At 70.7% G+C, this 57091-nt stretch carries 49 protein-coding genes and 2 pseudogenes (1 of these 51 running past the window's edge); 24 read left to right on the top strand and 27 right to left on the bottom strand.

Annotated elements, in window-relative coordinates:
- The first annotated feature begins 1097 nt into the window (after window positions 1-1097).
- Entirely contained in the window at window positions 1098-1961 is an 864-nt protein-coding gene (ppk2, locus tag ACQUSR_RS17245) for a polyphosphate kinase 2 (protein WP_431043463.1), read from the top strand.
- Between the two features lie 68 nt (window positions 1962-2029).
- Here ppk2 and ACQUSR_RS17240 read toward each other — a convergent pair whose 3' ends face one another.
- Window positions 2030-2200: a hypothetical protein gene (locus ACQUSR_RS17240; RefSeq protein ID WP_431043462.1), complete on the bottom strand. Its 171-nt coding sequence runs from the start codon at window positions 2198-2200 to the stop codon at window positions 2030-2032.
- Window positions 2201-2238: 38 nt separating this feature from the next.
- The gene (locus ACQUSR_RS17235; RefSeq protein WP_431043461.1) at window positions 2239-2595 is read right to left on the bottom strand and encodes a PRC-barrel domain-containing protein; all 357 of its coding nucleotides are present in this window, start codon (window positions 2593-2595) and stop codon (window positions 2239-2241) included.
- A 159-nt stretch (window positions 2596-2754) separates the two neighbouring features.
- Here ACQUSR_RS17235 and ACQUSR_RS17230 point away from each other — a divergent pair, with 159 nt between their 5' ends.
- Window positions 2755-3588 (top strand): YhjD/YihY/BrkB family envelope integrity protein, encoded by an 834-nt coding sequence (locus ACQUSR_RS17230; protein WP_431043460.1) that lies wholly within the window; start codon window positions 2755-2757, stop codon window positions 3586-3588.
- Window positions 3589-3933: 345 nt separating this feature from the next.
- Window positions 3934-5175, top strand: coding sequence for a PP2C family protein-serine/threonine phosphatase (locus ACQUSR_RS17225; RefSeq protein WP_431043459.1), 1242 nt, complete (start codon window positions 3934-3936; stop codon window positions 5173-5175).
- Window positions 5176-5437: 262 nt separating this feature from the next.
- On the opposite strand, the gene ACQUSR_RS17220 is transcribed toward ACQUSR_RS17225, so the two are convergent.
- On the bottom strand, window positions 5438-7066 hold the full coding sequence (locus ACQUSR_RS17220) for a serine/threonine-protein kinase (RefSeq protein WP_431043458.1): 1629 nt from the start codon (window positions 7064-7066) through the stop codon (window positions 5438-5440).
- Window positions 7067-7258: 192 nt separating this feature from the next.
- Window positions 7259-8089 (bottom strand): hypothetical protein, encoded by an 831-nt coding sequence (locus ACQUSR_RS17215; protein WP_431043457.1) that lies wholly within the window; start codon window positions 8087-8089, stop codon window positions 7259-7261.
- A 265-nt stretch (window positions 8090-8354) separates the two neighbouring features.
- Between ACQUSR_RS17215 and ACQUSR_RS17210 the strand changes: the two genes are divergently transcribed.
- The 3 genes from ACQUSR_RS17210 to ACQUSR_RS17200 are packed head-to-tail and all read left to right on the top strand — an operon-like array spanning window position 8355 to window position 11767.
- Window positions 8355-9095, top strand: a complete 741-nt coding sequence (locus ACQUSR_RS17210) for an ABC transporter ATP-binding protein (protein ID WP_431043456.1) — start codon at window positions 8355-8357, stop codon at window positions 9093-9095.
- Between the two features lie 31 nt (window positions 9096-9126).
- Window positions 9127-10485 (top strand): FtsX-like permease family protein, encoded by a 1359-nt coding sequence (locus ACQUSR_RS17205; RefSeq protein ID WP_431043455.1) that lies wholly within the window; start codon window positions 9127-9129, stop codon window positions 10483-10485.
- Complete coding sequence (locus tag ACQUSR_RS17200) at window positions 10478-11767, top strand: sensor histidine kinase (protein ID WP_431043454.1); 1290 nt, start codon at window positions 10478-10480, stop codon at window positions 11765-11767. The genes ACQUSR_RS17205 and ACQUSR_RS17200 overlap by 8 nt, the downstream gene beginning before the upstream one ends.
- A 19-nt stretch (window positions 11768-11786) precedes the next feature.
- On the opposite strand, the gene ACQUSR_RS17195 is transcribed toward ACQUSR_RS17200, so the two are convergent.
- Complete coding sequence (locus ACQUSR_RS17195; RefSeq protein WP_431043453.1) at window positions 11787-12458, bottom strand: response regulator transcription factor; 672 nt, start codon at window positions 12456-12458, stop codon at window positions 11787-11789.
- Between the two features lie 40 nt (window positions 12459-12498).
- Window positions 12499-13017: a helix-turn-helix domain-containing protein gene (locus ACQUSR_RS17190; RefSeq protein WP_431043452.1), complete on the bottom strand. Its 519-nt coding sequence runs from the start codon at window positions 13015-13017 to the stop codon at window positions 12499-12501.
- A 114-nt stretch (window positions 13018-13131) separates the two neighbouring features.
- Between ACQUSR_RS17190 and ACQUSR_RS17185 the strand changes: the two genes are divergently transcribed.
- Both ACQUSR_RS17185 and ACQUSR_RS17180 read left to right on the top strand, forming a co-directional pair.
- Complete coding sequence (locus ACQUSR_RS17185) at window positions 13132-13623, top strand: YbaK/EbsC family protein (protein ID WP_431043451.1); 492 nt, start codon at window positions 13132-13134, stop codon at window positions 13621-13623.
- 47 nt (window positions 13624-13670) lie between these two features.
- Window positions 13671-14135 carry a DUF2000 domain-containing protein gene (locus ACQUSR_RS17180; RefSeq protein WP_431043450.1) on the top strand — a complete coding sequence of 155 codons (465 nt, stop codon included), beginning with the start codon at window positions 13671-13673 and terminating at the stop codon, window positions 14133-14135.
- 55 nt (window positions 14136-14190) lie between these two features.
- On the opposite strand, the gene ACQUSR_RS17175 is transcribed toward ACQUSR_RS17180, so the two are convergent.
- The 4 genes and pseudogenes from ACQUSR_RS17175 to ACQUSR_RS17160 all read right to left on the bottom strand — a co-directional run bounded on the left by ACQUSR_RS17175 (window position 14191) and on the right by ACQUSR_RS17160 (window position 18227).
- The gene (locus tag ACQUSR_RS17175) at window positions 14191-15372 is read right to left on the bottom strand and encodes a Shedu anti-phage system protein SduA domain-containing protein (protein WP_431043449.1); all 1182 of its coding nucleotides are present in this window, start codon (window positions 15370-15372) and stop codon (window positions 14191-14193) included.
- Between the two features lie 118 nt (window positions 15373-15490).
- Window positions 15491-17530 (bottom strand): TerD family protein, encoded by a 2040-nt coding sequence (locus ACQUSR_RS17170; protein ID WP_431043448.1) that lies wholly within the window; start codon window positions 17528-17530, stop codon window positions 15491-15493.
- 220 nt (window positions 17531-17750) lie between these two features.
- Window positions 17751-18053: pseudogene (locus ACQUSR_RS17165) on the bottom strand (prolyl aminopeptidase); the annotation flags it as partial.
- Window positions 18054-18071: 18 nt separating this feature from the next.
- Entirely contained in the window at window positions 18072-18227 is a 156-nt protein-coding gene (locus tag ACQUSR_RS17160) for a hypothetical protein (protein WP_431043447.1), read from the bottom strand.
- A gap of 107 nt (window positions 18228-18334) precedes the next feature.
- On the opposite strand from ACQUSR_RS17160, the gene ACQUSR_RS17155 reads away from it, so the two are divergent.
- The 3 genes from ACQUSR_RS17155 to ACQUSR_RS17145 all read left to right on the top strand — a co-directional run bounded on the left by ACQUSR_RS17155 (window position 18335) and on the right by ACQUSR_RS17145 (window position 20711).
- Entirely contained in the window at window positions 18335-18688 is a 354-nt protein-coding gene (locus tag ACQUSR_RS17155) for a PadR family transcriptional regulator (protein ID WP_431043446.1), read from the top strand.
- Between the two features lie 13 nt (window positions 18689-18701).
- Entirely contained in the window at window positions 18702-19265 is a 564-nt protein-coding gene (locus tag ACQUSR_RS17150; protein ID WP_431043445.1) for an HAAS signaling domain-containing protein, read from the top strand.
- A 168-nt stretch (window positions 19266-19433) separates the two neighbouring features.
- Window positions 19434-20711 carry a VanZ family protein gene (locus ACQUSR_RS17145; RefSeq protein ID WP_431043444.1) on the top strand — a complete coding sequence of 426 codons (1278 nt, stop codon included), beginning with the start codon at window positions 19434-19436 and terminating at the stop codon, window positions 20709-20711.
- Here the strand turns inward: ACQUSR_RS17145 and ACQUSR_RS17140 are convergent.
- Entirely contained in the window at window positions 20693-24424 is a 3732-nt protein-coding gene (locus ACQUSR_RS17140) for a hypothetical protein (RefSeq protein ID WP_431043443.1), read from the bottom strand. The genes ACQUSR_RS17145 and ACQUSR_RS17140 overlap by 19 nt on opposite strands.
- A 208-nt stretch (window positions 24425-24632) precedes the next feature.
- On the opposite strand from ACQUSR_RS17140, the gene ACQUSR_RS17135 reads away from it, so the two are divergent.
- The 3 genes from ACQUSR_RS17135 (at window position 24633) to ACQUSR_RS17125 (ending at window position 27255) form a co-directional block, all read left to right on the top strand.
- Window positions 24633-25241 (top strand): hypothetical protein, encoded by a 609-nt coding sequence (locus ACQUSR_RS17135; RefSeq protein ID WP_431043442.1) that lies wholly within the window; start codon window positions 24633-24635, stop codon window positions 25239-25241.
- A gap of 8 nt (window positions 25242-25249) precedes the next feature.
- Complete coding sequence (locus tag ACQUSR_RS17130; protein WP_431043441.1) at window positions 25250-25663, top strand: hypothetical protein; 414 nt, start codon at window positions 25250-25252, stop codon at window positions 25661-25663.
- A gap of 137 nt (window positions 25664-25800) precedes the next feature.
- Window positions 25801-27255 (top strand): FG-GAP repeat domain-containing protein, encoded by a 1455-nt coding sequence (locus tag ACQUSR_RS17125; RefSeq protein WP_431043440.1) that lies wholly within the window; start codon window positions 25801-25803, stop codon window positions 27253-27255.
- Between the two features lie 81 nt (window positions 27256-27336).
- On the opposite strand, the gene ACQUSR_RS17120 is transcribed toward ACQUSR_RS17125, so the two are convergent.
- A complete protein-coding gene (locus tag ACQUSR_RS17120; RefSeq protein ID WP_431043439.1) occupies window positions 27337-28260 on the bottom strand; it encodes a thermonuclease family protein in 924 nt (307 codons plus the stop codon).
- Window positions 28261-28619: 359 nt separating this feature from the next.
- Window positions 28620-28694 (bottom strand): 50S ribosomal protein bL37, encoded by a 75-nt coding sequence (locus ACQUSR_RS17115; protein WP_411977145.1) that lies wholly within the window; start codon window positions 28692-28694, stop codon window positions 28620-28622.
- Between the two features lie 312 nt (window positions 28695-29006).
- Here ACQUSR_RS17115 and ACQUSR_RS17110 point away from each other — a divergent pair, with 312 nt between their 5' ends.
- A complete protein-coding gene (locus ACQUSR_RS17110) occupies window positions 29007-29186 on the top strand; it encodes a hypothetical protein (RefSeq protein WP_431043438.1) in 180 nt (59 codons plus the stop codon).
- A gap of 157 nt (window positions 29187-29343) precedes the next feature.
- On the opposite strand, the gene ACQUSR_RS17105 is transcribed toward ACQUSR_RS17110, so the two are convergent.
- Window positions 29344-32487 carry an FG-GAP repeat domain-containing protein gene (locus ACQUSR_RS17105; protein WP_431043437.1) on the bottom strand — a complete coding sequence of 1048 codons (3144 nt, stop codon included), beginning with the start codon at window positions 32485-32487 and terminating at the stop codon, window positions 29344-29346.
- 213 nt (window positions 32488-32700) lie between these two features.
- Between ACQUSR_RS17105 and ACQUSR_RS17100 the strand changes: the two are divergent.
- The 4 genes and pseudogenes from ACQUSR_RS17100 to ACQUSR_RS17085 all read left to right on the top strand — a co-directional run.
- Window positions 32701-32934, top strand: a pseudogene (locus tag ACQUSR_RS17100) (hypothetical protein); the annotation flags it as partial.
- Window positions 32935-33143: 209 nt separating this feature from the next.
- The gene (locus tag ACQUSR_RS17095) at window positions 33144-35312 is read left to right on the top strand and encodes a restriction endonuclease (protein WP_431043436.1); all 2169 of its coding nucleotides are present in this window, start codon (window positions 33144-33146) and stop codon (window positions 35310-35312) included.
- 66 nt (window positions 35313-35378) lie between these two features.
- A complete protein-coding gene (locus tag ACQUSR_RS17090; RefSeq protein WP_431043435.1) occupies window positions 35379-35744 on the top strand; it encodes a PH domain-containing protein in 366 nt (121 codons plus the stop codon).
- A 124-nt stretch (window positions 35745-35868) separates the two neighbouring features.
- The gene (locus ACQUSR_RS17085) at window positions 35869-36729 is read left to right on the top strand and encodes a MerR family transcriptional regulator (protein WP_431043434.1); all 861 of its coding nucleotides are present in this window, start codon (window positions 35869-35871) and stop codon (window positions 36727-36729) included.
- Between the two features lie 41 nt (window positions 36730-36770).
- Here ACQUSR_RS17085 and ACQUSR_RS17080 read toward each other — a convergent pair whose 3' ends face one another.
- The gene (locus ACQUSR_RS17080) at window positions 36771-37379 is read right to left on the bottom strand and encodes a helix-turn-helix domain-containing protein (protein WP_431043433.1); all 609 of its coding nucleotides are present in this window, start codon (window positions 37377-37379) and stop codon (window positions 36771-36773) included.
- 83 nt (window positions 37380-37462) lie between these two features.
- Here ACQUSR_RS17080 and ACQUSR_RS17075 point away from each other — a divergent pair, with 83 nt between their 5' ends.
- The 5 genes from ACQUSR_RS17075 to ACQUSR_RS17055 all read left to right on the top strand — a co-directional run bounded on the left by ACQUSR_RS17075 (window position 37463) and on the right by ACQUSR_RS17055 (window position 43539).
- Window positions 37463-38446, top strand: a complete 984-nt coding sequence (locus ACQUSR_RS17075) for an NAD(P)/FAD-dependent oxidoreductase (protein WP_431043432.1) — start codon at window positions 37463-37465, stop codon at window positions 38444-38446.
- 161 nt (window positions 38447-38607) lie between these two features.
- Window positions 38608-39213, top strand: a complete 606-nt coding sequence (locus tag ACQUSR_RS17070) for a hypothetical protein (RefSeq protein ID WP_431043431.1) — start codon at window positions 38608-38610, stop codon at window positions 39211-39213.
- Between the two features lie 138 nt (window positions 39214-39351).
- Window positions 39352-42816: an AAA family ATPase gene (locus ACQUSR_RS17065; RefSeq protein WP_431043430.1), complete on the top strand. Its 3465-nt coding sequence runs from the start codon at window positions 39352-39354 to the stop codon at window positions 42814-42816.
- Window positions 42817-42863: 47 nt separating this feature from the next.
- A complete protein-coding gene (locus tag ACQUSR_RS17060; protein WP_431043429.1) occupies window positions 42864-43142 on the top strand; it encodes a type II toxin-antitoxin system Phd/YefM family antitoxin in 279 nt (92 codons plus the stop codon).
- Entirely contained in the window at window positions 43135-43539 is a 405-nt protein-coding gene (locus ACQUSR_RS17055; RefSeq protein ID WP_431043428.1) for a PIN domain-containing protein, read from the top strand. Before ACQUSR_RS17060 ends, ACQUSR_RS17055 begins: the two co-directional genes overlap by 8 nt.
- 49 nt (window positions 43540-43588) lie before the next feature.
- Here the strand turns inward: ACQUSR_RS17055 and ACQUSR_RS17050 are convergent, their stop codons facing one another.
- The 12 genes from ACQUSR_RS17050 to ACQUSR_RS16995 all read right to left on the bottom strand — a co-directional run.
- On the bottom strand, window positions 43589-45010 hold the full coding sequence (locus ACQUSR_RS17050) for a DUF6177 family protein (protein WP_431043427.1): 1422 nt from the start codon (window positions 45008-45010) through the stop codon (window positions 43589-43591).
- A gap of 7 nt (window positions 45011-45017) precedes the next feature.
- Window positions 45018-49070: a type VII secretion protein EccCa gene (gene eccCa, locus ACQUSR_RS17045; RefSeq protein WP_431043426.1), complete on the bottom strand. Its 4053-nt coding sequence runs from the start codon at window positions 49068-49070 to the stop codon at window positions 45018-45020.
- Between the two features lie 10 nt (window positions 49071-49080).
- Entirely contained in the window at window positions 49081-50001 is a 921-nt protein-coding gene (locus ACQUSR_RS17040; RefSeq protein WP_431043425.1) for a type VII secretion protein, read from the bottom strand.
- A gap of 335 nt (window positions 50002-50336) precedes the next feature.
- Entirely contained in the window at window positions 50337-51695 is a 1359-nt protein-coding gene (eccD, locus tag ACQUSR_RS17035) for a type VII secretion integral membrane protein EccD (RefSeq protein ID WP_431047643.1), read from the bottom strand.
- Between the two features lie 16 nt (window positions 51696-51711).
- Window positions 51712-51987, bottom strand: coding sequence for a hypothetical protein (locus ACQUSR_RS17030; RefSeq protein WP_431047641.1), 276 nt, complete (start codon window positions 51985-51987; stop codon window positions 51712-51714).
- 18 nt (window positions 51988-52005) lie between these two features.
- On the bottom strand, window positions 52006-52431 hold the full coding sequence (locus tag ACQUSR_RS17025) for a hypothetical protein (protein WP_431043424.1): 426 nt from the start codon (window positions 52429-52431) through the stop codon (window positions 52006-52008).
- A 479-nt stretch (window positions 52432-52910) separates the two neighbouring features.
- Window positions 52911-53354 (bottom strand): DUF4279 domain-containing protein, encoded by a 444-nt coding sequence (locus ACQUSR_RS17020; protein ID WP_431043423.1) that lies wholly within the window; start codon window positions 53352-53354, stop codon window positions 52911-52913.
- A gap of 9 nt (window positions 53355-53363) precedes the next feature.
- Window positions 53364-53738 (bottom strand): DUF4279 domain-containing protein, encoded by a 375-nt coding sequence (locus tag ACQUSR_RS17015; RefSeq protein WP_431047639.1) that lies wholly within the window; start codon window positions 53736-53738, stop codon window positions 53364-53366.
- Between the two features lie 87 nt (window positions 53739-53825).
- Window positions 53826-55934 (bottom strand): putative adhesin, encoded by a 2109-nt coding sequence (locus tag ACQUSR_RS17010; protein WP_431043422.1) that lies wholly within the window; start codon window positions 55932-55934, stop codon window positions 53826-53828.
- Window positions 55925-56377 (bottom strand): DUF6507 family protein, encoded by a 453-nt coding sequence (locus ACQUSR_RS17005; RefSeq protein ID WP_431043421.1) that lies wholly within the window; start codon window positions 56375-56377, stop codon window positions 55925-55927. Before ACQUSR_RS17005 ends, ACQUSR_RS17010 begins: the two co-directional genes overlap by 10 nt.
- 80 nt (window positions 56378-56457) lie before the next feature.
- Window positions 56458-56766: a pore-forming ESAT-6 family protein gene (locus tag ACQUSR_RS17000; protein ID WP_431043420.1), complete on the bottom strand. Its 309-nt coding sequence runs from the start codon at window positions 56764-56766 to the stop codon at window positions 56458-56460.
- An 18-nt stretch (window positions 56767-56784) separates the two neighbouring features.
- Window positions 56785-57091, bottom strand: the 3' portion of a protein-coding gene (locus ACQUSR_RS16995) for a hypothetical protein (RefSeq protein WP_431043419.1). Its footprint extends 26 nt past the window's final position; 307 of the gene's 333 nt are visible here — the last part of the coding sequence; its start codon lies beyond the right edge, outside the window; the stop codon is at window positions 56785-56787.

Raw genomic sequence — 57091 nt, 5'->3', positions numbered from 1 at the left:
GGGCCCTGCTCAGGGACCCGGGTTTCAAGGTTCGACTGGCTCCACGTCGATGATGACGGCCCCGTCGCCGCTGACGCTGCCGTCCTCGCCGCTTCCCCAGGAACCACCGGCAGACCCGGCGGTGCCGGGGCCGGCACCGCCGAAAAGCCCACCTGGGCCGCCGGAGCCACCACTGCCGCCAGAGCCGACAGGAGAGCCCCCGTCCCCACCACTGCCGCCAGCGCCGTAGGCGTCGCCGTCGACGACGATGGCATCGCCACCGCCCCCGCCAGACCCGGCACCCCAGAGGCTGCGTCGTCTGCGCAGCAGCACTGTCAGCGACCACCATCGGTGGGAGCAGCCCGCCAACCAGCGTTGCCACACCTACGCCGACCCGTATTCCCAGACCAGCGTGCCTCTGCAGGTTTATCGAATACCGCACCACGATGTGCCTCCGCGCTTCAGAAGAAAGTGAACGCGCCGGGTGTCGGCAGCTCTCTGAAACGCGAACGAAAGGGATTGTCTGCAAGGCAGAACGTGACGCCAATGCCACAAGAGGGCCGGGAAGGAGCGCAGCAGAGACTGCGGTTCAGGCAATGTCACATGAAAGGTGCCATTGAGGCAGCTGGGGCGGCGACCGGCGCGGCGATCCCTCTGGCGGGGCAGCGGCGGCACGGCGGCATTTGTCTGTCTCGCACCACTACCGCACCAGTAGAGACGATCAGCCACGGGCAACCGCGGGTGCAGCCGACGGCCTCGTCAGACCGCGCCTGGCAGCACGACGGTCCGCCGACCTGCGGCGACGCATCCAAAGCCCCTGTGATTCCCAAGCTCAGAGCGCGAGTTCGATTCTCGTCACCCGCTCCACAGAAGTCCTAGAACTGCGGCGCAAAGATTCGGCCGCAGGTGGCGCAAGGCGCGGGACAGGGTAGGGCAAAGGCCCAGGTCGGCGACCTGAGCCGATCAACCGGCCTACACGCCACCTGCCCCGCCGCAGTCGTCCCTCACCGTCGCCCCCTCTGCGCGGGACGACAAAAGCCACACCGTGCCCATCGGGCGGGGCGCCGCCGTACCCGCCATGCTGGTCCCGTCGACACGTGGCGCGGGAGGTGAGGACGGTGCCCGGCGCGAAGCGGACGAAGAGCAGCACGCCGACGGACGAGAGCAGGACCAGTCGCCTGCCCCGAGCCCTGTACGAGAAGGAGCTGTTCCGTCTGCAGACCAAGCTGGTGAAGCTCCAGGAGTGGGTACGGGCCGAAGGCGAGCGGCTCGTCGTGCTCTTCGAGGGGCGAGACGCGGCCGGCAAAGGCAGCACGATCAAGCGGGTCACCGAGCACCTCAACCCGCGCGTCGCACGCATCGTCGCCCTGCCGGTACCGACCGAGCGCGAGCGCACTCAGTGGTACTTCCAGCGCTACGTCGAGCATCTCCCGGCCGCGGGCGAGATCGTGCTGTTCGACCGCAGCTGGTACAACCGCGCCGGCATTGAGCGGGTCATGGGCTATTGCACTCCGGACGAGCACGAGCGCTTCCTCCGCCAGTGCCCCCTCTTCGAGAGGATGCTCGTCGAGGAGGGGATCCTGCTGCGCAAGTACTGGTTTTCGGTGAGCGATGCCGAGCAGGAGCAGCGGTTCCGCAAGAGGTTGAGCGACCCCACGCGCCGCTGGAAGCTCTCCGCGATGGACCTGGAGTCCATCACCCGCTGGGAGGCATACTCGCGCGCCAAGGACGAAATGTTCGTCCACACCGACATTCCCGAGGCGCCCTGGTACGTCGTGGAGAGCGACAACAAGCGAGCGGCCCGCATCAACATGATCGCTCACCTGCTGTCGACCGTGCCGTACGGAGATGTCCGGCAGCCGGATCTCCGTCTGCCTCCGCGCCCGCCGTCGAGCGGCTACGAGCGCCCTCCACGGCACCTCCAGACCTACGTGCCGGACCACGCCGCGGCGCTGCTGAACCGGGTCAGACCCGCGCCATAGCGGGACCGCTGCTCACGCCCCCGCACCGCTCGGCCGTTTTCGTCCCGTCCATGAGTCGGCTGCCAGCGCTATCGGATGGGGCGCCGCCCCGTCCGTCGGGACCAGCGCACGGCGATGAAGACCAGGTCGACCACCAGGAGCACGATGCCGATGATCAGCAGGTAGCCCAGACCTTCTGCCACCGCGCCGATGATCCCCAGCACGACGGCCACCAGTGCGAGGAACAGGAAGAGAGCCATGACGCGAACGCCTCCTTGGGACAGGGCGCGGGCGGCGGTCAGCGGCGTGCGAGTTGCCGTTCGCCGCCTGCTCCCGGCTGGTAGGTCATGTCGTAGTGCCTGAAGACCGCTTCCTCTGCCCCGGCGGGCAGGATGTCGTCCATACCGACCGAGGGTGCCTTCTTCACCAGCGCCCTGGCGTAGGAGACCTTGAGGTAGTCCGGCCCGAGAATCGCGTCGTCCAGGGGTACGAAGGCCAGGCGGTGACGGGTGGGGAGTCCGGTCCGGACCGTGGCCACGGCCGGTTCGTCGGTGGTGGTGTCCACATAGATCGCTTCGAGCACGCCGATCTTGTGGCCCTTCGGGTCGACGACGTTGCGGTTGCGCCACTCACGGATATCGGCTGCCTGGATCATGGCGTGCCCTCCTGAGCCGTTCACCCAGCCGGTGCGAGCCGTCAACACAGGCAGTCACAGCCCGCCGCGACCGGCAGTCCTTGCCCCTTCCAGGCTATCCGGGAACCTGCGCGTCGCGCGTTCGCGCGGTGACCGTATCGACCGTGGTAGTCGACGGGCATGCCGATGAAGCCTTCCAGTGCAGCAGGCCGCCCATCTCTGTTCGGACGACTCCGCGACGCGATCAGCCATTCACCAGTGGGACGCGGATTGCGGCGGAGCAGAGATCTGGAGCTGTGGCAGCGGTCCCTGGGCTTCGCGGCGTTGGGGCTCCTCACGCTGGTACCGCTCCTGATCATTGTCTCCTCGGGCGATCCGGAGAACGGGCGGGGGTTCGCGCAGTGGCTGGGGGAAGGACTCGGGGTCTCGACTACCGCCAGGGAAGAGGTCGAGCGGCTGTTCATCCGGCCCAGCCAGGCACTGCGGACCACGACCGTGTTCGGCATTGCCGCCCTCGCCGTCTTCGGTCTGTCCTTCGGTGCGGCGGTGCAGACCGGCTACGAGAAGGTCTGGGATCTGCCGCCGGCCCGCTGGTGGGCCAGGTGGCGGCATGTGGTGTGGCTCGGCGTCCTCACCGGCTACCTCTTCGTCTCCGCGACCACCACACTGCGGCGAGAATCCCCGGCGGGCGCTTCCGCCGCCGCGCTGAGCGCCGTCGTGTTCTTCTGGTGGTCGCAGCGCCTGCTGCTCGGCGGGCGGGTCGCCTGGCGCGCTCTGTTGCCCGGCGCGGTGGCCACCGTGATCGGACTGCTCGGTCTCAGGGTCTTCTCCCGGGTCGTCTTCTCGCCGTTGATCGCATCCAACGCGGTCACCTACGGGCCCTTCGGAACCGTCCTGGTCCTCCAGTCCTGGCTGGTCGGCGTCGGTGTCGTCGTCTTCGGCGGTGCGGTGGTAGGCCGTCTGGCCCACGAGGAGATCCCACGCGTGGCCCAGGCGCTGAGAAGGCGAGGATGAGATACGGCTTTCGGGGGGACGCAGCCGACGTGACACAGACCCTTTTCGATCAAGGGCCGCACTGTCCGAGAAGAGCCCTTCTGCCGGATAAGCGACACAGGCATAGCATGGTTAGTGGACCGGTGCACTCTCACGTGCAACCGGCCCGGAAGGGCGGCCCCGGTGTGTATATGCCGGGGCCGTTGCGCACCGTCGGCGGACGGCCGGCAACCAGCGGGTCCTGGCGAGTGTGGCGGCCGAGCAGCACCGAAGCCCAGCACGAGGCTGCCTGTGACCCACTCGTTGGAGACCACCGGCTCGGGACGTGCAGGCGAAATCAGGCCGGTGAGCTGAAAGGGCACGGCGATGACGGAGGGTGATCGGCAGCCTGGCAGGGACACAGTGGACCGGTCGGAGGGGTTCGGTGAGCGGCTGCTGGGGGTGCTGCTGGACCGGGCACACGAGATGCCGCCTCAGCTGGTCGCTCCGCTGATCGCGGAAGAGGTGGCCAGGGTCGGTGGCCGGGACATCTCGATCCTCCTGCAGGACTACGCACAGCTGCTGCTGGTGCCGCTGCCGGGCAGACGTCTGACCGTAGGCGAGCCCGAGCCGATCGCTGATTCCCCCGCCGGCACGGCCTTCCTGGAGGCGACCACTGTCGAAGTACCGCAGGCAGACGGTCTCCGCATGTATCTACCGTTGCTGGACGGCAGTGACCAGGTGGGTGTGCTGGCCCTCACTCTGGATACCGTCGATGACGACGACCGGCGCTTGCTGCGCAGGCTCGCCGGTTTGATCGCCGACATGCTGGTCACCAAGCACAGCTATACCGACCAGTTCTTCCTCGCCCGGCGCCGTGAACCCATGAGCGTGGCTGCGGAAATCCAGTGGTCCTTGCTCCCGCCGCTGGCGATGTCCGTGCCGCAGGTCTCAGTGGCCGGGATCCTGGAGCCCGCCTACAGCGTCGCCGGGGACAGCTTCGACTACGCGCTCAACGACGACATCCTGCATGTGGCCGTGGTTGATGCCATGGGCCACGGCCTGAACGCCGCCACGATGGCCACGGTCGCCATCGGCGCCTACCGGCACTCCAGACGTGCCGGCATCGGTCTGTCCGAGATCTACGCGTTCATGGATCGGGCCATCGCCGAGCAGTTCGGCCCCGAACACTTCGTGACCGCGCAGATGATGCGCCTGAACACCGCAACGGGTCACCTGCAGTGGGTCAACGCGGGTCACCCCCCACCGCTGCTCATCCGCAACCGCCAGGTCCTCCGGCAACTGGAGAGCCCGACCACCTTGCCGGTCGGCTTCGGAGGTGAGGAACCCCAGGTCAGCGAGCAGACACTCCATCGTGGCGATCGGGTCCTGTGCTTCACCGACGGCCTGATCGAGGAGCACGAAGCCGGCCAAGAGCAGTTCGGCGAGGAACAGCTCATCCACTGGGTCAACCGCATCGGGCAGAAAGAGAAGGGCGTGCGGGCAGTGGTGCGTTCGCTCTCCCACACACTGAAGGAGGAACGGGGCGGGAGCACCAGTGACGACGCGACCCTCTTCCTGATCGAGTGGCACGGGGGCGCCGCCGACCACCTCGCCGTCCTGGAGTGAGCCGACAGCCGGCCCGGCAACGAGCCAGCGGACCAGTAACCGGCCCTCCCCCCCTCCCCCCGGCTCCACCGCGTGGCCGCACGACGGCTTCAGTGAACGTCGGTGAGTGGAGCCACCAAGACCTGCTCGCGCCGCCGCCCGCGAGATGGCCGCCCGCGTGGGAACCCGGGTGCTGGCTCACCGTGACCGCCTCCAGCCCGGCGACGACGTACGCCCGATCGCCGCCGAGCTCCACGGCGGACTGCGCACCGTGGCAGCCGGTTCAGCGCGAAGTCGGGTCCGACAGCTCCTGCGCCGCTCGCCAGACCGTCATGTCCACGGTCATAAAGCCGATCTTCGGCATCGCGGTCGACTTCACCTGAATCACCAGCAGCGCGATGTCCCCGGAGGGGTGCTTGACGCAGATCTCGCTGCCGGCCGCCGCCGCGGCCAGCGGGAGGCGGCGGTCTTTGACACCGGTGAGGGCGACACGGCAGGAATCGAAGGAGGCTCCCGGCTTGCCGTACAGCATGGTGATCACGCTGGTGTCGCTCTCCAGCGCGCAGCGGGTCTCCGTGCAGACGAAGCGGATGTCCCCCTTGCGGTCCTCGCGCCCGACCGGCTCCTTGATGCTCAGCGAGGTCTTCTCGTCCAGCCACTGGAGGGGGTACGGGACGGCTCGCGGCGGATTGGGCGCGGTCGAGGAGGGCCGCGATGCCCTCGGTGTCCGGCCACCGGGCCTCGATGCCGGTGTGGCCGCCGATGGCGAAGCCGACGACCGTCCGGACGCCGTCGAACCGAGCGGCGAGGACGTGGCCGCATCCCGGTCGCGAGACCTGTCCGCCGCCTCCTTGACCGTCCACGCCAAGCCCGTCAGCAGCAGCGCCCCTGCCGTCACGGCCGCGGCCGTGATCAGCGCGGTGCGCCGCCTACGCGCCCGCCGCTCGTCCGGCCACACCGGCTGCGGCCGCGCGACCAACGGCAGCGTGTGCACCGGGGTGGGGTCGGGGACCGGAGACGGAACCACCACCTCCGGCCCCATGACCTCCCGCCAGACGGCCGGGCCGGCGCCCGCGTCGGCGTCCCGGCCCAGCCGCTGCCGGCACCACTCGACAACCTCCGCCGGGGTGGCCCGCTCCTGGGGATCGGCGGCCAGGCAGCGGGCGATCAGCGGACGGAGCTGCTCGGGCAGACCGGACAGGTCGGGTTCGGAGTGCACGATCCGGTACAGCACGCTGACCGCGGAGCCGTCCCCGTACAGCGGCTCGCCCAGCGCCGCGAACGCCGCCGTCTGCCCCAGCGCGAAGACGTCGGTCGCCGCCGTGACCTCACCCGCGGTCGCCTGCTCGGGAGCCATGAACTGGGGCGTGCCGACGGCGAAGCCCGTGGCTGTGTGCGAGGTGGCGTCCGAGGCCAGCGAGATGCCGAAGTCGATCACACGCGGCCCGTCGGCGGCCAGCAACACGTTCGACGGCTTCAGATCCCGGTGCACGATTCCCGCACCGTGGATGGCCTGCAGCGCCTCGGCCACCCCCGCCATCAGCCACAGCACCGCGGGCACCGGCAGTGGTCCACGCCGGGCGACGGCCTCCGCCAGGGACGGCCCGGGTACGTACAGCGTGGCCAGCCAGGGCGGTACGCCGTCCGCGTCGGCGTCGATCAGCTCGGCGGTGTACGCGCCCCGGACCCGCCGGGCCGCCTCCACCTCCCGGCGGAACCGCCGTCGGAAGGCCGGGGCGTCGGCCAGCTCCGGCCGCACCACCTTGATCGCCACCGGTCGGCCGCCCTGTGTGTGCGACAGATAGACCCGGCCCATGCCACCCGCGCCGAGCCGGGCGGCAAGGCGGTAGCCGGCCACCACGGGCGGATCGTCCGCCTGCAGCGGCTGGAACACCTCAGTCGCGTTGTTCATCGGCCTCTTCCCCGAATCCCCTGGTCAACCGACCGGCCGACCAACGGCAGCAGCCTAGGCGGGCGGGCATCGACGGCAATCGGAGGGGGATCCGAGCGCGCCGCGGCGATGCGTTCGGGGCGATGCGTTCGAGGCGATGTGTTCGAGGCGGGCAGGAGTCGGGCCGGGGGACACCCGGCCCGACTTACGGCGTCAGGCGCACTTGCCCTTCAGCCACGCCTTGTAGTCCTTGCTCCACGACGTGCCGATGCGTCGCGGCCCCTGAGCGAGCGTGCTCTGCCATCGCGGGTGGTTTCCGGAAGCCGCCGGCACAGGCTCTTCCCAGCCGATCCCGTCGACCCACGTGGGGTAACCGCGCAGCGTGGCCTCCAGGCCCGCGGCCTTGACGCGTCGGTCGAGCTCGGGTCGCAGACGGTCGTCGCGCGTGTAGATCATGATTTCCTGGCCGGCCGTCCGTTCCCGGATCGGGTCGAGGACCTCACGCCACGCACTGTCCCGGACAGCGGCGTCGCTGTGCAACAGAGACTGCTTCGCGTCGCCCTTGAGTTCCACGAAGGCGACGAGCTTCATTGCCTTGAGGCGGTCCAGCCACTCCCGGAAGGTGTAGACGGTTTCCCCCTTGTAGGGACCCCTGCTGATCTTCCGCCCCTGGAGTTTGTCCGCTCCGCTGGCCCACGAGATCTCCGTGATCGCCTTGCGCGTACCGGAGAGTCCATTGGTCGTGCTGTTGTGCCACATGACCCCCTTGGTGCCGTTCATGGTGAGCTGGAGGTCTCCCTCGACACCGTCCGCGCCCCAGCTCTTCTGCTCGGCGAGAGCACGGGGGTTGTTCGGCTGCCGGACCTGGTCGCGGTCCCAAGGGGCGTCTCCGGTCGGGTAGCCGCCGTGCCCGAACACCTGGGGGCAGGCGGGCAAAGCGGCGGATGCCGCGGCCGTGGACGGAGACGCGGAGGCGGTTCCCGGCAGCATGGTGGCCGCCAACATCGCGAGAACGGCACCTCGGCCCGCGTTTCGGAGCTTCATCGAGTCGCTCTCCCCCCTTCTGCTTCTGCTTCATGGTTCGTGGCCCGCGTACCCCTACTCGCCATGCCGCTGGGGCCGTTAAGGGCGGCACGGCAGAATGATCATACGAATTGCGTTCATGGCCGCTGTCACGGAGCTTGCGCCCCGCTTGCGTTGCTGTGTGCAGGGCCGTCTCTGTGGGCGAGGCCGGGGTTCGGATATCCGAACCCCGGATTCGGGTGGGAGCACGATCGATCGGCGGGCCCGCGCTGCCGAGGATGACGTCATGACCTTGTTGATGACGGAATCCGCCGCCCGGGCGGAGGGACTGCACCGCGAGTACGGTCGGGGCGCCGCCGCCGTGCATGCGCTGCGCGGGGTGGATCTGGCGTTCGGGCCAGGGACGTTCACCGCGGTGATGGGGCCCTCGGGCTCGGGGAAGACCACGCTGCTGCACTGCCTCGCGGGGATGGACCGGCCCACCCGCGGTGCGGTCTGGTGGGGCGGTACGGAGGTGTCGCGACTGCCCGAGCGGCGGCTCGCGCAACTGCGCCGGAGCCAGGTCGGGTTCGTGTTCCAGGCGTTCAACCTGATGCCGGCGATGACGGTCGCCGAGAACGTGGAACTGCCCGGCCGCCTCGCCGGTGAGCGAGTGGGCCGGACCGAGGTGCTGGACGCGCTCGCCCGGGTCGGCCTGGCCGGCCGCGAGCGGCACCGGCCCGGGCAGCTGTCCGGCGGCCAGCAGCAGCGGGTGGCGATCGCCCGGGCCCTGGTGTCCCGTCCCGCGGTGCTGTTCGCGGACGAGCCCACCGGCGCCCTGGACCGCGCCACCGGCCACGAGGTCCTGGCGCTGCTGCGTGCCGGCGTGGACCGGGAGGGGCAGACCTGTGTGATGGTCACCCACGACCCGGTGGCCGCGGCGTATGCGGACCGGGTGGTGCTGCTGGCCGACGGCCGGGTGGTTGACGACCTCGACCGGCCCGGGCCGCAGAGCATCACCGACCGGCTCAGCCGGCTGGGCGGGTGAGCCGGCCGTGACGGGTCTCGCGCTCGGACAGATGCGGCAGCGTCCCGCCACCTTCCTCGGCCTGGCGGCCGCGCTCTTCCTGGCCGTTGCCACGGTGACGCTGTTCGGTTCGCTGCTGGCCGCGCAGCTCGACGCCCCCGCCGGTGCGCGCACCGCTCCGACGGGGCCCGGGCTGACGGTGATCGCGGCCGCGTTCGGCGAAATCGCCGTGCTGGTGGCCTTCTTCGTGGTGGTCAACGCACTGGGCTTCGCCGTCCGGCAGCAGCACCGGGAGCTGGCGCTGCTGCGGACCATCGCCGCCACGCCCCGGCAGGTCCGGCGGCTGGTGCGCCGCCAGGTCGTGGCCGTCGTCGTGCTGGTGGCCGTTCCGGGGTCGGTGGCCGGCGCGTTCGCCGCCCGACGCTTCCTCACCGAGCTGAAGCACCGCGACATGGCCTCGCCCGCGGTGCGCGTACCGGCGACGCCCGTACCGATGCTGGTGGCCACTGCGGCGGCCCTGGTCGTGGGTACGGCGGCGGCAGCGGTTGCCGCGCGCCGCATCTCGCGGATCGCGCCGGCCGCCGCCATGGCGGCGAGCTCGACCGAGCAGGGCCGCACCGGCCTCATGCGGGTGCTCGTCGGCGCGGCCGCGCTTGTGGGCGGTGGTCTGCTCTGTCGCCTCGCCGCCACCCGGCCGCCGGACGAGGGGGACAAGGCGGGGCAGGCAGCGCTGCTGGCCTCACTGGTCCTGCTGGTCGCCGTCGCCCTGCTCGGCCCCCTCGCGGCCCGCGGCGTGGTCGCCGTCCTGGGCGCACCCGTACGTGCCGTGGCCGGGCGCTCGGGCTGGCTCGCCGACGCCAATCTGCGCGGGTACGCGCACCGGCTGTCGGCCGCCGTGGTGCCCGTGGCACTGCTGGTCGGTCTGTCGGGCACCATGTCGATCATGACGAGCACCGCCGAGCACGCGCTCGCCCGGGCGGCCGACCCCGGACTGGCCACCGTGACATCGGACACCGACACCTGGCTGCGGCAGGTCGAACTGGCGTTGCTGATCTGCTTCGCCGCCGTCTCGACGGTCAACACCCTGGTCGCCCTGACCGCCGACCGGCGCCGCGAGTTCGCGCTGCTCACCCTGGTGGGCGCGACACGGCGCCGGCTGTTGAGCATGCTCGGTATCGAGGCCGCGCTGACCACCGCGGTGGGCGTGGTGCTCGGCGGGCTGGTGGCCGCGGCCGCCTCCTCGTCGTTCAGCGTGGCGCTGACCGGCTCGGCGGTGCCGTGCGTCCCGGCGACCACCTGCGGCTGGATCGTCGTCGGCGCGGCCGCCCTCACCGTGCCGGGCATCCTCGGCACCGGCGCCCGGGCGGCCTCCGGGCCCGCGACGCAAAGGGTGGGCGGGCAGCGTGGCTGAGCGTGACAGCACGGCCGACCGCGTCGGCGTGCGCGGCGGCCTGCGGCGTCTCGCCGTCCGCGGGCACCTGCGGCGTTTCCCCGTCCGCGGGGGCGACGTCGCCTTCGCCATCGTCGGTCTGCCCCTGGCCGTGTTGGGCGGCGTGTACGCGCTGGCGGTCCTGTACGCCGGTGGGCTGCTCTCCCTCACCGTGCTGGGACTGCCGTTCGTGGTCGCGGCCCTGCGGGGCGCACGACGACTGGGCGACCTCCACCGGTGGCTCGTCTGCCGACTGCTCACGGAGCACATCACGGCGCCTGAGCCGCTTCCTCCTGTGGACGGCGTGATCGCCCGAGGACGAGCCGTGCTGACCGACCCGGTGGCCTGGCGGACCCTGCTCTACCTGCTGCTGCGGCTGCCGCTCGGCGTACTCGGCTTCGCCACGGCCGTCGCCCTGCCGCTCGCTGGCGGCTGGCTGATCGGCTACCCGTTGTGGGTCCGGCTGCTCGAACCGGGCGACCACCCCCTCGGATGGTTCGACCCGGCAGCCGTCCTCCTCGGCCTCGCCCTGCTCGCTGCCGTACCCGCCGCGATCCGCGCGCTGAGCTCGCTGAACCGGGGCCTGGCCCGACTCCTGCTGAGCCCCGCCCGCACCCAGCGACGACTGCGCCAACTCGAAACCGCCCGCAGCACACTGCTCGCCGAGAACACCGACCGTCTCCGCCGGCTCGAACGCGACCTGCACGACGGCACCCAGGCCCAGCTCGTCGCCATCGCCATCACGCTGTCCCTGGCCGACGACGCCCTCGCGGACGACGGCCGCTCCCCGGACCTCGCGCGGTTGCGCGCCCTCGTCGGCCGGGCCCGTGGCCAGACCGACGACACCATCGCCGAACTGCGCCGACTCACCCAGGGCATCCACCCTGTCGCCCTCGAATCCGGCCTCGGCGAAGCCCTACCGCCCCTCACCGCGGCCTCCCCCGTCCCCGTCGCCATCAGCCTGGACCTGCGGGAGCGTCCCGAACCGGCGATCGAACGGGCCGTCTACTTCTGCGTCGCCGAACTGCTCACCAACATCGCCAAGCACAGCGGCGCGAGCACGGCCGCGCTCGACGTCACCTCGGCAGCGGGCCGGGTACGGCTCACAGTGCACGACGACGGACGCGGCGGCGCCGCCCTCGGCGCCGGCAGCGGGCTGTCCGGCCTGGGCGAACGGCTGGCAGCCGTCGACGGCACCCTGCGGATCACCAGCCCGGCCGGCGGCCCCACCACGATCACCGCCGAACTCCCCACGCGGCTCTGAACGCGGCTCTGAACGCGACTCAGCGGCCGGTGCCCGCCTCGGACAGGTACGCGAGCACCGCCTTGACGCGGCGGTTGTCGGCGTCCGACGCCGGCAGGTCGAACTTGGCGAAGACCGCGGCCACGTACTTCTCCACGGCGCGCTCGGACACCACCAACCGCGCCGCGATCGACCGGTTGGAGTGCCCCTGCGCCATCAGCTCCACCGCCTCGCGCTCCCGCGGGGTCAGCGCATCGATCCGGCTCCGCTGCCCGCGCTGCATCAGCCGCGTCACCACCTCGGGATCGAGCGCCGTACCGCCCTCGGCAACCCGGTGCAGCGCCTCCACGAACTCCGACGTCCGGGCGACCCGCTCCTTCAACAGATACCCGACCCCCGCCGCACCGGCCGCCATCAACCGCTCCACCCAAGCCGTCTCGACATGCTGCGAGAACACCAGGACGCCCACCTCCGGCCAGCTCCGCCGGATCTCGACCGAGGCCCGGATGCCCTCGTCCGTGTGCGTGGGCGGCATCCGAACGTCCACCACCGCCACATCGGGCCGCTCCTCCTCGACCGCCGCCAAGAGCTCCCCAGCCGACCCCGCGGTAGCCACCACCTCACACCCCCGGGCGCCCAGCAGCTCCACCATCCCCTCCCGAAGAATGACGGAGTCCTCGGCCAGCACCACACGCAGTTGACGGTCGCTCATGCCCCCGATTATCGGCGGAGCCCAAGGACGACTCGACGCATCACTGCGGATAGCGGACCACCAGCAGAGCCTCGACGTCTGCGGACGGCGCCTGATACAGGTGCGGGACGTCGGCGAGCCAACTGCCGTGCCCACCGGGTCCGATCAAGACGGGGGCGGAGAGTTCACCGACGCGGGCAGTTCCGCTGAGGATGACGATGTGCTCTGTGGTGCCGGGTGTGTGTGCGGCGGACTCCTGCCTCGCTCCCGCTCGGATGCGGACCCGGTACGTTTCGGTGATCGCGGCGGTGTCCTCGAAGCGCTCGGTGAGGACGGCGTCCACGGCTCGCCCCGAGATCTCAGCGCGGAGAGCGGGGGCATGCAGGGCCGTGCTGAGGGGCACCTCCAGCGCCGTCGTGACGGCGTAGAGGGTTTCCAACGTGGGGTTGCGCCGTCCGCTCTCCAGCTCGGAGAGCGTCCCCTTGCCGATCTTCGACCTGCGTGCCACCTCGGACAGGGACAAGCCTCGCGCCTCGCGCAGCTCCCGCAGGCGCAAGCCGACTTGGGTGGCCAGGTTCATGGCGTTCCTTCGTTCTTCGTCTCGTCGCGTGATGTGCGGTTGATCCGGCGCTCCACACGATCTACTGTTCCATATGCAGAACGTTCCATATATGGAACGCAGGAAAGGAGCAGCATGGCATCACCGGAGGGCACGTCTCTGCCGGCCCGCAGCGAACAGGTGGCCAGGGCCCTCGCCGTGGCCGGCGCCCCGGGGACGGTGCGCTTGCTGGCGGAATCGGCGCGTACCGCCGCCGAGGCCGCCTCGGCCCTGGGGTGCGACGTGGGCGCGATCGCCAACAGCCTCGTCTTCATCTCCGACGACGAGCCCGTGCTGGTCCTCACCAGCGGCCGCCACAAAGTGGACACCACGGCACTCGCCGCCCGCTGGGGACGCGGCAAGCTCCGCCGCGCCACGCCGGAGCAGGTACGCGAAGCCACCGGGCAGGCGATCGGAGGCGTCGCCCCGGTCGCCCATCCCCGGGCCCTTCCCACAGTGGTCGACGAAGCCCTGACCGACTACCCCCAGGTCTGGGCCGCCGCCGGCACGCCCCACACGGTCTTCCCCACCACCGCCAAGGAACTCCTCCACCTCACCGACGGACTCCTGCTCCCCGTCGGCCCCTGACAGAGCGCAGGCGGCAGCGGACAGCCGACACCACCGGAAGGGACCTCATGGAACACGACCTGCGCACGGTCATCGTGCTCAACAAGAAGCTCGACCCCGGGCGCATGCTGAACGTCACCGGGCACCTGATGCTGGCCCTGGCCACGGGAATGCCCGAGGCGGACCGCCTCCGTCCACGCACCTACGTGGACGCCGACGGAGGCATACACCCGGCGATCTCCCACCACCCGGTCATCGTCTTGCAGGCCAAGAACTCCAACGCCCTGCGGACCCTGCGTGCCAACCTGCGTGAAAAGGGAATCTTTTGCACCGATTTCACGCACACGATGGCCGACGGAGGAACCGAGGTGCAGATGGAGACGACCCGCACGAGCCCGGAGGCGGAACTTGAGTACTACGGAGTGTGCTGCTTCGGAAGCCGAGCGCAACTCGACGCCATGACCCGGAAGTTCAGCCTGGTCAAAGGGACGACGGACTCGGCCGACCCGCCTGGCCGCACAACGGGCCGCTGACCTGCGATGACGCTTCCAGAGCCCTGGAGCGGTTCGATCGCAGGAGGGGTGTCGGTCATGCCGTGGGCGCCTCGTTCGGATCGGGGTCCTGCCGTGCCGAGGCTGAGGACAGGGCCAGCATCCGGGCCGCCGACTCCAGCAGGGTCTCGTACGTGATCACTTCTATGCGTGCGGCATGCGTGTTGTAGGTCCGCAGCGTCTCCGCGATCTCCTGAGGCGCGATGCCGCCGCTCACGTACCGCGAGTGTCCGATCACGACCGTCGCCGAGGCCCTACGGGTGTCGATGCCGTGGTCCGCGAGGATTGTGCGGCGGTTCTCGTCCATGGTCCGGAGATAGTTCTGCGCCTGGGAGACGGCGTGGTGCGGCGGGGCGCCCAGCATGAGGTGGCCGCTGCGCCGGATCACCAGGTCCTTGATGTTGGCGCGTTTGAGTTCCACCACGTGCAGGGATCCGTCTCCGCGCAGCAGCGGAATGTCGAGAATGGTGTCCGGGGTGTACTGACGGCGGACCAGCTCGGCCACGTACGCCCCACCAAAGATCCACTCCTGGTTCTTCAGGCAGGCGTGCAGGGCGCTCTCAGAGCTGTCCGGGTTCTCCACCGCGGCACGCAGGGCCACGAGGCCGGCCCGCCTGGCCTTCAGTTCGAGCAGTTGGGCCAGCAGTCCTGCGTCGGCGTCCGCCAGGACGTCACTCATCATCCGCGCGGTCTCGACGGACGCCGGCCGGGGCAGGTTCCGCAGGAGCAGCTCCATGTGGCCGTACTTCTGGAGCCATTTCATGTCCTTGGTGGACAGCCGGATTCCTCCCTCGCCGGTCCCGAGGCCCAGATGGCCGGCGGACAGGGCGATGCCGCGGAAGAGGTCACGAGCGTCGGCGGCGGTGGCATCGGGCTTGTCGCGGCACAGGACGTCCAGGGCGGTGACCGCTCGGTCGGCGCCCATCGCGGTCATCCTCCGCATGTGCTCCTCGCTGCGCTGCCGTGCCTCCTCGTCGTAGTACATCTCCAGGATGTCGAGGAAGAGTTCGCCTCCGGCGTAGGCGGCGAAACGCTGAAAGCGCTGGGCGAGCTCGATGTCCCCGTGCAGGACGGCCTCTTGGGCGACATCCTCCAGGGCGTCCACCAACGGCCTGCCCTTGCCGTACGTCCCGCCGAAGCCACCCATGATGCGCAGCACCGCGTCGATGCGCTCCCGCACGCGCGCGTGCTCGGTCAGCTCCCGTGCCGCCTGAACCATGCGCCAGAGTGTGAAACCGGATCGGAATGTCGCCATGCGCGCCACCCTAGAACCGGGCGCTGACAACCACTCCCAGGTGAAAATCCGGGGCGCGCGGGCAGGCCGGCGGCTCACCGGCTCAGCCGGCCGGAGGCGATTCAGCGGGTCGTGCGCGGCGGGTCTGGCGGCGCTCGAAGGGGCCGAGATGCGCGACGACGCTGCCGTAGAACCGGTCCATGGCGTCGTCGACGCTCCGGATGAAGCCCGATTCCGTAGCGCCTCGGGTGCTTCCCATGCCTTTGAACAGCGACAGGCGGAACCCTGTGACAGCAGCCCCGTCCCTGGGGAGCAAGTCTCCCGGTTCCGGGCGCAGCCGCTCCAACGTGCCGCGTGGGCCATTGCCGCTCTCCACCAGCGTCTCCACATGAAGATCCGCCGGCGCCTCGGCCAGCGACCGGATCAGGCGCTTGGCGGAGGTGAGCAGGTAGCTTCCTTCAGGTGCCGGGATGTCGACGGACGTACGGAGCTTGCCGGTCCGCAAGTCGGCCGTGATCGCGACGATCCCCGGTGTCCCGTCGATGCGCAGCTCCGCGGACAGGCGGCCTTCCGCGCACAACCGGTCGGCGAGCGCGGCTCTCCTGGAGCCCGGATCACCACCGCGCCTGGCGCGCTGTACCGGCAGGGCCTTCTGGCCCAGCTCCCCGCCCAGCCGCAGACAGACCTGTCGGATGAGCCGCTCCCAGCTCTCGACGACCTGGACGGCACGAGGGTCACCTTGGCAGAGCATCTCCGCCTCGATGCCGTTGCGTACCGGGACCCACGCGGGACCCATGTTCTGGAAGCCGTGGCAGCCGGAGTTCTCGTGCTGAAGGTAGTGGAGTAACTCGTGCAGGAGCCAGGCGTGCGCGGCGTTACCGACGCCCTCGTGGCGAATCAGCATCTGCGCCTGGTGCGCCACCTCCGCCCAGGACAAGTGCCACAGCGTGACCTTGTGCTTGCGCCGCCCGTCGACCTTCACGTCGACCAGCGGACTGCCCTCCAAGGCCACGTCGTTCGACAGCGTGACCACGGCCTCGTAGCCCCGGCGGGCTGCGATGTCCATGTAGTCCTGGACCTGTTCGGCCTTGAGCGGATTGCCGTTGGTCTTCGTCTCGACGAGAGCCGTCCACAACTTGCCGGCACGTTCGACCCGGATCACCCCGTCCGGACGCTTGGGGGTGTCGCCGTGCGGCAACGACACTTCGGTGAAGGTCTGCATGCGACCGGCCGGAGCACCGAACGCGGCCGTGAGGCGGCGCCCGAGTTCCGGTACCTGTGCCATCACCGAAAGCAGCACCGAAGTGGCGCGCAGCTCCCGCTCCTTGTCGTTCCTGAGAGACGGCACGGGAAAGAGCCGGGCAGTTTTCCAGGAGTCGTTCTCGGCGAGGGACTTCTTGGCCACCTTGGGCAGCGTGACCTTCTTCTTGACCGTGCGGGTACCGCGTGCGCGCGTCGACTTGTTCTTCTGCAGCGCCGACCCCGCCCCGGCACCCTGCTCGGGAAGACGCGCCAGGGTCTGGGTGGTGGCGGCCGGCCGTGCTGGTGCCGCCGTCGCCAGCACCTCCGGCTCGGCGGTGCCCTCCTGGGCGTGATCTTCGGCGTCCTCGTCGGCGATGTCGATACCGAAGTCGGTGGCCAGGCCCGCCAGACCACTCTCGTACCCCTGCCCGACCGCCCGGAACTTCCACTCCTCACCGCGCTGGTAGAGCTCACCGAAGATGAACGCGGTCTCCACGCTCGCGTCGTCGATGGAGAAGCCGAGCAGGACCTCGCCAGCACGGTCGGCAAGCGTCAGGCGAATGTCTTCGAGATCGCCGAAGCAGGCGCCGGCGTACCGGCTGGCGGCCACCACGATGCGGGAGACGTCCGGCGGTACCGCGGTCAGGTCGAGGCTGATGCGGTCCTCGCTGCCGTTGTCTGTCGGTGTCTTGCCCAGGAGCTGGATACTGCCGTCGGCTGCGGCCGGATGGTTGTAGAAGTAGAAGTCGGCGTCGCTACGGACCTTGCCCTTGTCGTCCAGCAGCAGTACGGATACGTCCGCGTCGCCGTCTCCCTCCGCGCTGCTCCAGCTCAGACTCACGATGACGGCACCGCTGTCCTCGCTCAGGGCCGTCAGGGCGACGTTGGCTCCTTTGGACATCTCGAGCATGTGGCCCCCCGGGCACGCGGCTGCCCGGGCGCGCCCGGGCAGCCGGCACCATCTCGTTCCGTTATGCGGCACCTACTCAGTGCGCACGCGGCGAACCTAGCGCACGCCGATGGCTACAGGGGCGGCAAACGAGGTGAATGCCGATCCCGCGGGCCTGGCTGCCGGGAGGAACCATGTGCCGCCAGGCGATGCACACGGCTGACAGGCCGGCGGCCGCGACGATGTCGCCGTCGCGCGGCGAGCCGGGGACTCCCGCGAGGAAGCGTTCCCACTGCTCGGGGAAGAACCTGCCGGCGCCCCGGTAGAGCCAGTCGATCTCCGAACGCCGGGTGGTGGTGACGCCGGCGACCACGATCTCGCCGCAGCCGCGCTGGTCGAACAGGACGACTCGGTACCGGTCGGGGTCGAAGTACCGGCGCGCGGCGGTTCCGCAGCCTGATGCCGGCCCGCCGTGCACGACGAGCGCGGGCGGTCCTGTAGCCGGCGATCCGGCCGACCGCGATGGCAGCCGCACCTGACCGGCCGGAAGGCCCTAGGCGAAGGCGAAGGCGAGGATGAGCAGCACGACGAGGATGGCGAGCGTCTGCCACCGCGTCGCGCGCCTGAGCGTGTCCGTCGACGTGGGCCCGCCGGACCGCGAGGTCGATGATCGACTGCAGGTGGCGTCATCGGATGTGTCGTCGCTCATCCCGCCATGCTAGCCACGCCGTGTCCGGGGCTCCCGGCCCCGCCCCCCCGGTAGACGGACCAACATCACCTTTGGACGTCTAGAGATAACCAGGTACTGTGCAATGCATGGAACCTGACATCGCAGGTAAGCCCACCACGGGCAAGGCCGAGAGCCAGCTCCGCAAGGGGGTGCTGGAGTACTGCGTGCTTGCGATCCTGCGGAATGGCCCGCGCTACGGCGTGGAGCTGCTCGAAAACCTCGGCGCGGTGAACGTCATGGCCACGAGCCAAGGGACCATTTACCCCTTGCTCTCGCGGCTGCGCCGTGACGGACTGGTGGAGACCCGCTGGCAGGAGTCCCCCAGCGGGCCGCCCCGGCGCTACTACGAGCTGACGCCGTCGGGGCACACGGCGCTGAAGGAGTTCACCGCCATCTGGCCGCACTTCCGTGACGCGGTCGACCACTTCATCACCGACTGAGCAGGAGACCACCATGACGATCACCGAGCACCCGCTGGTGCAGAGCTACCTGTCCGCCGTGACGCGGGAGACGGCCGAGCTCAGCCCGGAGCGCCGGAACGAGCTGCTGGCCGACCTGGAGGAGCACATCGCCGTGGCGATCGCGGAGGAGTCCGCCTCCGGCGACGACGGGATACGCGCCGTGCTCGCCCGCCTCGGCGACCCGCGCACGATCGCGGCCACCGCACTCGGCGAAGAGCCCCCCGCTCCGCGGGCGCGCCAGGGGCGCAGCCTCGCCATGCTGGCGCTGCTCGCGGTGACCGGCCCCCTGACGGTCTTCGCGCCCCCGCTGGGCCTCCCCGCCCTGATCGGCACGCTCTGGTGGCTGTGGACCGCGCCACAGTGGCGCAGCAAGGACAAGGCGATCGGGACGGCGGCCGCCCTCGTGCCGCTGGTGTTCTGGGTGTCGCAGTGGGTGGTCCCCGGGGGCACGGTGAACTTCGGCCTCGGAGCATTCATCCCGGCCCTCCTGGCCATCCTGGTGCTCCCGGCCGCCGTCAGCCTGCATCTGCTGCGTGCGGCGAGGCGCCCGGCCTGAGCCGCGCCGGTCGCCGGCGGCCTTGCCGGTGACCGTTGCCGGTGACCGTTCTCGTAGATCGATCCCTCCACCGGCGGCCGCGGTTCCACGACCGCGCGCCGGCTGACGGATCAGCCGGCCCCCACCTCTATACCTGCCATGTATACACACTATGTATAGTGAGCGAGCATGACGGAGACCTACCTGCTGCCGATCCGGACGGCCGCGCTGCTCTTCCCCGCGCTGGCCCTCCTGATGTTCGTGCCGACGGCGATCGTCCTCTACCGGCGGCACGGCGTCATGACCCGCTGGCGGGTGCTGTCGGTGTACGGCGGCGTGTACTACGCGCTCACCGCCTTCTGCATGACGATCGTGCCCCTGCCGAAGCCGTCGGTGAACGTCTGCAAGGCGTATCCGTCCTTCGCCGAGCCCCAGTTCACGCCGGGTGTCGCCTTCTCCGACATCTGGAAGGTGGCACACCACCGCGTCACCCTCGACGCGCTGATCCTGCACAACTCGGCCTTCTGGCAGACCGTGTTCAACCTGGTCCTGCTGCTGCCGCTGGGGGTCTTCGTACGGATCCACTTCCGGCGCGGCCTCGCCGCCGCGACGGCGGCCGGATTCGCGGGATCGCTGTTCTTCGAACTGACCCAGTACAGCGGGCTGTGGGGCCTCTACGAGTGCCCGTACCGGCTCTTCGCCGTCGACGACCTCATCGTCAACACAGCGGGCGCCGCACTCGGCTGGGCCGTCGCCGGGCCCCTGGCCCGCGCGCTACCCGCCCTGGACACCCTCGACGACCGCGCGCTCGACCAGCTCGCCGCCGGGAAGGTCCCCTTCGGTCGCCGCCTCGTCGCCCTGCTGCTGGACGTGACCGGTGTCGTGCTGCTGACCCCGATCGTCGCCGTCATCGGGTATTTCGCGCTCGGCACGGCAACGGTGCTCGCGGCGCCGCCGGTCGCCTTCGTCCTCTGGTTCGTCGTCATTCCGTGGTTGACGGGCGCGACTCCCGGCAAGCACGTCCTGCGGCTGCGGCTGGTCACACCGGCAGGTGGACGGCCGAGCCCTGCCGGGCTCGCGCTGCGCGCCGTGGTGCTGAGTCCTCTCCTGCTCCTCGCGTACCTCGGCGGGGTCGCGGTCGTCGGCATCGCCGCAGGCGCGGTCCTTGTCGGCGGCAGCGCCTCCACCGACCCCTCCCTCCTGGCCGAGATCGCGGACCGGGCGGAGGAGGTGGCGTTCAGCCTCGCGGCCGACCCCGTGGCCGGACTCGTCCTGCTGCTGCCCCCGGCGCTCTGCCTGGCCCTGATCGGCGCCTACGTGCGGTCCATCCGACGCCACCCCCAGGGCCTGGGCCCCCACGAGACCCTCTCCGGCGTCCGGAACCACGCCCTCCCGCACACGCGAGCACGGATCCGACCCCTTACGGACTCACCGTCCGTGGAGCGCGTTCAGCAGATGGTGCGGTAGGGGACGTCGGGCAGGTAGGAGTGCCACTGGTCGCGCGTGAGGCCCCCGCCGACGCGTTGGCAGAGGGCACGGGCGGCGGTCTCCGGGGCCGTGGTGAAGCTCTGGACGGGGGTGTGCCGGCCTGCGACGCGCAGGGTGGTGCCGTCGGGGGCGAAGGCGAGGGCGAGGACCGGGTCGCCGGGGGTGGTGGGGAGAGCCTGGCCGAGAGCCTGGCCGGAGGCGGTGTCCCACAGCCGCACGGTGCCGTTGCCTCCCGCGGTGGCCAGGATCTCGCCGTCGGGGCTGAAGGCGAGGGCGCTCACCCCTGATGTGTCGCTCTCGGGGGCCGTTCCGTCGGTGACGGAAAGCTGGCTCAGGCGCCGCCGGCCCTTCCCGTCCCAGAGGGTGACCCGGCCTTTCTCGTCGCCGACGGCCAGGAGGCGCCCGTCGCGGCTGAAGCGAGCCGCCGCGATGCGTTCGCCGGTGAGAGCTTGGCGGCCGACCCGACGTGTGCGCAGGTCGACGAGTCGGCCGAGGGCTCGCTCGTCAGCTGCGGAGACGACGACGGAACGGCCATCGGGGTGCGCGGCCAGGGGGCCGCCATCGAGGTTCCGCAGCGTCCGGACGCTGTCTCGGCGGGTGTCCCAGATCGTGATGTGGCTTTCGCCCAGGCCGGCGATCAGCAGGGATTCACCGTCGACGGAGAAGAGAGGCCTTCCATCATCGCGTTGAACAGCGCGGGGGATCCGGACTCGTTCGCGGGTACGCAGGTCCCACACGTACAGAGGATCCCCGTCGACCGAGATGCTGTAGGCGTCGTAGGCCAGGCGTCGGCCGTCAGGCCGGAAGGCCAGCTCCGGAGTCGAGGTGTCGCAGGTGTGATCCCTCCCGTCGGTCAGCGGCAGGCACGGTATGGCCGGCAACTCCGCGGACAGGGTGCCGCGCTCGGCGTCCAGCAGCTGAAACCGCTTCCTGTCCCACGCACCGAGCGAAACCGCCAGCTCCCGTCCGTCGGGACTGAACTGCGCTGCTTCCGCGGGAGCAGCGCGCCAGCTTCCGGCGGGTGGGTAGGAGACGCTGCGCACCGCCCCTCCGCCCAGGTACCGGACCGCGTGGTGCTCGGTGTCGATCTGCAGTTCCGACACGTCCTCGTTGGGGATCTTGTAGCGCAGGGCAGGGGCCTGGGGCCGGCTGGTGTGCCACACCAGGATTTCGTCGGCGTCCTGCCCGGCCAGGACCTCGCCGTCGCCGCTCAGCCGCACGTGTTTCAGTCCGGAGTGCTTGACCGACCACCGTGTGCGGCCCGATTCCAGGTCCGACACCGCGGCCCCGTGGCCTTCGTCCACCCTGAGCAGACCACGGCCGTCCGGAGTGAACCGCAGGGATTCCGTGGGGCACCCTGCGTTCTTCTGGGCCGGAGGCAGGGGCAGGGACGTCGGCCGGCTTCCCGCGGTGTCCCAGACCGTCAGCGGGTCCCGATCAGAACAGGCCGCCACATAACGGCCGTTCGGACTGACCGCGTCCTGCCTCGGATCCGGTAGTGCCCGCCTGAGCAGGAGACGCCGGTGCCGCCAGTCCCACAGCTCAAAGGAGCTGTCCTCCTCGGACCACAGCAAGGTTCGTCCGTCGGCGCTGAACTGCCCGTACCCCGAAGCGAACTTGCGCGTCCGCGTCCCGCCGCCGGCGATCTCATAGACGTACGCGTCCTCCCCGTCGCCGATCACCGCGGCCCGCCCGTCGGGGGTGACGTCGAGCATGACACTTTCCGGTGTCTCGGTTTTCGGGGCTCTCAGGGACGCGAGTTCGCGGTGCGTGGTGATGTCCCAGCGGCGTATCCGGCCCCTGACCGAGTACAGGAGTGTGCGTCCGTCGCCGCTGAGACGCACGTCCAGGGTGTCGCCGTCGACGTCGTCGGGCAGGGGCATGGCGTCCAGCTCGCGCTGGGAGAGGGCCGCGGCCAGGAGCGCTCCGTGGGTTTCGGGGGTATGGGCGAGGTTCCAGGCGGCGAGGCTCAACCGCATGGCGAGTACGGGGTCGGTGGTGCGCAGGCTCGCGGCGGCGGTGGCGACGCGCCGTGCTTCGGCCTGGGTGTGCTCCTGGTCGCTGTGGAGCTTCTGCTCCCACGCGACGGTGCCTGCCACCAGCACCAGTGCGCACAGCACGGCCAGGGCCGCCACGGCACGGCGCGATCGGCGCCTGGCCCGGGCCGCTTGCGCCTGTTCGGCGTCGCGAGAGGCGAGCCCCGCCTTGAGGAAGTCGGATTCCAGCGCGTTGAGCGCGCCGTACTCTCGGCCGGTGAAGGCTTCGCCGGCCTGGGTGAGCCGGGCGCCGCGGTAGAGGGCCCCAGGGTCGCGGTCCAGTTCGTGCCAGGCGATGGCGTCCTGGGTCAGCCGGCGATGCAGGCGGATGCGGTCGCGTTCTTCGTTGATCCAGCCGAGCAGCCGCGGCCAGGCGGTGATCAGTGCCTCGTGGGAGAGGAAGACGTGTCCGTCGTCGAGGGTGAGCAGGCGGCTGCGGGCCAGACGGTCGATGACGGCCTCGACGTCGGCCCCGGCAGCGCTGACCGTGGTGGCGAACTCGGAGTGCGGTGTGGGGCGGTGGGTGTCCTCGGTGCCGTCGCCGGGGGCTATCAGTCTCAGCAGGATGCGGCGGGCGAGTGCGGCCTGAGCGGGGGTGAGCTGGTGGTAGGCGTCCTCGGCGGTGCGGGCGATGGCGCCGCGCAGGCCGCCCGCCGCCTCGTACGCCTGCATCGTCAGAGTCCGTCCCCGCCGGCGGCGCCAGGTCTCCATCAGGGCGTGGGACATCAGCGGCAGCGCGCCGGGCTCCTCCGCGACCTCCTCGAGGATCCGGGCGGTCAGCTCACGTTCCACGTTCAGCCCACAGGATCCGGCCGGCCGCACGATGGCCGCCCGCAGTTCGTCCGAGCCCATGGGACCGACGAGGAGCGTCGCGTCGTCGAGTGCGGCGGACAGGACGCGGTGATCGGCGCACCGGCCGAAGAAGTCAGCCCGTACGGCAAGAACCACCCGCAGCCGACTGCCGTCCTCCCGGGCGGCGAGCAGCCGGTCCAGGAACGCCTCGCGTTCGCCGGGATCGGTGCATAGGGTGAACAGTTCCTCGAACTGGTCCACCAGCAGCCAGGTTTCCGCCGGGCCGTCGGCCGGCGTCAGCCGTTCGGCGTGCCTCATCGGACGGGCGCCGGGGGTGAGCACGCGCACCGCGGCCGGTGTCCGGCCCGCCTCCTGGTCGGGGCGCCGCAGTCGGGGTATCAGGCCGGCGCGCAGCAGAGAGGACTTGCCGCTGCCCGACGCACCCACGACCGCGCTGACACGATGCCGCCGGGCCGTCTCCTCCAGCCGCCCCGTCATCTCGTCGCGGCCGAAGAACAGCTCCGCGTCCCCCGGCTCGAAGCGCGCCAGTCCCCGATACGGTGGTTCGCCGTCCTCATCGTCAGGGCGCGGCCGCGCCGCGATCTCCTCGTTCGCCCGCTCCCAGCGGTGCTGCCACTCCTCCGCGTCGCCCTGGCAGGCGCGCACGTAGGCCAGCAGCACCGGCAGGCTCGGCAGGCGCTCGCCCGCCGCCGCCTGCGACAGCGTCGCCGCCGAGTACTCCACCCGCCGCGCCATCGCCCGGTAGGCGGGCCTGCCGGCCTCGTCGCGGAGCTTGCGCAACTCGTATGCCAAGCGCTGCGCCGGACCGTCCAGCGGATCGACGGCCTTCTCCGGACGGCCCACTCGCCGCTCCCTCCAAGATCTTCTCCCCTGAACGCTTCGCCACCCTACAGATTGATCAGTGCAGCTCAGACGGGGTGCCAATCAACTCCGCGGCGGGTGAACTGGATGACGTCGGGCTGCCCCGCCGAGCTGTTCGGGGCGACCGACGGATCAGAACGGATCAGAAATGAAGCAAGACGACCACCGCAAGAAAAACAGGGGGATTTCCGTGCAGGTCCGACGTACCGCCACCACCATCGCCACCGCTGCCGTGCTCGGAGTCGGTGTCCTGGCCGGCACGGCGCACGCCGACAGCCACCGGCCCTCGTCGCCGACGGTGACGCCGTCGGCTTCGGCCGCGAAGCCCGCCACGGCCAAGACGGGCAACAGCACCTTCACCGCCAAGGTCGCCAAGATCAACCCCAAGACCGGCAAGCAGGTCAAGACCCGCACCGTGCTGTGCGAGTGGAACCACAAGTGGGCGTGGACCGCCGGCAACCCCACCAAGGTCACCGGCACCGCCAGCTTCTTCTGCGCGGCGGTCGGCCCCGACGGGCCTCAGATCACCGGGGAGATCCGGGCACGTCTGCTCGACGGCAAGAACGGAAGCACCGTCGCCGACGGCGAGTGGAGCTTCATCAACGCCATCGATCCGACTCCCACGGTCGCCGAGGTCACCAAGTCGGTCAAGCGGCCGAAGAAGCTGTACGTGCAGAACGAGATGCACGGCGCGTTCCTGACCCCGGGCTGGGTGTGGACGTCGCACCCGAAGGGCTGCTCCGGGGCCGCCACGCCGAACATCGTCTGCAACATCAACTCCGCGAAGTTCTCGGTCTGAGGGGACGCATGAAGAAGTCGCGTATCGCTGTCCTGGCCGGGATGGCCGGGTTGCTGGTCTTCATCGACTCGCCGGCGGCGCTGGCCTGGTCCAGCGCCATGCAGGGGGCTCGGCCCGGCTTCGAATCCCGCACCTGGACGGTGAAGCACGACGGGTCGAGGGCCAGCTTCCGGGAGTGCCGCTCCCACGGCAGGGGGCCCGACCAGAACACCGTGCTCATCTCGATGTGGGAGAACGTGCCGTTGCTGCCTGATCACAGGATCGGGGCCCGTGCCCGCCTGTCGGAATGCTTCAAGGGCGGCAGGTCCAGCTTCGGGCGGGACATCCCGACCGGGACGAGCGTCTACCTGAGGGTCGACCAGGTCAACGGCGAGAACCAGGAGAGCACCGTGGACATCGGGACGATCGTCGTCACCGAGTAGTCCGCTGCCGGTGAGGGCCGGATCCCGCGCGTACGGGATCCGGCCCCCAGCAGGTGCCGATTCCCGGGCTCAGAGGGAAACCGGGCCTTGCCCGGGCCGTTACGGGGCCGAGATCTGCGCCTCGCAGACTTGCGCCCATGCACCGCCACCCCCACCCCCACCGCCTTGCCGCCGCTCTCGCCTGCCTCTGCGTGGCCACCCCGCTGTTCACGGCCTGTTCGGACGACGGCGGGAAGGCGGCGGCGCCGTCCCCTTCCTCCTCGGGCTCGCCCTCGAAGCGGAACGATGGCGGGGTCAACCGGGACGATGTCAATGGTGACGGGCACGCCGACGTGGTCGTCAACGGCTGGTACCGGGCGCAGAAGGCCGGGTTCGGAGGGTGGGACCGCAACTGCGTCGTCGCCCTCGCCACGCCCGGTGGCCCGGAACCGGGCGCGGCGTTCCGCGTCGCGGGGCGCTTGCCCGAGCTTGACCCCAGGACCGACGACGGGCCGATCGGGCACGACAGCTCGACCCAGTTCACCGGAGATCTGGATGACGACGGCTACGCCGACGTCGTGGCAGGCGACATGGTGCCCGACCCCGGCGGGGACGAGTACGCGCACGAGCAGCGCATCGTCTGGGGTGGCCCCGACGGCACCAGGGGCGCCGCCAAGCTGCCCGCCGATGTCGACCGCGCCGTCGCCGCCGGGGACTTCGACGGCGACGGCGCCCTCGACCTGCTGACCCTCGCGGAGCCTTCCTTCAGCGAGTCCGCCGACGGGCCGCAGCCCGCCACCGTCCTGTACGGCCCGCTCAGCCGCGACGGCGCGCCCCGCAGCACCTCGACCATGGACGTGGGCTACAAGGGCTGGGCGTCGGTGGCCCACACGGTCGTCGGCGACTTCGACGGCGACGGCCTGGACGACCTGGTGACGAAGGCCGAGTACGACGAGGAGGACGCGCGCCTCGAGGAGGGCATGCCGGAAGACGTCCTCGACGCCACGTTCTACCGGGGAACGGCCAAAGGGCTGAAGCCTTCCGGGTCCGTACCCGGCATCACGAACGGCTCCGTCCCCGTCGCCACCGGGGACTTCGACGGCGACGGCAAGCAGGACATCCTCGCCAGAGGCCAGGACGACGATCGGGCCGTCGCCGTCTACGGGAGCGACAAGGGTCCCGGCCGGGGCAAGGCCCGCGCCGGCGGGCTCGGAAAGCTGAAGGTGGGCTACGACACCGCGGTCGGCGACGTCAACGGCGACGGCCACGACGACATCGCGACCACCTCCCGTGGCAAGGACGCCCGCATCGGCCAGGTCACGGTGGTGCTCGGCGGCAAGGACGGGCTCAGCGCGGCCCGTACCGTCACTCTCGACCGGTACGCGATCGGCCTCGGCGGCTCTCCTCAGAGCTCGGGGGGCCGCGACGACTTCGGCTGGGACCTGTACGTCGCCGACCTCGACACCGACGGCCGCGACGAGCTGCTCATCGGCACGTTCGGTTTCGACAAACCCCGCAAGGACGCCGGCTACTGGATCCTGCGCGGAACGAAGGACGGCCCGTCGAAGACGGACCGCCGCTTCGTCAAGACCAAGGACTTCGGCAAGAGCTGACCGCTCACGTCCGGCCGACCCGAACGCCGTGTCCAGCGCGCTGAACGCCGTGTCCGGCGCGCTGTCCGCCCACCCGCTCGATCACCGTGTGCCGCCACCTGCGGCGAGCCTCGACGACGGTGTCAGATTGAGCTGGCCGACGGCTTCGCTCACGTCCTGCGGCCAGAGCCACAGCCGGTAGACCGGCGGGACCCGGAAGTAGTCCTCCGGACCGTGCAGTTCACGATTGCGCATGTCCACGCAGTACCTCCGCCGCCAGGAGAACGCCTCACCAGGCTCCAGCGCCGTCCCCTCGGCCTTCTTCTTCGTCACGTCGTGGAGCTTTTCGAGGGCGCGGTACTCGTAGGCGAGCAGGGTTTTGGAGTCCTTCCAGATCCCCTTCTTGTCCTTGACCGCCTTGTCGGCGGCCTTGAGGAGGAGGGGGAGGTCGAGTTCGCCGGGGATGGACGGGTAGATGACGAAGGTTGCCGCCCATCCTTGGGTGATGAGGTCGAGGTTGAAGGTCGGCCGCTTCTCCCGTGGCCGGTCGGCCAGCTCCTTCTTCGAGTAGTTCGGCGCGATGTAGGCGAGCAGGCGGTTGCGGTCGTCGAAAGGCGCGTCGGCGGTGCGGATGAAGATGCCGCGCTCCTTGCCGGGCTTCCTGCCCTCGGCCAGCCTCTTCTTGATGTTCTCCGTGTTGAACTCGGCCGCCTTCGCCCCCTGGCCGGCCTGGAGGCTGCCCGCCTTCCCCGTCTCGATCTTCGGCAGCAGGAACTCGGCGAGGTCGTCGGAGATGGGCGCGATGCCCTCCCGCATCCACGCGGCGAGCTGCTTGAACTCCGCGTCGACCTTCGCGGCCTTCTCAGCGGTGTCCGCCGTCGTTTCCGGAGTGTCGACGGACAGCATGCGGACCGGCATCCTGACGTTCGGCGTATCCCCGTCGTGTACGTCGACCAGGGCGCGCGAGCCCAGCGACGGCATGGGGATCCCGGCAGGGCTCCACAGGATCTGTACAGGGTCAGTCACGAGGTTCCGTCCTTCCGGGTCGGTCACGAGCCGCCGTCCTCCCGGCGTACGCCTCTGGCGCCCCTCCCGCCCCGGCACCCCATCCAGCCTCTGGCTCCTACCAAGCGTCACGCGGGGCTCCCGACGCCGCAACTCCGTGCGGCCGGCGGTTGGACAGGCCCTTCGCCATGAGCCGCAGGATCTCGGTCTCGCGGCCGGTCAGCACGGCAGCCTCGCTCCGCGGGATTCGCTGTTCGGCACACTGCGCCCGGCGACGCCCATCGCTCGCACGACGCGGGTGCCCGGCAGTGGTCGGCTGTCGCCGGACCTGTGAGTCCCGCGACACCAGCGCTGCCACCGGCCGGCCGCGCTCGGCCGGCTCAGGCGTTGGGGCGCTTGCCGTGGTTGGCCTTCTTCTTCTTACGGGCGCGCCGCTTGTTGCCTCGCGTGGACATGGTGTGTGTCTCCCTTCGTCGGGATTTTCCATGCCTTCGCCAGTCTAGATTCGGCTCAAGGCGTCCGCATCAGCGCCGCTGACCAGGGGCGCGAGTGGGTCGGAAGGGGGCGCGCGAGGACAGCGGGCGGCAAAGACGTGCCCATCGAACCTTCAACCGGTCTGTAAAGACGACTGATGCGGGCACCTCCCTGGGGTCGGAAATCGGCCAGGGGAGGCGACAGGGGTGGATGACCGGGGTACGGAAGCGGCCGAACGATGTGCCGCGGCTGACGAGAGGGACCCGACGACGTGTGAGGGGCCGCTGTCGGCGGTGACCGTGATCGACGCCGAGGGGAGGGAGATCACCGGTTGTGTCCGGCACAGCGCGCGGCAGTTGGCGAGCCTGGAGGGCTCGCGGCTGCACCCGATGGCGGCGCTCGGGCCGTGGGCGGTGGACGTGTACTGCCGCGCGGCGGAGCTGCCGCCCTTCGCGTGGCTGATCGGGCTGTGATGCCCGGAGTGGGGCCGACATCGCGTCGGCCCCACTCCTCGTTCGGCGATCACCCGATCCGCGACCCCGGGCCCCCGATCCGCGCCCCACGGCCCCCGATCCACGACCCGCGGCGCCGCGACCCGGCGACCCGGCGACCCGGCGACCCGGCGACCCGCTAGAAGACTCCCTTGTACGTCCAGCCCGCGGCGATCTTCGTCCGTGGCGTGAAGGAACCGTTCCCCTTGCCGTCGTGGCGGTAGAGGTTTCCGCTGGTGTCCCGCACCAGCAGGTCGGCCTTCCCGTCGCCGGTGATGTCACCCGCGCCGACGACCGCGTTGTACAACGCTCCCCAGCCGGAGAAGACCTTCACCCGGTCCTTCAGCTTCCCGTTCCCCAGGCCGTCGTGGCGGTAGAGCGTGCCGTCCCTGTGGCGCGCCAGGACGTCGCCGAAGCCGTCGCCGTCGAGGTCGCCCGCGCCGACGATCCTCGTGTACGCGGTCCAGCCGGAGCGGATCTTCTGCCCCGCCGCCAGCGTCCCGTCGTTCTTCGCGGCGAACACGTAGACGTCCCCGGTCGAGGACTTCCGCGCGAGCAGGTCGGCCCGCCTGTCGCCGGTCAGGTCGCCCGGCGAGGTGAGCACGTCGTACGCGGACCAGCCCGTCCCGAGCTTCGTGTACGGCGTCGACGTGGTCAGCGGCCGACCGCACTTCGGCCTGTAGCCGCGCAGGGAACCGTCCGTCATCCGCACGAGGACGTCGTTGCACCGGTCCTTGTCCAGGTCGCCGAACGGCACGGCCACGACGGCGGTGGACCAGCCGCTCGCCGAGGTCTTCCCCGAGAACCCGCCCTTCCCGTCGCCGTGCTGGAAGGCCAGCTCGCCGGAGGAGTTGAGCGTGAGCAGGTCTCCGGTCCCGTCCGGTCGGCCGTCGCGGCCGGCGTGGTCGCGGCGCACCGGGCTGCCCCCGCGCAGTGCCACGCGGCCCCGTACCTCCAGGGGGGCGCCCGTACCGTCGGCGGGGGTGACGGACAGCGTCCAGTCGTACGTCCCGTTCGGGAGGAACGTCTTCCCCGCGGCCGTGCGGTCGGCGCCGTGCCAGCCGACGCCGAGCTCGCCGCGCGCGGCGCCGCCCTCGACGGTGTCCACGACCTTCCCGGTCGCCTTGTCCCGTACCGTCAGCCGCCATGTGGCGGAGGGCTTGGACAGCAGCACCGTGGTGAGGGTGTTCGGTGCGGTGCCAGGCGTGGTCGCGTCGAGGGAAGAGGCGTTGCGGGGCGGCGCCAGCAGGCTCAGCGGCTGGGTGGGCACCCCGGACGGCACGAGGTGCACGCGCTCCTGGCCGTCCACGTAGGCGGCGTTCGCACCGGACTCGTCCACGGTCCAGCGCACGTCGCGCTGCGAGACCCCGGTGTCGGGCAGTTCGCCGATGACGCGGCCGGACGGCGCCCCGTCCGCGACCGCGGTGAGGGTCAGTTCTCCGGCCCGCCTGTCGTGCGTGACGACGTAGCCGTCGCCGAGCCGCGCCTCGCCGGACGGCACGGGCACCGACTTCCTCGCCACGCGGTCGTACACACCTGCCTCGGCGCCGGGCCCGCAGCTCCAGTACAGCCAGCGGCCGACCGCCTGGAGTTCCTCGGGTACGCAGCCCGCGCCGACGGCGAGCGTCTGCGTCGTCTTCTTCGTCGTCAGGTCGAAGCCCGTGACGCTGCCCGGGGTGGTGCCCGCGGTCCACAGCACGTCGCCCCAGACGGCGGCCGCGCCCGGGCCGCGGGTCACGGTGGGCGCGGCGGAGTCGCCGAGCCTGTAGACGCTGGTCCCGCTCGCGGTCGTGTGGAGCACGTACTGGCCGGACACGTCGGTGACCTGCCCGCCGGCGGGCACCGCCCGCTCGAACAGGCCATGCTGACCAGGCCCATTGACGCGGAGCCGGTCGGAGCCCGACGACGTGGTGTCCCGCTCGACCCAGACGACGCGCCCGTCGGCCGTGCCGTCGATCCGGGAGCAGCCGGAGTCCTGGGCCGGACACTTGGCGATCAGCACGTCGGAACCGGTGAACGCGGAGCGTTCGCCGAACTCGGGGGCGCCGGAGGCGGCGACGATCCGGACGTAGTCGTCGCGCCGTCCGCTGCTGGGGTCGGTGACGACGAGCCTGCCCTGTTCCAGTGAGAGTCCCTGGATCGCGGCCGGGGGCTTGGGCAGCGGTTTGATCCGCGTGACGGCGGGCTTGCCGTCGGGGCCGGGGGTGATGCGCTGGATGCCGTAGGTGTCGGCCGAGGTGGCGCCGACGAAGACCGCGGTGCCGCCGGGCCCGACGGAGACCTCCGGGTTCGAGTGGCCGAGGACGACCGACTCGCCGCCCGCGATCGGCTTGGCCAGCACCAGCGAGCCGCCACTGGGGCGGTAGACCAGCCACTCACCGACGATGGCCAGGCCCTTCGCCGGATAGCGGCTGCCGCCGTTCAGTTCGACCTCGGCCGGGGCCGCGGACAGGTCGGACCGGGGCAGCACCAGCACCTTCGTCTCGCTGGCGTCGTACACGACGATGTGATCGCGGAACAGCCTGGAGTAGGTGTAACTCGATGGCATGGCCGGGGTCCAGCCGCGGACCCGGCCGGTCTCGCGGTCGACGGCCACCATGCTGGTGCCGAAGGCGGGGTCGTCCAACTGGGCCCGGAAGAGCAGCGTCGTGCCGTCCGCCCCGTTGGGCTCGACCAGCCTCATGCCCGCGGGCACGCCTTCGACCGTCACGTTGCGGGTGGTCCCGTCGGGCCCCGGGGTCAGCAGGTGGAACTCCCGTGAATGCCGCCCGTCCTCGCCGGTGATGGTGCGGAAGCTGACGGCCATGGTGCCGTAGACGGCCTTGCCCGCGTGTTCGTACAACTGCTGGCCTTCGGGCACCTGGAGCGTGCGCGTCGTCCCGTCGGCCGCGTCCCACAGATCGACCCGGCCGCCTCGGTGGCGGTACACCAGGTTGTCGCTGCCGGTCCCCCCGATGGCCGGGGCACCGTCGACCGCCGGGGCGGGGAAGGACCTCCCGTCCGCGTAACGCGTCCAGACCACGCCGCGGTGGCCCTCCAGATAGTGGAAGACGCCTTGGGCCCCGGCCCCGTCGGATCCCCTCCGCGTGTCGGCGTAGAAGAGCGACGCCGAGGTGTGGGTGCTGCGCATGGTGGCCGGTACGACGGTCTCCGCGGGCGCGTCCACCGCCGAGGCCGAGCCCGGCAGCAGCGGGCTCAGCCCGGCCGCCAAGGCCGCGGACGCGAGGGCGACGACCCCGACGCGTCGGGCCAGTTGGTGACGTACCGGAACATGACGGGTCACGCGAGTCCCTCCCCTTGGACACGAAGAGGATGCGCACCGTCGCAGACGTCGAGTCGGCCCCCCAGCCGCCACATCCCCCCAGAAATCGCCCAATCGTACAGCCGTTCACCCGTGGGCGGGCCGGTTTTCGATCAGGGTGGTCAGGCCGTCGAGCATCGAGGTGAGGCCGAGCTCGAAGACCTCGTCGAGGCGCAGGTCGTAGCCCTGGTGGCCGCCTCCCCCCTCTCCGGCCAGGGCACGAGCCTGGCTCTGGTGGGCGCGTACGTCCTGGCCGACGAGCTCGGCAGGCGGGGCGCCGACGACCACGACGCCGCGTACGCCCGCTACGAGGCGCGCATGCGGCCGTTCGTGGAGCTGAACCAGGCGCTCGTGACGGAGAACCCCGGCGGAATGCCTTCCGACGAGTCGGTGGAGCGGGCGAAGAACGGCATCTCGCTCGACGGGTGAGACTCGTCGGGCCCCATCGAAACCCGTCGGAACCCCTCGGCCCCCCGTCGGACTCGGCGCACGGTGCTGGTGGCGATATTCGGACGACCGAGCGCCGCGCCCCGCGACGACGAACTAGAGTCGTCCCATTACTGCTGGTTGGCGGGGCGCCAGGCGGCACACGGGCGGGGGATCGCAGAACGCCGGAGTCGTAGGGGGCTGGTAGCGCAATGAGTCGTCGCTCCAACGGGTTGATCGGTATCTGGGCCGAGGCCCAGCGCCAGCAGCAGCGGCAACGGGAGGCACAGCACCGGGCCCACGTGCAGCAGCAGCGCGATCTGGAGCGGCGGCAGCGGGCCGAGGAGCGAGAGCGGGCGCGGACCCAGCGCGAGCAGCAGGCGGCGTACCGGCAGCACCGGGAGGCCGACGCGAGGCGGCGGACCGAGGAGCTGGAGGCGCGGGTCGACGCGTTGCGGAGCCTGCTCGCCACCGGCTGCCGCGCCCCCGCGTTCAGCGCGTCGGCGCTGACCCGCTCCGAGCAGATCGAGCCGTTCGCCCCCGGCCCGCTGGCCCATCCCGTTCCCATGCCCGACCCCAACCAGTACCAGACAACCGGCGGTTGGGGCCTCGGGGCACGGCGGGCGCAGGAGGAGGCGCGGGCGCGGTACGAACGCGACTGGCACGCGGCGCAGGCCGCGGAGGCCCAGCGACAGCGGCAACTGGCCGCGTACCAGCGGCAGTACGACGACTGGGCGCAGGCGCGGCTGGCGGAGATCCGCCGCCACAACGCGGGTGTCTCCGACATGGCGGCGGCACTCCGCGACGGGAACCCGGACGCGGCCGTGGAGTACTTCTCCGCGGCCCTGTACTCCTCCGCCGGATGGCCCGAGGACCTGCCACGGCAGCTGACCGCCGCGTACGACGCGGCCGCACGCCAGCTGGTGATCGACTGGGAGCTGCCGAGGTACGACATCGTCCCGGAGACGAAGTCGGTGCGGTACATGCCCACCGCCGACCAGCTCAAGGAAACGGCGCGTCCGGTCGCGCAGCGCCGGGCGCTGTACCGGGACGTCGTCGCGCAGTGCGTGCTGCTGGCCCTGCGCGACCTCTTCGCGGCCGATGAGTTCGGGGCCCTGGAATCGGTCGCGCTGAACGGCTTCGTGGACGACCACGACCCGGTGACCGGGCGTCGGACGCAGATTGTCCTGGCCACGGTCCTGGTGACGCGTTCCGCCTTCGGCCGGCTGCATCTGGAGCAGGTGAACGCGGTGGACTGCCTGGTCGACGGGCTCCGTGGCCAGCTGTCCACGCGCCCCGACCAGCGCACGGCGATCCGCCCGGGCCGGCGTCCCGACGACGTCGGCGAGGGCGTCGTGTCCCACGGCGGGGACGACGAGCCGGATCTGTACGAGATGGATCCGATCGCCTTCGAGTCGCTGGTCGCGGAGCTCTTCCGCGCCATGGGAATGCAGGCGGTCACGACGGAGCGGTCGAACGACGGCGGCGTCGACGTCGACGCGCTGGACCCCACGCCCATCCGGGGCGGCAAGATCGTCGTCCAGGTCAAGCGCTACCGCAACACGGTGCCGCCCACGGCGGTCCGCGACCTGTACGGAACCGTGCAGGACGCGGGCGCCAACAAGGGTGTCCTGGTCACCACCTCCCGTTTCGGCCCCGGGTCGCACACCTTCGCCAACGGCAAGCCGCTGGAGCTGGTGTCCGGCACCGAACTGGTCGATCTCCTGCACCGCCACGGACTGCGCGGCCGGCTGGGCGGCGGTGACGGCGACGGCGACGGCCGGACCGGGGCGCCGTCCCAGCGCAGGCAGCCGCGCGACACGGACACGGCACCCGCCGCCGCCCCAAGCCGTCCCGGGTCAGCTCCTGGCTCCGACTCCTCTCCTGGCTCCGACTCCGACTACAACGTGTTGGGGATGTCGTGGTCGGGCAACGTGGCCTTGGACGTGTGCGCGCTCGTGTGCCACGGGCAACGCGTCTTAAGCGACGACCATTTCGTCTTCTTCAACAACCCGCGGTCCCCCGAGGGAGCGGTCCAGGCGGTGGCCCCTTCCGGCTCGGACAAGGCGGCGCTGCGCGTCGCGTTCGACGCGCTGCCCCATGGCGCCGACCGGCTCGTCCTCGTCGCGGCGATCGACCCCGTCGCCAATCCCGACGCGGACCTCTCCGGATTCACCGACGCGGGAATCCGGCTCCTGGACCCGGCAGGTGCCGAACTCGACCGGCTGCCCGTCTCCGACGGCCGTTCCGGAGAAACCGCCCTGGTCCTCGGCTCGTTCCGCCGACGCGCCGGCGGCGACTGGGACTTCGTCATCGGCGGCAAGGGGTACACCGGCGGGCTGGAGGCCCTGGTCCAGGAGCACGGCATCGAAGTCGCCTGACCGCGAGTGCCGCCGCGACCGGGTTACAGTGCGGAGATCGTGCAACGTCGACACGTGGGGGCTGTCATGGCACTGTTCGGGAACGCGCACACCGTCGATCCGATGGCGGCGCAGCGGGACTACGCGCGGCTGCTGGGGAACGACGAGCGGGTGTACGGCGCGTACCAGTTGATACGCGACACCATCCTCCTGACCGACCGCCGGCTCATCCTCATCGACAAGCAGGGGATCACGGGCAGGAAGGTGGAGTACCACTCCATCCCGTACAAGAGCATCACCCACTTCTCGGTCGAGACCGCCGGCACCTTCGACCTCGACGCGGAGCTCAAGATCTGGATCTCCAGCAACACCACCCCGATCGAGAAGACCTTCACCAAGGGCGTCGACATCTACGAGGTGCAGGCGATCCTGACGCAGTTCGTGGCGAGGTAGCCGGACGGCGTTCGCGGCGCGGCAGCGGCACGGAGTTCGCGGCGCGGTGCCGGACGCCGCTCGCGTGCGGTTGACCCTCTGGGTTGACCCTCTCACCGTGTGAGGCGCTCAACTGGGAGGCGTCATGTTCACCATCGGAGACTTCGCCAAGCACGGGCGGGTGTCGGTCCGCATGCTGCGCCACTACGACGCCATCGGACTGCTGCGCCCCGCCCACGTCGACCAGGCCAGCGGCTACCGCTACTACGAGGCCGCGCAGCTCGCACGGCTCAATCGCGTCATCGCGCTCAAGGACCTCGGCTTCAGCCTGCAACAGGTCGCGTCGATCCTCGACGACCGCGTGAGCGCGGAGGAGCTGCGCGGCATGCTGCGGCTGCGGCACGCGGAACTGGAGACGGCCATGGCCGACGCGGCGGCGCGGCTGGCCCAGGTCGAGGCGAGGCTCCGAAGCATCGAGAGCGAGGGAACCATGCCCGCCGACGACATCGTCATCAAGAGCCTCCCGGCCATGCGGCTGGCCGAGCTGACCGGCACCGCCGAGAGTTACGACCCGCAGGACATCGGGCCGGTCATCGGCCCCCTCTTCGACGAACTGTGCCGCCGTCTGGACGCCGCCGGAGTGGTGCCCACCGGCCCCGGCGTCGCCCGCTACGAGGACGCTCCGGAGGGTGGGGCGATCATCGTGCACGCGGGACTGCCGGTCGCGGCGGACGTACAGGCCGTCGACGGCGACGGCAGCGTCGGAGCCGGAGCCGGAGCCGGGAGCGTGCGGATCGTCGAACTGCCGGGCGTCGACCGCGCCGCCACCATCGTCCACCGCGGCTCCATGGACAAGGTGCTGCCCACCGCGCAGACGCTGGCCCGTTGGATCGACGCCAACGGCTACCGCTCGACGGGATACGCCCGCGAGCTCACCCTCGCCTGCCCCGAGGACCGCGGCCAGTGGGTGACCGAGCTCCAGGAACCCGTCACCGCGGTCGGCTGACCGGTCCGGGGGGGCGGTCGGCCGACCGGTCCCCGGCGCGGTCAGCCGTCGCGCTTGCCGCCGGTGCGGGGTTTGGCGCGTACGTGCATGCGTTCGCCCTGACGGCCGAAGAGGCTGAGGAGTTCGACGGGGCCTTCGCCGGTGCTGCCGAACCAGTGGGGCAGCCGGGTGTCGAACTCGGCTGCCTCGCCCGCCCCCAGGACCAGGTCGTGCTCGGCCAGCAGCAGACGCAGCCGCCCCGAGAGGACGTAGAGCCACTCGTAGCCCTCGTGGGTGCAGGGGTCCGGCGTGCTCCGGGTGGCCGGGATGATCATTTTGAAGGTCTGAAGAGGGCCGGGCTGGCGGGTCAGCGGGAGCACCGTGCTGCCGTTCACGTTCTTCGGGGTGAGGCGCACGCGGGGGTCGCCGACCTCGGGCGCGCCGACCAGTTCGTCCAGGGGCACCTGGTGGGCCTGGGCCAGCGGGAGCAGCAGCTCCAGGCTGGGGCGCCGCTGACCGGACTCCAGGCGGGACAGGGTGCTCTTGGAGATGCCGGTGGCCTCGGACAGTGCCGCCAGGGTGACGCCGCGCTGGGTACGCAGGTGTTTGAGGCGGGGGCCGACCTCGGTCAGGGCCCGGGCGATGGCGGTGGTGTGCTCCACGCTTCCCATTGCACCGCGCGCGTCCCGGAAACGGCAACACAAATTGCCGCTGTCCCGGTGGCGATCGCAGTCTGTGAGCGGAGGTGATCGCCATGAGTGAGGCGAGGAACGACCCGCGGTACGACGGGGTCGACGACGCGGTGGAGTCCGGCGTGTACGACGCGGTGGTGGTCGGCGGCGGGGCCGCCGGGCTGAGCGCCGCGCTGGTGCTCGGCCGGGCCCGTCGCCGGGTGGCGGTCGTGGACACCGGCGCCCCGCGCAACGCCCCGGCCGCCCACATGCGGGGCTTCCTGTCCCGGGACGGGATGCCCCCGGCGGACCTGCTGGCGGTGGGCCGGGCCGAGGTGGCCGGGTACGGCGTACGGCTGGTCGAGGGCCGGGTGGAGCACATCGCGCACGGCTTCCTCGTGCGCCTGGCCGGGGGCCCGGCGCTCAGGGCCCGCCGCGTGCTGGTGGCCACCGGGCTGCGCGACGAGCTGCCCGGCCTGCCCGGGGTGCGCGAGCGGTGGGGCAAGGACCTGCTGCACTGCCCGTACTGCCATGGCTACGAGGTCCGCGACGAGCCGATCGGGGTGCTGGGCACCGGGCCCGGCTCGGTGCACCAGGCGCTGCTGCTGCGGCAGTGGTCGCCCGACGTGGTGTTCTTCCCGCACACCGTCGACCTGGCGGACGACGACCGCGAGCAGTTGTCCGCCCACGGGGTGCGCGTCGTCGACGGCGCGGTCGAACGACTGGTGGTGGACGGCGACCGGCTGCGCGGGGTGGAGCTGGCCGGCGGCGGCGTGGTGCGGCGGACCGCGGTGTTCGTGTCCCCTCGCTTCGTACCCCACGACGACCTGCTGACCGGCCTGGGCTGCGCGAAGGACGACACCGGCTGGGTGGCCACCGACCCCGCGGGCCGTACGAGCGTGCCCGGGGTGTGGGCGGTCGGCAACGTCGCGGACCCCCGGGCCCAGGTGGTCACCGCGGCCGGCCTGGGCTCGGCGGCCGCGATCGCGATCAACGCCGACCTGGTGCGGGAGGACGTCGAACGGTCCGTCGAGGACCGCCGCGCGGCGAACGCCGCCCTCCGCTGACGCCCTCCTCCCGCCGTCCGCTGACGCCTGCCCACCGCCCTCCGCTGACGCCTGCGCCCGCCCTCCCGCGCCTCCGGCACCGCCTGGTCGCGGCCAGCCTGTGCGATGACACGCCGGTGCGGACTGTCTCCGGCACAGGTTCATCAGCCATACTTCCCGCCGTGGAGCAGCACATAGGTCCGACCATCCCGCCCGTACACGCCGCCGGGACCGATCCGGCGTATGTCCCCGGCATCACGCCCCCAGGCCGCGCCGGGACTTCCCCGAGCCCCGCCGAGGCGGAGAAGGCCGCCCCGGAACAGGAGGCCCCCGAACAGGAACTCCCGGGACAGGCACCGGAGAGCGCGCCCGAGGACGCCGTCACGGAGGACACCTCCGAAGTCGCCGCCTCTGAGGACGCCGCCCTCGACGAGGACGCCGGGAACACGCCCGAGGAGGAAGGAGGGGAGGAGAAGGAAGGAAAGGAAGGAGACGAAGGAGAGGGCGCCGACGGGCCCGTCTTCGAGATCTCCGACCACCGCGGTTCCGTCACCGCCGACCGCACCGGCATCAGGTTCCGGCTCGACAGCGAGAAGGCCGAGTTCGGCTGGGACGAGATCGGCGCGGTCGAGTTCGACACCTCCCGGTTCGGGCGCCGGTTCGCCGTCACCGTCTACACGACCGACCGCCGCTGGTACAAGACCGACATCGAGGCGTCGGCCAGGAGCCTGCTCAAGCAGTGGACGGCAGAGCTCGACGCGGTCCTGGACGCCTACTTCGAGTCGTAGCCCTGCTTCGAGTCGTAACCCTCCTTCGAGTCGTAGCCGGGGCGGCAGCGGACATCCGGCGATCACCGCGCGCGGTACGCCAGAGGGCCGCGGCCCGTCCCGGCGAACGCCCGGCACCGGCGGCTACATTGTCGATCCGTGGACCGACGCCCGCTCAAACTCATACTCGATGTCCTGCTCATGATGGTCGGAGCGTTGCTGGGCATCGCGACGAACTACGCGACGAGCGAGGCGGACCACGTGCCGCTGCCCCTGCGGCTGCTGCGCGAGTGGTCCGTTCCCATGGTCGGCGTCGCCCTGCTGCTGCTCATCGGCGGGCAGGTCTGGCTGCACTACCTCGACCGGCCGGTGCCGGTGCGCCGGGTGTGGGACTCGGCCCAGCCGCCGTACCCCGGACTGGAGTCCTTCACGGAGGACGACGCGGCCGTCTTCTTCGGCCGGGACCGGGAGACCGACGCGCTCGTCGCCCGGCTGCACCCCGCCGCACCGGGCCGGGCCCAGCGGTTCGTGGCCGTGGTCGGCCCGTCGGGCAGCGGTAAGTCGTCGCTCGTACGGGCCGGGCTGCTGCCGGCGCTGGCGCGGCGGCGGGGGCGGTGGGCGGTGGCGGAGCCGTTGGCGCCGGGCGTGGACCCGGTCCGGGCACTGGAGCGGCGCCTCGCGCACCTGCCCGACACACGGCCCGCGTTGCTGGTGGTCGACCAGCTGGAGGAGCTGTTCACGCTGTCCGGTCCCGAGGAGCGGGGCGCGTTCCTGGCGGCCGTGAGGGACAGCCTGCGCGCGGACCCGCGGCTGTGGGTCGTGGCGACCCTGCGCTCGGACTTCCTCACCGAGTTCCTGGAGTCCGGCTTCGCGGAGCTGGTGCGCGAGCCCACGCTGGTCGGCGCGCTGGGCCGCGAAGAGCTGCACCAGGTCATCGAGAAGCCCGCCGAACACGCCGGCATGGCCTTCGCGCCAGGCGTCGTGGCCCGCATGGTCGACGAGTGCGGGGGCGGCGATGCCCTGCCGCTCCTCGCGTACACACTGCAAGAGCTGTACCTGCGTGCCGGAGGGTCCGGCGGGACGGTGACCGAGGAGACGTACCGCGCGCTCGGCGGCGTCGCCGGGGCCCTGTCGGACCGGGCGGACCGCATCGCCGCCGAGCTCGCGGGCGCGCCGGTGATCCCGGCCCTGCTGCATTTCGTCACCGTCGACCGCGCCGAGCCGACCCGCCGCCGGGTCCGCCGGGCCGACCTCACCTCGCAGGAGCGGGAGGTCGTCGACGCCTTCGTCGCCGGACGTCTGCTGACCAGCGACGACGGCGTCCTGGACGTGACCCATGAGGCGCTGTTCCGGCAGTGGGCGCCGCTGCGGCAGGCGGTCGTCGCCCGCGTCGAGGAGCTGCGCCGCCGTACCGAACTGGAGCGCTGGGCGCAGGACTGGGAGCACGCGGGCCGGCTGGACGCGTATCTGCTCGCCGGGGAACGGCTGACCGTCGCCCGCCAGTGGATGGCCGAGTCGGCGCGGACGCTCGGCGCGGCGCCGCTGGTCGCGGAGTTCGTGGACCGCTCGGCGCGGGCAGACCGGGCGACGATGACGCGTACGGCGGACGCGGTGGCACTCCGGGTGTTCGAACGGGCCGAGCGGGAACCGGAGTTGGCGGTGCATGCCGCGCTCGCGGCGGTGGAGGAGTGCGGGGCGACTCCGACGGCCGTGCAGGCGCTGCAGGCGGCGCTGAGCGCCTCCCGGCTGCGCACGGTGCTGCGGGGCTTCGAGGGGCCGGTGACCGGGGCGGCGTGGTCGCCGGACGGAAGGCGGTTGGCCGCGTCGAGCGACGACGGGACCGTACGGGTGTGGCACCCGGGGCACGATGACGAACCCGTCGTGCTCAGGGGAGGCGGCGCCCGGATGAACGGCGTGGCGTGGTCCCCGGATGGGACCAGGCTCGCCGCGGCGTCAAGGGACTCCACTGTGCGGATCTGGTCCACCGTGACCTGGGCCGAGTCGGCGGTCCTGCACCATGCGGAGGCGACCGGCGGCCGCACGGGCGGTGTCGGCGGTGTCGCCTGGTCCCCTGACGGGACCCGTCTCGCGTCGGTGGGCGGCGACCGCGCCCTGCGGATCTGGGACGCCGGTACGTATGCCGAAGTCGCCGCGGGGCGCGGCCACGAGGGCATGGTGTGGAGCGTGACGTGGTCGCCCGACGGGACTCTCGTGGCCGGCGCCGGGGAGGACGGCACGGTGCGGGTCTGGGACGCGGGCACGGGAGCGGCCGTCAGGGAGCTCACCGGCCACCGGAGCAACGTCGAGTCCGTCCGGTGGTCGCCGGACGGACACCGGATCGCCTCGGCATCCGGCGACCGGACGGTCCTGATCTGGGACACCGGTACCTGGACCGGGGAGCGGAGGCTGGAGACCACGGACGTCATCAACTCCCTGGCCTGGTCGCCGGACGGCCGGCGCCTCGCCGGGGCCGACGCGGCCCGCACGGCCCACGTCTGGAGCCTCCACGGCACAGCGGGCGAGATCCGGCTCACCGGACACACCGACACCGTCTACGGCATCGCCTGGTCGCCCGACGGAGAGCGGGTGGCGACGGCCGCCCGCGACCGCGTCCTGGCGGTCTGGGACGTCAGCGAGCGGCCGAACGTCCTCGTCGGCCACGAGGACTCGGTGTGGCGGGCCGCCTGGTCACCCGACGGCACGCGCATTGCCAGCGCCTCCCAGGACGGCACCGTTCGGATCTGGGATGCGGACACCGGCCGCCCGACCGCCCTGCTGCGCGGCGGCGAGGTCTCCGACACGGCGTGGTCCCCCGACGGCACGCGCGTGGTCGCCGCGCTGCGGGACGGCAGGGCGGTGGTGTGGCGGGCCGACGGCATCGGCGAGGGCGTGACACTGACCGGTCACACCGACCAGCTGTCCGACGTCTCCTGGTCCCCGGACGGCACCCGGATCGCCACCGCCTCGCGCGACAACACGGCCCGCATCTGGGACGCCGCCACCGGTGCCGAGCTGCACGTCCTGGCGCGCGGAACGGCCGTGCGCGGCCATGACGACTGGCTCAGCGGCACGGCCTGGTCGCCCGACGGCCGCTACGTCGCCACCTCGGCCACCGACCGGCGGATCATCATCTGGGACGCCGCCGACGGCGCGACGGCCACCACACTCCTCGGCCACCACGACCACGTCTGGAAGATCGACTGGTCCCCCGACGGCCGTCGTCTCGCCACCGGCTCCCGGGACCGTACGATCCGCGTCTGGGACCCCTTCGGCGGCACCGACCCCACCGTCATGACCGGCCACGAGGACTGGGTCCAAGACGTCGCCTGGTCCCCCGACGGCACCCGCGTCGCGTCCGTCTCCCGCGACCGCACGGTCCGCCTCTGGGACCCGGAAACCGCGACCCAGATCGCCGTACTCGGCATCCACACCGATTGGGCGAACGGCGTGTCCTGGCACCCGGACGGCACCCGCCTGACCACAGCCTCCCGCGACCGCACCGTACGCATCTGGACCCTGGCCGACCCGGACACCGACGCCCTCCTGCGCCGGGCCCGATCCCGTGCCTTCCGCGACCTGAGCGGCGAGGAGCGGCGGGCGTTCCTGTTGCCGGAGGAGCGGTGACCGCCGACGGTGTAGCTCAACGGGACACACGGCGCTACACTCGTTTTATGAAGACCATTACCCAGCGCGAGTTCCGCAACAACTCGGCGGCGGTCATGGACGCGGTCGAAGCGGGTGAGACCTACCACATCACCCGCAACGGCGCGGAGGTCGCCGAGCTGCGCCCGATACGCCGACGGCGCCGTCTGAGCGCCGAGGAGCTGGTGGCGCGGCATCGCAGGCTCCCGCGCGTGGACTCCGCACTGATGCGCAAGGAGGCCGACACGTTCTTCGGCACCGAGGAACGCATCGGCGACGACGACCCATGGGAGCGCACCCGTGGCTGACCGCCACCCGTCCGGCATCCTCGACACCTGCGCTTACATAGACCTGGACCTGCTCGGCCCCGCGGATCTGCCCGCCGTGCCCGAGCTCACCGCCATCACCCTGGCCGAGCTGCACCAGGGCGTCGCCATGGCCAAAGATCCGGCGTCCAGGGCCGCGCGCATGGAGAAGCTGGGGGCAGCCCGCGCCGACTTCGACCCCCTGCCGTTCGACGACGACGCGGCAGCCCGCTACGGAACCCTGGTCTCCCTCGTCCTCGCGGCACGCCGCGACCCCCGCCCCCGCAAGCTCGACCTGATGATCGCCGCGATCGCGTCCGTCCGCGGCCTGCCCCTGTTCACGCGCAACGCCGATGACTTCAAGGGGTTGGACAGCGCGGTGACCATCGTCGCGATCTGACCGTACCGCCGGACCGCGTGCCCGGAGACGCGGCACGGCCCGGCACCCATCAGGGCGTCCGCAGATGCCGCACCAGTTGTTCGAAGGCGGTCCAGGCCGTGCCTGACGTGCCGTCACCGAGCGGGTAGTAGAAGCCGGGGCGGGCCGCGGGGCCCAGTTCGATCGGCTGGGTGGACAGCGGTGGGCGGCGGGCGTGGGTGGGGCCGATGTCGTGGACGTCCTCGGGGCCCAGGGCGAAGCCCACGGGGACCGGCGGCGGTTCGAAGGACGCGGGCGCCGTCAGGTCCCGGCGGCCGGAGCGCACCTGGGCGAGCATCGAGACAAGGCGGTGTTCGCGTACGAGCTGGTCGGCGAGGGCGGAGAGGGCCTCCAGGGGCGGGGGCTCGTCCGGGGCGTAGCCGACGGCCAGGGTCATGTGCTCCTCCACACCGCCCGTGGTGCGCGAGACGGTCAGGGTGGCGATGGCGGGCCGGGACCGGGGGTCGCCGACGACGACCGTCCAGGTGGGGTCGGGTGAGCGGCCGTGGGCGACGTCGGTGAGCTGGCGGCGGGACCACGGGAGGGACGCGGGTTCGGCCGTGCCCCAGCCCGCGGGCGGTGCGCCGGTCAGGGTCCGCAACGCCGCCTCCAGCGCGCCGCCGAGTACGAGCTGGTCGTCGGCCGGATGGCGGGTGTGGAGGGAGAGCAGGAGCTGGCGCTCACCTGTGGTCTCGAACTTCTTGAAGCGCTCGGCCACCGGCGCGCTCTGGTCTTCTGGCGCTTCGAGGGGAGAGAAGGCGCCGTCGCGCCAGTGGAGCACGGCGCCCGACAGCCCGTCGTAGTAGCCGCCCGCGCCGTCCTGGATCACCCAGCGGGACGGCTGCCCCTTGAGCAGTGACCTGGTGGGCAGGGAGAGCCGGGCGTGCGCGGGGGTGACGATCTGGAGTCCGCGGTCGCTGGTGAGGGCTGCGGCCAGGGCGTCGGAGAGCCAGGCGGTCATGGCGATGACGGGCCGGTCCTGGATGGCGACCGCGACGCGGTCGGTCAGGACGTCCACGGCGGGCTGCGCGGCGGCAGGGGTGGGTGCCGCGGTGACGCCATCGGTGGGGACGGGGGCGCCGATGCCCTCCGCCGGGACCGCGTCCGGTGGCCAGACGATGCCCCCCAGGAGGTGGGCGAGGCGGCCGGCGAAGACTCCGGCGAGCTGTTCGGCTTCCTTGACGGCGGTGGACGCGCGGGCCTCGGTCCACCACACGGGGCCGTCCTGGGCGGGCGCGTCGGGGCCGAGCAGGCGGGCGGCCTCGCCCGGTACCCGTACCAGGAACGGGGTCTCGATCGACACCAGCGGTCGGCCGTGGTCGTCGCAGAGTTGGATGACGGCGTCGTCGCCCGCGCTCTGCACGTGCAGGTCCGGTCCTCCGGCGAGCAGCCCGGCCAGGAGGGCCCAGGTGTCCGGCATGCGCTCGGTGAGGACGATCACGTCCTTCGTCATGGTGACGTCACTCGGCCTTCTCCGCTGTCGCGGTCTGGATCAGTCGGTTGGGGTGGCCGCGGCGGATCAGGGTGCCCCGCCCGGGCGGCTGGGCCGAGGCGTACACCCGGGGGAAGAGCTGTCCCTCCGAGCGGTCGCCCGTCATGACGAGCGCGGAGGTGCCGCTCTCGCGCAGGGTCGTCAGGAACGGCTCGTACAGCGCGCGGGAGGATCCGGCGACCCGGCGGGCGATCACGAAGTGCAGCCCGATGTCGGGGGCGGACGGCACGTAGGGGAGGAACGGCGCCAGCGGCTGCTGACCGGCGGTGGTCAGGACGTCGTAGTCGTCGACGAGGATCACGATGCGCGGCCCCGAGCCCCAGCTGCCCGGCTCCAGCAGGAGGGGGTCGGTCGCCTCGTCCGGCATACGTTTGTCCAGCTCGGCGGCGATGCCGGTGGCCAGCGCCCCGGCGAGCTTGGCGTTGTGGGCGTAGCCGCCCCGGTAGGGCTCGGGCACGACGTCCCGCAGGCCGCGCCGCGGGTCCATGACGCCGAAGACGAGTTCGTCGGCGGAGTACCGCTCGGTGAGCCCCTGGGCGATCAGGCGCAGCAGGTTGGTCTTGCCGCATTCGCTGTCGCCGAGAACGAGCAGGTGCTGGTCGTGCTCGAACAGGTCGAGCGGCACCGGGGCCAGCGCGCTCTGGTCGAGGCCGATGGGTACGCACCTGGGCTCGGCCGCGATCGAGGGCAGGGAGGCTGCGGGCACGCGGGCGGGCAGGACGCGGACCTGCTGGGCGAGGTCGCCCGGCCAGGCCGCCCGGATCGTCCTGGCGGCCTGTTCGACGGCCGACCCGAGTTCGGCCGTCTCGGGCAGACCGTCGATGCGGGGCAGGGCGACCTGGGCGAAGAGCTTTCCGTCGGTCAGGGCGCGGCCGGTGTCGTCGGGGGTGAGGGTCTGGGCGAGCTTCCGGTCGATGCTGCTGTCGCCGGGGTCGTTGAGCCGCAGCTCCATCTGGGTGCCGAAGGTCGACTGGTGGGCGATGCGCACGTCGTTCCAGCGCAGCATGCCGGCCACGACGTGGATGCCGTACCCGCCGCCGCGCTTGAGGAGGTCGCCCACCGCGTCATCCAGCGCCTCGAAGTCGTCGCGCAGCGCGCCGAATCCGTCGATGAGCAGCACGATCTCGGTGGACGGCAGTTCCGGCACCTTCCCCGCGGCCCGCAGCTCCCGGAGCCGTTCGACGGAGTCGATGCCGTGCTCGCGGAAGATCTCCTCACGGGCGGCGAGCATGCCGTGGACCTCCTCCACGGTGCGCGCGGCGCGTTCGCGGTCGGCGCGGCCCGCGATCCCGCCGACGTGCGGGAGGGGGGCGAGGGCCTGGAGTCCGCCGCCGACCAGGTCGAGTCCGTAGATCCCGACGTCGCGCGGTGTGTGCGTCATCGCCAGGGACAGGGCGAGCGTGCGCAGCAGGGTGGTCTTGCCGGACTGGGGGCCGCCGATGACGGCCGCGTGCCCGCCGGCGACGGTGAGGTCGAGGATCCACGGGCCCTGCCACTGGCGGGCCGGGTCGTCCAGCAACCCCAGCGGCACCCGCAGGACGCCGGTGCGGCGCGAGAAGCCCATGCCGCGCTCGTCGATGTCGACGGCGCCACCGACCCGGTCCAGGGTGAGGGCCTCGGGCAGCGGAGGCAGCCAGATCCGGCGCACCGGCGCGGCGGCGTCCCGGAGCCGGTCGACCATGACGGACAGGACGGTGGGGCCGGGGTTGCGATGCCGCTTGACCGGCTCGCCGTCGTCCTCGCCCGCTTCGGCGGAGCCGAGGGTGTTGTACGCGGGGTACGGGAGTGCCGCCGGGCCCTTGTCATCGGCCGCCCGGCGCGCGGGTCCCCGGTACGGCCCGGAGACGAAGCTGGCCTTGAACCGCTCGTAGGCGCTGGTGTCGACCTTGAGGTAGCCGAAGCCCGGCAGCGGCGGCAGATGGAAGGCGTCGGCGGTGTCCAGCACGGTGCGGCTCTCGTCGGCGGAGAACGTGCGCAGGCCCAGCCGGTAGGAGAGGTAGGTGTCCAGGCCCTTGAGCCTGCCGCCCTCGATGCGCTGACTGGACAGCAGCAGATGGACGCCTATGCTCCGGCCGATCCGCCCGATGGACAGGAACAGGTCGATGAAGTCGGGCTTGGCGGTGAGGAGTTCGCCGAACTCGTCGATAACGACGAACAGGTGCGGGAGGGGCGGCAGGTCGGGGCGGGTCTCGCGCAGCGCCGCGTAACCTGCGATGTCGGCGACGTGGCCCGCGTCCTTGAGCACCTGCTGGCGGCGCTTGACCTCACCGGCGAGGCTGGCGTGCACGCGCTCGATCAGCCCGGCCTGGTTCTCCAGGTTGGTGATCACCCCGGCCACATGCGGCAGCCCCTCGAAGGGGGCGAAGGTCGCGCCGCCCTTGTAGTCGACCAGGACCAGGGCCATATCCTCCGGCGGGTGCGTGGCGACCAGCGCGAGCACCAGGGTGCGCAGCAGCTCGCTCTTGCCCGATCCGGTCGCGCCCACGCACAGGCCGTGCGGTCCCATGCCCAGCTCGGCGGACTCCTTGAGGTCCAGCAGCACCGGTTCGTGGCCATCGCTGATGCCGATCGGCACGCGCAGGAAGGCGCGTTCACCGCGCGGCTGCCACATCCGGTCGAGGTCGATCGCGCCCGGGTCCTCGATGCCCAGTAGTTCGGCGAAGTCCACCGGGCCGGACAGCGGCGCGTCGACGAGGGACTCGGCGGAGAGCCGCAGCGGGGCGAGCATCCGGGCCAGACCCTCGGCGCCGGCGACGGCGATCTGGTCGACTGTGCCGTGGGCGGTCACCGGCTCCGTACCTCGTAGGTCCTCAACCGTGACCTCGTCGCCCTCGACGGTGATACGGACCGACACCTGGCCGGGCTCGGCCACCCGCTCGGCCACCAGGTGCAGCACGGTCACCCCCATGTCGGGCAGCGGGACCGCCTCGTCGGGGCGGGCCAGTTCGCGGGCGGCCTGGCCGTAGCAGTCGTCGACGACGAGCAGTCGGCCCGCCATCACCAGCGCGTCCCTGCCGGACAGGCCGCGCCGGATCTCCGCCGCGTAACCGGCGCGCTGCCGCAGGTTCCGGCCCAGCAGCCGGGCGAGTTGCGGCAGGTCGGGGGCGATACGGCGGGCGGCCACCGGCCCGTCCCGCTCCTCGGCGTCGAGGAGGTGCGGCAGCCACTTCACCCACTCCCAGTGCGTCGGGGTGTCGCCGGATGGGGCGTCGCCGGGCGCGGCGAGACCGGACGGGCCGAGGCCGGGCGCGGCGAGACCGGACGGGCCGAGGCCGGGCGCGGCGAGCGCGATGGCGACGTCGTCGGGCGCGTGGAACACGGCAGTCTGGACGAGGATCGCCCGCACCACCCGCAGCACGGCCTCCCGTTCGCCGACGACGCTGACGTTGCCGACCCGGTCCAGCGGCACCGTCAGCGGCAGATCCGCGGCCGTCCCGAACCTGCCGATCAGCGCACGCGCCTCGTTCAACATGAACCGGTCGGGCGGCGTGAGGACACTGCTGCCCTGCTGAGCCACGCTCAGCGCGCGGACCGGCATCTCGCCGGTGCCGATCCGCACCCGCAGGAAGTCGGCGTCGGCCCGGCGCCGCTCCCACAGCCTGGCCGGGTCGGACACGACGTCGTACAGCGCCTGCGGCGGCGGATCCAGGACCCGCGCAGCCTCCCTGCGCTCGCGCTCCTGCGCCCCGAGCTCCTCGCGCAGCTCCTCCACGTACTCCAGATACCGCTCGCGCTGCCGACGGCGCGTGCGCTGGGCCTTGCCCCGCTGCGAGAGCAGCAGCGCGACGGATCCGACGACGGTGACCACGAGGACGATCGCGCCGATGGCCGCGAACTGGCCGCTGCGCATCACGGTCATCATGACGACCGAACTCATCACCCCGGCGATCGGCATCAGGGCCATGGCCGCTCCCCCGGCCCTGCCCTCGGGGAGGTTCGGGGGCGGCTCGATGGCGCGCGGCTCCGGGGGGAGCAGCGGGCGGGTGGTGCGCGCGGGCCGGTGGATCAGGCGAGTGGTCATCGCGGCTTCCTCATCGTGGCTTCCTCAGGGCGAGGTTGAGGAGTTCGGCGCCGAGGTGCCCGGCGGCCATGCGGGTCTCGTGCCCGAGCGCGGCGGTCCGGATCGGACCGCCCGCCGCCAGATGCCGGTCGTAGGGGATCGTCACGACCCGGACCCCGACCGCGCTCAGGTAGGCGGAGGCGGCGGCCGCGTCGATGGTCATGTCAGGAGAGGACATCGTCAGGGCGACCACGGTGCCGGGCAGCAGCCGCGGTCGGGGCACGTCGGCCATCCACTCCAGCACCGCGCGCGTGCTGGCCACGCCCTCCATGGTCGCGGGCGCCACCAGCACCCGCGCGTGAGCGGCCGCCAGCGCCGTACGGGCCAGGGAGTTCGGCAACGTCTCGCAGTCCACCACGGTGATCCCGAAGAACCGGCGCAGGGCCATCATCACCGCGCGGTACGAGGGCAGTTCCAGCCGGGTACCGACCTGGCCCTGGCTGCCGGGCAGCAGCCAGCCGCCGTCCTCCACCTGGACCAGATACCCGGTGACCTCCGCGAACTGCATCGACGGCGAGATGACCTCGGCCAGGTCCGAGCACGTCCAGCGGACGGCCGGCGCGGCGAGCCGGATCGGGAGCGTACCGAGGGCGGGATCGGCTTCGAGTACGAGCACGGGGTCCTGCCGATAGTGCGCGTACGTCAGGTTGAGCAGCGCGGCGACGGTGGTCTTCCCCGCTCCGCCGCGGATGCTGGTGACCGCGATCTGCCGACCGGTGGTGACCGGCTGCTGCAACACCTGGGCGATACGGGTGGCCTCTGCTACGTCGCGGGAGGCGGAGGAGAGGAGGAGCTGGCGAAGCGACCGGCGCGTACGGCGGACGAGGGAATCGCCGGTCCGGGAACGGCGATGGGCCGGCACCAGGGTGGGATCGACGGCCGGGACGGGCATGGGGGAGGGGAGCGGGCGCGGGGAGGCGGGGGGCACGGGGGCGGAGGCGGGCGCGGAGACGGAGGTGGGCCCGGAGGCGGCCGCGGGGGCAGGCGCAGGCGCGGGAAGGGGCGTAACGGCGTGATCAGGCGCGGGAACGGGCCCCGGCACGGGATCGGAAGAAGGAACAGGAACGGCCGCAGACTCAGACGCGGCAACCGGACCAGGGGCAGACTCAGACGCAGGAACCGGACCGGGGACAGACTCGACACCGTCGCCCCGCAGCTGGCGAAGCAGGTCACCCTGCCAGTCACCGCCAGCCATGGCCGTCCCCTTCATTTCGGATCACAACGGGCTCAGAACACATCGAGCAGACGGCCGTACACGCCGAACGCCCCGACGACGAGCGGGAACAACGCGACGACGCCGACCGCCTCGACGAGGTCCACGACACGGCGAAGCCGGACCCGTACATGCTCCGGCGGCCGCACGGCCAGCACGCAGAGCGGCAGCACGGCGGCCAGCGCGAGCACGGCCAACGGCCCGTACGGCTCCCCGTCACCGCGGTCGATCCACAGCATGACCAGCCGCACGAACAGCACGGCGGCCCCCGCGAGCAGCACCGCGACCTCGGCGACGAGCGGGTAGGCCCGGGACCGCGAGAGCAGCACCACGGCGAGTACCGCGGTCAGCAGCACGGTCCATGGCGACGGTTCGGTGACGGCGAGCAGCCCGGCGCCGACGGCGGAGACGGCGGTGACGATGGTGGCCAACACCAGCCCGCGATGCGTCGCCGCCAGTGCGGTCCCCACCGCGTGCCGGCTCACGGACGTACCGCCGGAGCGCCGATCGTCCAGCGCGGTCAGCCCGGCCCCTGTCAACGCGAGCCGTGGCAGCACCCCGAGCGCGACCACGGAGGCGACGGCGAGCACGGCACCGACGAGGCCGGCGTCGTCCTGCAAGACGGCGGCGAGTTCCCACACCCCCACGGTGGAAACGACGGCGCCCGCTCCAACAAGTCCCCCGCGCCCCAGCGCAGAGAAGACCCCGAGCAGCACGAGCGTGACGACAAGGGAACCCGCCACACCGGCGAGCCGACCCGGTCCGTCCCACCCCTGTGCGTCGGCGGCGGTCCAGGCCCCCAGCACCCCGAGCGCGCCCCCGCAGACCATGAGGGTCGTACCGAGCGGACGATGCTCATGCTTCCGCAGCCGGGCGAAGGGAACACCGATCACGGACAACGCGACAGCAACCGCGACCAGAGGAAGGGCAACGTCGGAGGCCCCAAGACTCACCCGGGCCAGAACCCCGGCAGCCACCGCGAGCCCGACACTGCCCACGGCCGCAGTCCACTCCCGCGCACCCGCTCCCCAACGCCAGGCCCGCAGATCCAGATCCTCGGCGACTTCGTCGCTGACGTCGTGGATGACGGGGGCGGCAGGCGTGTCCTCTTCCCGCACCAGCCGCAGCACAGCACCGTCGCGAACCCCGGCGGAAGCGAGGGAGGCATCCTCCGACAGCAGGGTCCCATCGGCGGCGACAAGGTGCCGAAGCATCGGCTGCGCGGCCGTGCGGTCGTCGAGCAGCCGCAGAATGTCAGGAAGGAGACGCCCGATCGGCTCATCGGCGGGCAACACGAGGTCGACTCGCCGCCGGTCCCCGACCAACGTGACCCGGCTCAGCTCCACCCGCTGTGACGCCGCCCCCACACTCAGCACTTAATCGAACCTATCATCGCGACGTTTCACTCACGCTGGCAGGCACAGTCCGCACGCCAGCCCCCGGCCCCGAGTTCCCCCGCTCCCCCAACTTCCCCGAAACGAAAGACCATCCGACACACCCCGCACACAACACGGCGGCGAGAGCGACACCGGCGAACGCCTTGCCGAGATTCTCATCGGTGGTCCGCCGACTGCGCTGAGCCCCGTGCAACAGCGCATCCCGAAGCCGCCGACGCCGCACCGACACCGACTCCAGCAGCTGACTGTCGTAATCCTGCGCCGCCATCATCCCCACCCAACTCGGCTACGAAAGGAAGATCGCGGCCAGCATCACTGCCCAGAACACCAGTGGGAGCAAGGGCACGTAGGCGACAGCACGCCGTCTGATCGGCTTCCCAGGATCAAGCTGCGCCCCTGGCTGCCCCGGCACAGGCACCGGCAGCTTCTTGATTTTCGCGTTGGCGACGAGGTTACAGACGATCGTGAACGGGTTGAAGAACACCATGGAGTGCGGACTCCACCAGCCCTGCCCCAGGGATTTGGCAGTCATCTCCCGAAACGTCGCGGTCCCGCAGTTGCGACAGAACGGCCCCTCCAGGCTCATGGACCGCGTCGCGATGAGCAACCCCTGATGCTGCCGGAACTTCACATCCACGGCAGGGTGCGCGCCGCAGATCCGACAGGTCGGCTGCACCGGGGCCGCCGCATAGCCGTAGCCGGGAGCTCCCATCGGCTGGCCGTGAGGGCCAGGCTGATGAGGATATCCACCTGGGTACGCAGGAGTCTGAGGGGAGTGAGAGGGGTTGGGCGGCAGCGCGAAAGGGTGATCGCCGCTCGGGCTTGTCATCAGGATCCTCGCCGAGTTCTCAGTATCGAAAGAGTGCCGCTGGTACATCAAACACACTGTGCTCCGGGGGCCGAGTCGCAGTTGGCCACACCGGCGAACGGTCATGCCTGACTGGCCAGGATCTTCAACTCTGTCAGGTCGGTAGCCACCTTGCGGGCTTCTCACCGCACGCTTCCGAGGGCCTCCGGGTGCGAACCTTCCACCGGGTGAGATCACTAGGGTCCCATCCTCAACACGGATGACGAACTGCACATTCGACTTCCCGTAGATATCGCTCAGGCGACCAGCAATTCTCATCGACCCATGATGGAAGGCCCATGACGATCGTGGAGTCCCGGCGGACGTCGACCGCATCTCCTAAGTCAAAGCCCTAGTTCCGAAAAGAAGTCGGAGTCATCCTTCGAAGCGGGGTATCGAACCGTAAACGACAAAGGAACACCGAGATCTCGGACACTCAAAAGAGCCTCAGGGCTCAGCTGAAGCGTCGCACGCTTTTCAAGGCTGTAAGAAATATCAAATTGAACGGAGTAACCCTTCTCGCGCAACTCTGCAAGCGCTTCCCGGCGACTCAGCAACTGGGAGGCGAGACCAATAAGCTGTTCCGAGACGCTAGCGATAGAAACCCTACCGACGCCATACATCCAACAACCTGCCCCGCCGCGGAAGGATGACAACGCACCCGGCACGCGGGAAGCAACCGGCTCAAGGGAGAGCTCACGACTCACCCATTCTGGCGCCAGATCACTCTTCGTAATGAGCAGCATTACACTCACATATGCCCCATTTGGCATGTTTTCGACCTTCACTGTCGCTCCTTAGCGCTCACTGGTGCTCGCCGCCACCCTGAGAGGGATTCCAATCTCCGCCATACGCGCCACCACCTCAGCCGGAAGCTGGAATGTCGCACCATTCCCTACGAAACCGAAGACATCCAGATAAACCTCGCACCCATCTGCTTGCAGGGCTCGGAGCTCCGCACCCTTAGCGGTGATCGCCGACAAGATCCGCTCAACCTGCTCGTCGAGCTTCCTCGACGTGCGTTCATCGCACTCCAGCAGCCAGAGCCCATTCACGTCCTCAGGTGATCGCCACTTACTCGGACCGGGCATTCGCTTACTGGTCGGCTCAATCGCCAATCTCTCCGTTACGACATCGGGATCTAGATTCGGACTTTCGACAACCAGGGACACCTCTGTGAGAACCCACGGCCCTTCACTGTGGGCATATTCTTCCACCGAAAGAATCCAATCTCTAGATCAGCACCGGCACTTATGCTACTACGAATGCTCTCGGCAAGCAGCCCAGTGAACGCTGCCCATATTCGGCTTGAGCAATTTCGACAGGAGGGTCCGTTCGGCCACGGTCACCGAGCCTTCCATGATGCTGAACGACATGCCAAATGTACCCTCGGGTGCGGCGAGAGTGTAATCGGGAATTCGCTCACCAGCCTCGTACTTGACCACATAGCCACCCTCCGGGTAGACGCCACTCTCCACCGCAAGGCCGTTAAGGCCCGGTATTCGGTCCCCATCCGGCACATAGAACGATATCGTCGTTCCCTCGGGAACTACGGTCTCGCCGGAACCTCTCCGCAAATAACCATGACCAGCAAATACGGTCTCCCCGTCGGGGCGTCCCCCCGCGAAGACCCGCGTCGCATAAGCATGGCCATCCTCTGGCGTATAGCTGCGAGATGAAGGACTCAGCCCACGACCAATAAGGGCCTGCTTTATCTCATCCGGTGGCGGAAGAGGGGCGTCCGACCCACGAGCGACTTCGTCAGGAAATAGGTCATCGATGAGTTCAGCGTCCACATACTGGGCCGCCGCCCCATCTCGTGTTCCCGAATCGCCCCAACCGTGGTCAGCTGATGCCTCGCTGCGATCAACACTCTGTCCATCATCAGGATCATGCCCGTGATGCGAGAGGTTGTCATCAGATGCGGAATCTGGCGTGCCACGGCTGCCCGGCGGGGTAACGTTGTCGTCCGCTCGGTTCGTGGCGTTTAGGTCGTTACCGCGCCCGCCTACGCCCGCTAGCTCGTGGTCCCTTGCAAGGGAAACGTCCTCGCCTTGGAGCCGCTCGGCGGCAGATGGCTCCGTCTTGGGTATCACGCCCTTCCGGAGGAGCTGGCCGTTCTCGTCGAGGAGTGCGCCGTCCGACTTGCGGATGTAAGCGAACTCGTGGTCATTGATCGGGACTCGGACAGTCTTGTCCGGCATTTCGACGGCGTTGTCCAAGGCGTGCTGGAGGCTGGCGGGGTTGGGGCCATCTACCTTGATCAGGTTGTCCAGCGAGCTGAGGATGGTGGAGAGCTTGGGCATGGGTATCTTGCCCAGCCCCTTACTGGCTCCCTTGAATATATACGTCATCGGGTCGACCAGGTGCCCGCCCTGACGTATCGCGTTGATCGCCTTGGCGCCCTTACTGGCGGCGTTGGCTGCCTGGCCCGCTTTGGTCGGGGCAGCGATGGCGGTAAGCCCGTTGAAGACCACCACACCAGTCGCCCGGCCGGGATTTTCCTTCCACATGTCATAGGCGACCACGCTCTTCGCGGTCTCTTTGGCGATCTGCTTGCTCTCGCGCAGAAACGGAGGGAGTTCGCTCTCCGGCTTGTCCCGCCAGGATGGCGTCAACCAGATGGACGCACCGGTGGCGATCATGGCCAAGCCCTTCCACGCAGCCTGCATCTCGTCGGTGCCGTGGAACCCGGCAAGCGTGAGCAGACCGTCGATGGTGCCCCACACGCCATCAACGAAGAAGCCTTCTACTGCGTTGTAGACGTGACGATTGACTCTTTCGACGTGTGAAAGCCTCTTCTTTGCTGGCTTTCCCCACGGCAACTCTTCAGGCTTGTCGGACTTCCCCTCGCGCGCCTCGTACGCCTTCGCCTTCTCCTTGAGCGTCATGCCGCCGTGCAACATGGCGATGCTGTCGGCCGCCCGCTCCTCGGCCGCGCGGAATGCCTTCGCCGCGGCTGTCACAGCGTCGAAGATCTTGTTGTGCTCGTCGACCTTGTCCTGGTCCTTATCCCAGTAGTCGTCGCCCTCCACACTCGCCATGAACAACGACGCCTGCGTCTGGAGCGACTTCAGCTTCTCGACGATCGGACGGATTTCGATCGCGTAGCTGTCGAGGGCGCTCCAGATCCACTCCAGCTCACCCGCGAAGTCATCCGCGGTGTCCCGTACCGGTGCCGTGCTCGCGAAGAGCTTCTCCGCCTCCGGCGCGGAATAAAACGACTTCAATCCGCCGAACCCGGTGTGGATGTCGGACCCGGTCTTCCGGATCTTGCCCGCGATGGTCTTGAACGCCAGCGCGTCCTTCTCCAGCTGCTCCAGATTCCCGGTGAACAGCGGAATACCCTGAACCTTGATCACGTCCACGACTTGGGCACCCCTCGCTGGTCCACAGGGAGGAACTCGAAGCCCTGAGGCAGTCCCCTTGCCTCCCGCTGGCTGTCCGCCGCCATCTGGAGGTCCCCGTTGATATAGGCGGTCGTCGCGTCCGTCGCGCCGTCAAGCGACTTGCAGGCACGGGCAGCCATGTACGACAGGCACTTACCCCGCTTCTCGAAGTACTCGGCCAACGCTCCGGCGACCACACCCAGCTCGCAGGCGTACGCGTCACCTGCCACCGGGCGTTCGTTACCCTTCGGGGTCCGGTCCACATCATTGCCGAGGATGGTGCCCGCTGACGCCGCGGCACTCTCCACCAGCTTGCTGAGGGCCTTGCCTTCACCCTCGATCTGACGGACGACCCCGCCTGTCTTGATCAGAACACTCCGCACGCCGGGCGGATCGATGTCCCAGTCCTTTTCCTTGCCCACAGTCCCCCCCTGCCGAACAGCACTCACATCCGCGGCCGGGCCGCCACCATCGACGGCCGCCCGGTCCTATCCGGATGCGGTCACCCGATCCCGTCCACCGCCGCCTTGGCCCGTGCGAGGGTCTGCTGAGCGGTCCCGTCGTTCTTTTCCAGCGTGGTGCGCACCAGCTGGATGATCGACCTCACCTCGGCGGCCGCGTTGTTCCAGCGGACTTCCTTCGCGTGGTACTCGTCCGCGACCCCGTCAGCCGTGAAGTCCGCCATCGCGGCCTTCACCGCGCGGTCGCGGTCGTTGAGCACCTGCTCCAGCCGGGCGACGACCACCGAGATGTTCGCCTGCACCTCACCGGAGGCGCCAGAGTCGTAACTGCGCCGGTCCTGGCTCGCCATGTTTCTGCCCCCTGTTTCTCAGCGCCCGGAGAACCGGGCAGCGTCGAAGTTCGCCGCGGCCAGCGCGGTCCGCGCGTTGTCGGCCGACTCCTGGTCACCGGTGCCGAATGCCTTGTCCATCCCGGACTGTCCGCCCAGGATCTGCGCGAGCGCTCCGTTCAATGCTGAAGTAATTCCGTCAGCGTTCAACTTAAATTGGTCGAACGCCGTCTTGCCGGCACCGTTGAACCGGCCCTCCAGCGGCTCCGCCGCAGCGACCAATTGCCTGATCAGAACGCCCAAGTCGTTGCTCGAACCCGCGGTTTGCGTTGTCAAGGTCGACAGT

This window comes from Streptomyces sp. P1-3 (assembly GCF_050613155.1).
Taxonomy (GTDB): Bacteria; Actinomycetota; Actinomycetes; order Streptomycetales; family Streptomycetaceae; genus Streptomyces.
The sequence above is the reverse complement of the archived record's forward strand: the minus strand, read 5'-3'. Positions and strand labels throughout refer to the sequence as shown.

Bases quoted from the DNA above. Each gene is read 5' to 3' on its own strand.
- eccCa (WP_431043426.1), bottom strand. From the start codon at position 49,070: ATGACCACTCGCCTGATCCACCGGCCCGCGCGCACCACCCGCCCGCTG.
- ACQUSR_RS17225 (WP_431043459.1), top strand. From the start codon at position 3,934: ATGACGGAGGGTGATCGGCAGCCTGGCAGGGACACAGTGGACCGGTCG.
- ACQUSR_RS17155 (WP_431043446.1), top strand. From the start codon at position 18,335: ATGGAACCTGACATCGCAGGTAAGCCCACCACGGGCAAGGCCGAGAGC.
- ACQUSR_RS17050 (WP_431043427.1), bottom strand. From the start codon at position 45,010: ATGACGAAGGACGTGATCGTCCTCACCGAGCGCATGCCGGACACCTGG.
- ACQUSR_RS17160 (WP_431043447.1), bottom strand. From the start codon at position 18,227: ATGAGCGACGACACATCCGATGACGCCACCTGCAGTCGATCATCGACC.
- ACQUSR_RS17210 (WP_431043456.1), top strand. From the start codon at position 8,355: ATGACCTTGTTGATGACGGAATCCGCCGCCCGGGCGGAGGGACTGCAC.
- ACQUSR_RS17075 (WP_431043432.1), top strand. From the start codon at position 37,463: ATGAGTGAGGCGAGGAACGACCCGCGGTACGACGGGGTCGACGACGCG.
- ACQUSR_RS17125 (WP_431043440.1), top strand. From the start codon at position 25,801: ATGCACCGCCACCCCCACCCCCACCGCCTTGCCGCCGCTCTCGCCTGC.
- ACQUSR_RS17180 (WP_431043450.1), top strand. From the start codon at position 13,671: ATGGAACACGACCTGCGCACGGTCATCGTGCTCAACAAGAAGCTCGAC.
- ACQUSR_RS17000 (WP_431043420.1), bottom strand. From the start codon at position 56,766: ATGGCGAGCCAGGACCGGCGCAGTTACGACTCTGGCGCCTCCGGTGAG.
- ACQUSR_RS17090 (WP_431043435.1), top strand. From the start codon at position 35,379: ATGGCACTGTTCGGGAACGCGCACACCGTCGATCCGATGGCGGCGCAG.
- ACQUSR_RS17130 (WP_431043441.1), top strand. From the start codon at position 25,250: ATGAAGAAGTCGCGTATCGCTGTCCTGGCCGGGATGGCCGGGTTGCTG.
- ACQUSR_RS17230 (WP_431043460.1), top strand. From the start codon at position 2,755: ATGCCGATGAAGCCTTCCAGTGCAGCAGGCCGCCCATCTCTGTTCGGA.
- ACQUSR_RS17220 (WP_431043458.1), bottom strand. From the start codon at position 7,066: ATGAACAACGCGACTGAGGTGTTCCAGCCGCTGCAGGCGGACGATCCG.
- ACQUSR_RS17215 (WP_431043457.1), bottom strand. From the start codon at position 8,089: ATGAAGCTCCGAAACGCGGGCCGAGGTGCCGTTCTCGCGATGTTGGCG.
- ACQUSR_RS17195 (WP_431043453.1), bottom strand. From the start codon at position 12,458: ATGAGCGACCGTCAACTGCGTGTGGTGCTGGCCGAGGACTCCGTCATT.
- ACQUSR_RS17190 (WP_431043452.1), bottom strand. From the start codon at position 13,017: ATGAACCTGGCCACCCAAGTCGGCTTGCGCCTGCGGGAGCTGCGCGAG.
- ACQUSR_RS17240 (WP_431043462.1), bottom strand. From the start codon at position 2,200: ATGGCTCTCTTCCTGTTCCTCGCACTGGTGGCCGTCGTGCTGGGGATC.
- ACQUSR_RS17205 (WP_431043455.1), top strand. From the start codon at position 9,127: ATGCGGCAGCGTCCCGCCACCTTCCTCGGCCTGGCGGCCGCGCTCTTC.
- ACQUSR_RS17030 (WP_431047641.1), bottom strand. From the start codon at position 51,987: ATGGCGGCGCAGGATTACGACAGTCAGCTGCTGGAGTCGGTGTCGGTG.
- ACQUSR_RS17095 (WP_431043436.1), top strand. From the start codon at position 33,144: ATGAGTCGTCGCTCCAACGGGTTGATCGGTATCTGGGCCGAGGCCCAG.
- ACQUSR_RS17085 (WP_431043434.1), top strand. From the start codon at position 35,869: ATGTTCACCATCGGAGACTTCGCCAAGCACGGGCGGGTGTCGGTCCGC.
- ACQUSR_RS17235 (WP_431043461.1), bottom strand. From the start codon at position 2,595: ATGATCCAGGCAGCCGATATCCGTGAGTGGCGCAACCGCAACGTCGTC.
- ACQUSR_RS17145 (WP_431043444.1), top strand. From the start codon at position 19,434: ATGACGGAGACCTACCTGCTGCCGATCCGGACGGCCGCGCTGCTCTTC.
- ACQUSR_RS17040 (WP_431043425.1), bottom strand. From the start codon at position 50,001: ATGCCCGTCCCGGCCGTCGATCCCACCCTGGTGCCGGCCCATCGCCGT.
- ACQUSR_RS17150 (WP_431043445.1), top strand. From the start codon at position 18,702: ATGACGATCACCGAGCACCCGCTGGTGCAGAGCTACCTGTCCGCCGTG.
- ACQUSR_RS17185 (WP_431043451.1), top strand. From the start codon at position 13,132: ATGGCATCACCGGAGGGCACGTCTCTGCCGGCCCGCAGCGAACAGGTG.
- ACQUSR_RS17175 (WP_431043449.1), bottom strand. From the start codon at position 15,372: ATGGTTCAGGCGGCACGGGAGCTGACCGAGCACGCGCGCGTGCGGGAG.
- ACQUSR_RS17060 (WP_431043429.1), top strand. From the start codon at position 42,864: ATGAAGACCATTACCCAGCGCGAGTTCCGCAACAACTCGGCGGCGGTC.
- ACQUSR_RS17170 (WP_431043448.1), bottom strand. From the start codon at position 17,530: ATGTCCAAAGGAGCCAACGTCGCCCTGACGGCCCTGAGCGAGGACAGC.
- ACQUSR_RS17080 (WP_431043433.1), bottom strand. From the start codon at position 37,379: ATGGGAAGCGTGGAGCACACCACCGCCATCGCCCGGGCCCTGACCGAG.
- ACQUSR_RS17025 (WP_431043424.1), bottom strand. From the start codon at position 52,431: ATGGGAGCTCCCGGCTACGGCTATGCGGCGGCCCCGGTGCAGCCGACC.